This is a genomic window from Paenibacillus sp. RC67 (assembly GCF_030020805.1).
Lineage (GTDB): Bacteria > Bacillota > Bacilli > Paenibacillales > NBRC-103111 > Paenibacillus_S.
The window spans coordinates 3,341,201-3,398,871 of the sequence record NZ_CP125098.1 but is presented as its reverse complement, the minus strand read 5'-3'; the positions used below and the strand labels follow the sequence as shown (position 1 = coordinate 3,398,871).

General features: G+C 44.3%; 55 protein-coding genes and 2 pseudogenes (2 of these 57 running past the window's edge). 12 read left to right on the top strand and 45 right to left on the bottom strand.

Annotated features, from left to right (window positions below):
- Both QMA13_RS15590 and uidA read right to left on the bottom strand, forming a co-directional pair.
- Window positions 1–1,055, bottom strand: partial view of an MFS transporter gene (locus QMA13_RS15590; RefSeq protein WP_282942492.1) — the 5' portion only. It extends 361 nt beyond the left edge of the window; the window shows 1,055 of its 1,416 coding nt (coding positions 1–1,055); its start codon is at window positions 1,053–1,055; its stop codon lies off the left edge, out of view.
- A 95-nt stretch (window positions 1,056–1,150) separates the two neighbouring features.
- Entirely contained in the window at window positions 1,151–2,947 is a 1,797-nt protein-coding gene (gene uidA / locus QMA13_RS15585; protein ID WP_282942491.1) for a beta-glucuronidase, read from the bottom strand.
- Window positions 2,948–3,072: 125 nt separating this feature from the next.
- Between uidA and QMA13_RS15580 the strand changes: the two genes are divergently transcribed.
- Complete coding sequence (locus tag QMA13_RS15580; RefSeq protein WP_282942490.1) at window positions 3,073–4,293, top strand: helix-turn-helix domain-containing protein; 1,221 nt, start codon at window positions 3,073–3,075, stop codon at window positions 4,291–4,293.
- Window positions 4,294–4,317: 24 nt separating this feature from the next.
- Here QMA13_RS15580 and QMA13_RS15575 read toward each other — a convergent pair whose 3' ends face one another.
- The 11 genes and pseudogenes from QMA13_RS15575 to QMA13_RS15525 form a co-directional block, all read right to left on the bottom strand.
- A complete protein-coding gene (locus QMA13_RS15575) occupies window positions 4,318–5,844 on the bottom strand; it encodes an NAD(P)H-hydrate dehydratase (protein ID WP_282942489.1) in 1,527 nt (508 codons plus the stop codon).
- A 114-nt stretch (window positions 5,845–5,958) separates the two neighbouring features.
- Window positions 5,959–6,998, bottom strand: a pseudogene (locus tag QMA13_RS15570) (GerAB/ArcD/ProY family transporter).
- 76 nt (window positions 6,999–7,074) lie between these two features.
- Window positions 7,075–7,308: a hypothetical protein gene (locus tag QMA13_RS15565; RefSeq protein WP_282942488.1), complete on the bottom strand. Its 234-nt coding sequence runs from the start codon at window positions 7,306–7,308 to the stop codon at window positions 7,075–7,077.
- 120 nt (window positions 7,309–7,428) lie between these two features.
- Window positions 7,429–8,520: a Ger(x)C family spore germination protein gene (locus tag QMA13_RS15560; protein ID WP_282942487.1), complete on the bottom strand. Its 1,092-nt coding sequence runs from the start codon at window positions 8,518–8,520 to the stop codon at window positions 7,429–7,431.
- A 15-nt stretch (window positions 8,521–8,535) separates the two neighbouring features.
- Window positions 8,536–10,035: a spore germination protein gene (locus tag QMA13_RS15555; RefSeq protein ID WP_282942486.1), complete on the bottom strand. Its 1,500-nt coding sequence runs from the start codon at window positions 10,033–10,035 to the stop codon at window positions 8,536–8,538.
- A 164-nt stretch (window positions 10,036–10,199) separates the two neighbouring features.
- A complete protein-coding gene (locus QMA13_RS15550; protein ID WP_282942485.1) occupies window positions 10,200–11,435 on the bottom strand; it encodes an MFS transporter in 1,236 nt (411 codons plus the stop codon).
- A 145-nt stretch (window positions 11,436–11,580) separates the two neighbouring features.
- Complete coding sequence (locus QMA13_RS15545) at window positions 11,581–12,060, bottom strand: MarR family transcriptional regulator (protein ID WP_282942484.1); 480 nt, start codon at window positions 12,058–12,060, stop codon at window positions 11,581–11,583.
- A 180-nt stretch (window positions 12,061–12,240) separates the two neighbouring features.
- On the bottom strand, window positions 12,241–13,173 hold the full coding sequence (locus QMA13_RS15540) for a phosphotransferase family protein (protein ID WP_282942483.1): 933 nt from the start codon (window positions 13,171–13,173) through the stop codon (window positions 12,241–12,243).
- Between the two features lie 303 nt (window positions 13,174–13,476).
- On the bottom strand, window positions 13,477–16,956 hold the full coding sequence (locus tag QMA13_RS15535) for an S-layer homology domain-containing protein (RefSeq protein WP_282942482.1): 3,480 nt from the start codon (window positions 16,954–16,956) through the stop codon (window positions 13,477–13,479).
- Between the two features lie 3 nt (window positions 16,957–16,959).
- Window positions 16,960–19,338 (bottom strand): beta-galactosidase GalA, encoded by a 2,379-nt coding sequence (gene galA / locus QMA13_RS15530; RefSeq protein WP_282942481.1) that lies wholly within the window; start codon window positions 19,336–19,338, stop codon window positions 16,960–16,962.
- A gap of 32 nt (window positions 19,339–19,370) precedes the next feature.
- Window positions 19,371–20,669 (bottom strand): ABC transporter substrate-binding protein, encoded by a 1,299-nt coding sequence (locus QMA13_RS15525; RefSeq protein WP_282942480.1) that lies wholly within the window; start codon window positions 20,667–20,669, stop codon window positions 19,371–19,373.
- 180 nt (window positions 20,670–20,849) lie between these two features.
- Between QMA13_RS15525 and QMA13_RS15520 the strand changes: the two genes are divergently transcribed.
- Window positions 20,850–21,680: a helix-turn-helix transcriptional regulator gene (locus tag QMA13_RS15520; protein ID WP_282942479.1), complete on the top strand. Its 831-nt coding sequence runs from the start codon at window positions 20,850–20,852 to the stop codon at window positions 21,678–21,680.
- Between the two features lie 74 nt (window positions 21,681–21,754).
- Here QMA13_RS15520 and QMA13_RS15515 read toward each other — a convergent pair whose 3' ends face one another.
- Complete coding sequence (locus QMA13_RS15515; RefSeq protein ID WP_282942478.1) at window positions 21,755–24,520, bottom strand: discoidin domain-containing protein; 2,766 nt, start codon at window positions 24,518–24,520, stop codon at window positions 21,755–21,757.
- Window positions 24,521–25,012: 492 nt separating this feature from the next.
- On the opposite strand from QMA13_RS15515, the gene QMA13_RS15510 reads away from it, so the two are divergent.
- A complete protein-coding gene (locus tag QMA13_RS15510; RefSeq protein ID WP_282943410.1) occupies window positions 25,013–25,471 on the top strand; it encodes an isochorismatase family protein in 459 nt (152 codons plus the stop codon).
- 85 nt (window positions 25,472–25,556) lie between these two features.
- Here QMA13_RS15510 and QMA13_RS15505 read toward each other — a convergent pair whose 3' ends face one another.
- From QMA13_RS15505 to QMA13_RS15440, 14 genes are all read right to left on the bottom strand, one after another.
- Window positions 25,557–26,765 carry an MFS transporter gene (locus tag QMA13_RS15505; RefSeq protein ID WP_349254213.1) on the bottom strand — a complete coding sequence of 403 codons (1,209 nt, stop codon included), beginning with the start codon at window positions 26,763–26,765 and terminating at the stop codon, window positions 25,557–25,559.
- A gap of 206 nt (window positions 26,766–26,971) precedes the next feature.
- Entirely contained in the window at window positions 26,972–28,300 is a 1,329-nt protein-coding gene (locus tag QMA13_RS15500; protein ID WP_282942477.1) for a HAMP domain-containing sensor histidine kinase, read from the bottom strand.
- 70 nt (window positions 28,301–28,370) lie between these two features.
- The gene (locus QMA13_RS15495; RefSeq protein ID WP_282942476.1) at window positions 28,371–29,078 is read right to left on the bottom strand and encodes a response regulator transcription factor; all 708 of its coding nucleotides are present in this window, start codon (window positions 29,076–29,078) and stop codon (window positions 28,371–28,373) included.
- Between the two features lie 45 nt (window positions 29,079–29,123).
- Entirely contained in the window at window positions 29,124–29,894 is a 771-nt protein-coding gene (locus tag QMA13_RS15490) for an ABC transporter permease (RefSeq protein WP_282942475.1), read from the bottom strand.
- A gap of 3 nt (window positions 29,895–29,897) precedes the next feature.
- The gene (locus tag QMA13_RS15485; protein ID WP_282942474.1) at window positions 29,898–30,806 is read right to left on the bottom strand and encodes an ABC transporter ATP-binding protein; all 909 of its coding nucleotides are present in this window, start codon (window positions 30,804–30,806) and stop codon (window positions 29,898–29,900) included.
- Between the two features lie 201 nt (window positions 30,807–31,007).
- Complete coding sequence (locus tag QMA13_RS15480) at window positions 31,008–31,409, bottom strand: hypothetical protein (protein ID WP_282942473.1); 402 nt, start codon at window positions 31,407–31,409, stop codon at window positions 31,008–31,010.
- A 168-nt stretch (window positions 31,410–31,577) separates the two neighbouring features.
- Window positions 31,578–32,423: a sulfurtransferase gene (locus tag QMA13_RS15475; protein ID WP_282942472.1), complete on the bottom strand. Its 846-nt coding sequence runs from the start codon at window positions 32,421–32,423 to the stop codon at window positions 31,578–31,580.
- Between the two features lie 28 nt (window positions 32,424–32,451).
- Window positions 32,452–33,225 carry an ABC transporter ATP-binding protein gene (locus QMA13_RS15470; RefSeq protein WP_282942471.1) on the bottom strand — a complete coding sequence of 258 codons (774 nt, stop codon included), beginning with the start codon at window positions 33,223–33,225 and terminating at the stop codon, window positions 32,452–32,454.
- Between the two features lie 21 nt (window positions 33,226–33,246).
- On the bottom strand, window positions 33,247–34,254 hold the full coding sequence (locus tag QMA13_RS15465; RefSeq protein ID WP_282942470.1) for an ABC transporter substrate-binding protein: 1,008 nt from the start codon (window positions 34,252–34,254) through the stop codon (window positions 33,247–33,249).
- 33 nt (window positions 34,255–34,287) lie between these two features.
- Window positions 34,288–35,067, bottom strand: coding sequence for an ABC transporter permease (locus QMA13_RS15460; RefSeq protein WP_282942469.1), 780 nt, complete (start codon window positions 35,065–35,067; stop codon window positions 34,288–34,290).
- Window positions 35,068–35,105: 38 nt separating this feature from the next.
- Window positions 35,106–36,473 (bottom strand): LLM class flavin-dependent oxidoreductase, encoded by a 1,368-nt coding sequence (locus QMA13_RS15455; RefSeq protein ID WP_282942468.1) that lies wholly within the window; start codon window positions 36,471–36,473, stop codon window positions 35,106–35,108.
- 14 nt (window positions 36,474–36,487) lie between these two features.
- A complete protein-coding gene (locus QMA13_RS15450; RefSeq protein ID WP_282942467.1) occupies window positions 36,488–37,474 on the bottom strand; it encodes an aldo/keto reductase in 987 nt (328 codons plus the stop codon).
- Window positions 37,475–37,635: 161 nt separating this feature from the next.
- Entirely contained in the window at window positions 37,636–38,493 is an 858-nt protein-coding gene (locus tag QMA13_RS15445) for an ankyrin repeat domain-containing protein (protein WP_282942466.1), read from the bottom strand.
- Window positions 38,494–38,806: 313 nt separating this feature from the next.
- Window positions 38,807–38,938, bottom strand: coding sequence for a hypothetical protein (locus QMA13_RS15440; protein WP_282942465.1), 132 nt, complete (start codon window positions 38,936–38,938; stop codon window positions 38,807–38,809).
- Window positions 38,939–39,060: 122 nt separating this feature from the next.
- Between QMA13_RS15440 and QMA13_RS15435 the strand changes: the two genes are divergently transcribed.
- Complete coding sequence (locus QMA13_RS15435) at window positions 39,061–39,627, top strand: DUF4062 domain-containing protein (RefSeq protein WP_282942464.1); 567 nt, start codon at window positions 39,061–39,063, stop codon at window positions 39,625–39,627.
- Between the two features lie 41 nt (window positions 39,628–39,668).
- On the opposite strand, the pseudogene QMA13_RS15430 reads toward QMA13_RS15435, so the two are convergent.
- Window positions 39,669–39,861 (bottom strand): annotated as a pseudogene (locus tag QMA13_RS15430) (hypothetical protein); the annotation flags it as partial.
- A 477-nt stretch (window positions 39,862–40,338) separates the two neighbouring features.
- On the opposite strand from QMA13_RS15430, the gene QMA13_RS15425 reads away from it, so the two are divergent.
- Window positions 40,339–40,608, top strand: coding sequence for an IS110 family transposase (locus QMA13_RS15425; RefSeq protein ID WP_282942463.1), 270 nt, complete (start codon window positions 40,339–40,341; stop codon window positions 40,606–40,608).
- A gap of 192 nt (window positions 40,609–40,800) precedes the next feature.
- Here the strand turns inward: QMA13_RS15425 and mazF are convergent, their stop codons facing one another.
- The 5 genes from mazF to QMA13_RS15400 all read right to left on the bottom strand — a co-directional run bounded on the left by mazF (window position 40,801) and on the right by QMA13_RS15400 (window position 42,406).
- Window positions 40,801–41,142 carry an endoribonuclease MazF gene (gene mazF, locus QMA13_RS15420; protein WP_282942462.1) on the bottom strand — a complete coding sequence of 114 codons (342 nt, stop codon included), beginning with the start codon at window positions 41,140–41,142 and terminating at the stop codon, window positions 40,801–40,803.
- Window positions 41,136–41,366 (bottom strand): AbrB/MazE/SpoVT family DNA-binding domain-containing protein, encoded by a 231-nt coding sequence (locus tag QMA13_RS15415; protein WP_282942461.1) that lies wholly within the window; start codon window positions 41,364–41,366, stop codon window positions 41,136–41,138. The genes mazF and QMA13_RS15415 overlap by 7 nt, the downstream gene beginning before the upstream one ends.
- Before the next feature lie 155 nt (window positions 41,367–41,521).
- Complete coding sequence (locus QMA13_RS15410) at window positions 41,522–41,647, bottom strand: hypothetical protein (RefSeq protein WP_282942460.1); 126 nt, start codon at window positions 41,645–41,647, stop codon at window positions 41,522–41,524.
- 205 nt (window positions 41,648–41,852) lie between these two features.
- Window positions 41,853–42,020, bottom strand: coding sequence for a hypothetical protein (locus tag QMA13_RS15405; RefSeq protein WP_282942459.1), 168 nt, complete (start codon window positions 42,018–42,020; stop codon window positions 41,853–41,855).
- A gap of 65 nt (window positions 42,021–42,085) precedes the next feature.
- Window positions 42,086–42,406: a hypothetical protein gene (locus QMA13_RS15400; RefSeq protein WP_282942458.1), complete on the bottom strand. Its 321-nt coding sequence runs from the start codon at window positions 42,404–42,406 to the stop codon at window positions 42,086–42,088.
- Between the two features lie 746 nt (window positions 42,407–43,152).
- Between QMA13_RS15400 and QMA13_RS15395 the strand changes: the two genes are divergently transcribed.
- Entirely contained in the window at window positions 43,153–43,263 is a 111-nt protein-coding gene (locus QMA13_RS15395; RefSeq protein WP_282942457.1) for an IS3 family transposase, read from the top strand.
- 162 nt (window positions 43,264–43,425) lie between these two features.
- On the opposite strand, the gene secD is transcribed toward QMA13_RS15395, so the two are convergent.
- From secD to QMA13_RS15380, 3 genes are all read right to left on the bottom strand, one after another.
- On the bottom strand, window positions 43,426–45,534 hold the full coding sequence (gene secD, locus QMA13_RS15390; protein ID WP_282942456.1) for a protein translocase subunit SecD: 2,109 nt from the start codon (window positions 45,532–45,534) through the stop codon (window positions 43,426–43,428).
- Between the two features lie 50 nt (window positions 45,535–45,584).
- Window positions 45,585–45,941, bottom strand: a complete 357-nt coding sequence (locus QMA13_RS15385) for a hypothetical protein (RefSeq protein WP_282942455.1) — start codon at window positions 45,939–45,941, stop codon at window positions 45,585–45,587.
- Window positions 45,942–46,262: 321 nt separating this feature from the next.
- The gene (locus QMA13_RS15380) at window positions 46,263–46,472 is read right to left on the bottom strand and encodes a hypothetical protein (RefSeq protein ID WP_282942454.1); all 210 of its coding nucleotides are present in this window, start codon (window positions 46,470–46,472) and stop codon (window positions 46,263–46,265) included.
- Between the two features lie 752 nt (window positions 46,473–47,224).
- On the opposite strand from QMA13_RS15380, the gene QMA13_RS15375 reads away from it, so the two are divergent.
- Window positions 47,225–47,641: a VOC family protein gene (locus QMA13_RS15375; RefSeq protein WP_282942453.1), complete on the top strand. Its 417-nt coding sequence runs from the start codon at window positions 47,225–47,227 to the stop codon at window positions 47,639–47,641.
- Between the two features lie 79 nt (window positions 47,642–47,720).
- Here QMA13_RS15375 and QMA13_RS15370 read toward each other — a convergent pair whose 3' ends face one another.
- From QMA13_RS15370 to QMA13_RS15360, 3 genes are all read right to left on the bottom strand, one after another.
- On the bottom strand, window positions 47,721–48,146 hold the full coding sequence (locus QMA13_RS15370) for an SRPBCC family protein (RefSeq protein WP_282942452.1): 426 nt from the start codon (window positions 48,144–48,146) through the stop codon (window positions 47,721–47,723).
- 76 nt (window positions 48,147–48,222) lie between these two features.
- Entirely contained in the window at window positions 48,223–49,179 is a 957-nt protein-coding gene (locus QMA13_RS15365; protein WP_282942451.1) for a sigma-70 family RNA polymerase sigma factor, read from the bottom strand.
- 616 nt (window positions 49,180–49,795) lie between these two features.
- Window positions 49,796–50,227 (bottom strand): hypothetical protein, encoded by a 432-nt coding sequence (locus QMA13_RS15360; RefSeq protein ID WP_282942450.1) that lies wholly within the window; start codon window positions 50,225–50,227, stop codon window positions 49,796–49,798.
- A 529-nt stretch (window positions 50,228–50,756) separates the two neighbouring features.
- Here QMA13_RS15360 and QMA13_RS15355 point away from each other — a divergent pair.
- From QMA13_RS15355 to QMA13_RS15335, 5 genes are all read left to right on the top strand, one after another.
- Entirely contained in the window at window positions 50,757–51,227 is a 471-nt protein-coding gene (locus tag QMA13_RS15355; RefSeq protein ID WP_282942449.1) for a pentapeptide repeat-containing protein, read from the top strand.
- Window positions 51,228–52,184: 957 nt separating this feature from the next.
- Window positions 52,185–52,358, top strand: a complete 174-nt coding sequence (locus QMA13_RS15350; RefSeq protein ID WP_282942448.1) for a hypothetical protein — start codon at window positions 52,185–52,187, stop codon at window positions 52,356–52,358.
- Between the two features lie 250 nt (window positions 52,359–52,608).
- A complete protein-coding gene (locus QMA13_RS15345) occupies window positions 52,609–53,184 on the top strand; it encodes a TetR/AcrR family transcriptional regulator (RefSeq protein WP_282942446.1) in 576 nt (191 codons plus the stop codon).
- Window positions 53,181–54,161: an NAD-dependent epimerase/dehydratase family protein gene (locus QMA13_RS15340; RefSeq protein ID WP_282942445.1), complete on the top strand. Its 981-nt coding sequence runs from the start codon at window positions 53,181–53,183 to the stop codon at window positions 54,159–54,161. Before QMA13_RS15345 ends, QMA13_RS15340 begins: the two co-directional genes overlap by 4 nt.
- Window positions 54,136–54,288 carry a hypothetical protein gene (locus QMA13_RS15335; protein WP_282942443.1) on the top strand — a complete coding sequence of 51 codons (153 nt, stop codon included), beginning with the start codon at window positions 54,136–54,138 and terminating at the stop codon, window positions 54,286–54,288. Before QMA13_RS15340 ends, QMA13_RS15335 begins: the two co-directional genes overlap by 26 nt.
- 310 nt (window positions 54,289–54,598) lie before the next feature.
- On the opposite strand, the gene QMA13_RS15330 is transcribed toward QMA13_RS15335, so the two are convergent.
- From QMA13_RS15330 to cydC, 5 genes are all read right to left on the bottom strand, one after another.
- Entirely contained in the window at window positions 54,599–54,793 is a 195-nt protein-coding gene (locus QMA13_RS15330) for a hypothetical protein (protein WP_282942442.1), read from the bottom strand.
- Window positions 54,790–55,251 (bottom strand): hypothetical protein, encoded by a 462-nt coding sequence (locus tag QMA13_RS15325; protein WP_282942440.1) that lies wholly within the window; start codon window positions 55,249–55,251, stop codon window positions 54,790–54,792. The genes QMA13_RS15330 and QMA13_RS15325 overlap by 4 nt, the downstream gene beginning before the upstream one ends.
- A 471-nt stretch (window positions 55,252–55,722) precedes the next feature.
- Window positions 55,723–56,271: a DUF420 domain-containing protein gene (locus QMA13_RS15320; protein ID WP_282942438.1), complete on the bottom strand. Its 549-nt coding sequence runs from the start codon at window positions 56,269–56,271 to the stop codon at window positions 55,723–55,725.
- Between the two features lie 53 nt (window positions 56,272–56,324).
- Entirely contained in the window at window positions 56,325–56,759 is a 435-nt protein-coding gene (locus QMA13_RS15315) for a response regulator transcription factor (RefSeq protein WP_282942436.1), read from the bottom strand.
- Between the two features lie 160 nt (window positions 56,760–56,919).
- A protein-coding gene (gene cydC / locus QMA13_RS15310) for a thiol reductant ABC exporter subunit CydC (RefSeq protein WP_282942435.1) crosses the window boundary here: on the bottom strand, window positions 56,920–57,671 show its end. 976 nt of this gene lie beyond the right edge of the window; only the last 752 of its 1,728 coding nucleotides appear in the window; its start codon lies beyond the right edge, outside the window — the gene reads right to left on this strand; it ends in the stop codon at window positions 56,920–56,922.

Below are 57,671 nucleotides of genomic sequence, written 5' to 3'. Positions count from 1 at the left end.
AAATTGGAAATACAATTTAAAGTCATATACACATAAGCATTTGTAATCGGTAAGATGAACATTAGAGCGCTCACAATAAACGTAATAATCAATCCGATCGATGCAGTTTCTTTTTTACCGTACTTTTTCACCAAGGGAGTAATAACCGGCATAGCCACGAACATCGCTCCCAGACCAATTAAGCCTGACATCGCAATTAAGCCTGGATTCTTAAAATAATCCTTAAATAAATATGGCGTAATCGCTTGACTCACAAGCATAGAAGCTAACATACCAAATGAAGCCAGCATCAGCCCTAGTAACGGTCTGTTGCTTAGTAATCCCTTAACCGTGATCAAAATGCTGGTTTTTTCTTGATTGTGCTTAGCACCTCGGACTCTCTCCACCGTGAACTTGTATGAACCGAAATAAAACAGGTTCGCCAATACCGCACAAATGATAGCAATAAGCAGAAAACCTGTCGATGTAGGCGTCTTGCCTGCACTAAAAACAATAGAAGGTGCAGCAACCATGATAAAGACGTTGGCTAATAATGCACCAAGAGTTCGGAAGGTGGAGAGTCCTGTTCTTTCGATAGGGTCTGATGTCATAACGGACGCCAATGAACCATAAGGAATATTGATAGTGGAATAAGCCAATCCCCAGAGAATATACGGCACTGCGGCGACAATCACCTTCAGGAGCGAATCGGATGTCACTGGAATATACGTAAACGTTAGCACTCCTAATAAAGTTACCGGAAGAGCACAATACAACAGGTACGGACGAAACTTCCCTCTAGCTCCAGCAGGCTTAGAATCAACATAGGCTCCCCATGCGACGTCAAAAGCCGCATCCAGCACTCGAGCAATCAATAAAATCATTCCCGCGGCTGCAGCTGATATGCCATAAACATCGGTATAAAATAACATCAGATAGCCGCCAATTAATCCAAAAAATAAATCATTGCCGATATCGCCAAACATATACCCGACTTTATCTTTAATTCCAAATTTTCGCATTTGATTAGAGGGTTTTATGTCCGCAGTACTTGTATGCTCCATGGTTGTGTTCATGCTAGTTACCTCCATCATGTTCATTGGATAAAGCCAGGTTAGTGAGTCGCAAGCTGCTTTCCATCACTAACCCGCTTCATTATTGCTTCAGGACTCTATTTTTTATATCCGAACTGTGGAATTGCTTCCCAACGTTTGCGAAGCTCATGGGCCGCGTATTTAGGCTTTCTGTCCCGAGTAAAAATACCCTTCTTATTGCCCTGAACACGAATAATCCCTTGGCTCGTATTAAAATCAGCAAAGTTCCATACTTGCTCGCCTACGAAATTTTGGAATTCATCGAAGATCTCATGATTGGCACGTAAGTATTCAACCTGGAACTCCTCGGTAAACATGACAGGGTCAACATCATGCAGCCCTGCAACAGTATCTGCTCCGTACTCGGTCATTATAATCGGTTTGCCCGGGCAGCGTTTGTTCCATCCGTTAAACTCTTCACGAAGTTTAAGCTTCGCCATTTCCCAATCGCCGCTTTGTACGTACCAGCCATAATAACGATTTAACGCTAGAACATCGACAAGCTCAGTCACTTTGCATGTTTCCGGCGTTGACATCAAATGTGTTACAATCGTAACCGGTCTTTGCTGCGGGTCCAGTTGCTTAGCCAGCTCTACCAGCGGCTTAAAATATTCGTATGCTCCTTCTTCCTCGGAAGCCGGTTCGTTAGCAATGGACCACATAACGACACAAGGATGGTTCTTGTCACGAGCAATCAATTCCTTAATGACCTGCACATGATGCTCTGCCGTTTGTAGCTCCTCCCAAGTTTTTCTCTTTGGGCCGCCTCCAAAAATAGACATGAAGTTCAAGTGAAGTCCAACGGCTGGAGTTTCGTCAATAACAACGATCCCTTCTTTATCCGCTAGTCGCATAATTTCTTCAGAATACGGATAGTGTGCCGTACGGAACGAATTGGCGCCAATCCATTTCATCAAGCGAAAATCCATAACGTTCGCCGCTTCATCGAAGCCTCTGCCGTGAATCGCTGTATCCTCATGCTTCCCGAAACCTTTGAAGTAAAATGGTTTATGGTTGATAAGAAACTGACCGTCTTTCACTTCCACGGTTCTGACGCCGAAAGGCTGTTCATATACGTCAATGATTTGATCATTATGGATTAGCTCGATTTTCATCTTATACAAATACGAGGCAAGTGGCTCCCACAGATTCACTTCGTTAACATTTAACACACCTTGTTCCTTAGCACTTTCCGCCACAACCGCACCTTCTTGGTCCAAGATAGTAATCTTAACTTGAGCCGCTCCGGATTTTTCTACTTTATAATGAATGGCTCCGGAGGTTCCGTTCGTTTCTGTAACAATCGTTACGTCCTTTACATAAGTGTGAGGCGTTGTATAGATTTTGACCGGGCGATGAATCCCTGCATAATTGAAAAAATCGAAATTCGGATGATTGCGTACGACCTTACCTATTCCAGGCACTTCTTTCTCGCTATAGATTCCAACCGGCAGTGTCGTTTCATCTACGATATTATTCACAGCTACCGTTACACGGTTTGTTCCATTCTTAAGATGCGAATTAATTGCGCTTTCAAAAGGTGTAAAACCGCCTTGATGTTCGGTAACAAGGACTCCATTGACATACACTTTTGCGGTGTGCGTTGCTGAGCCAAACCTAAGTACAACACGCTCGGATAAAAACATGCTTGGAACTGTAAAATCCCTCTCATACCATACCCAGCCTACATGGTTGCGTATATCCGCAGTTACACCCAAATCATTGTAAGAGGATGGTACGGACATGCTGATGGTGTCAGTAAGAGAGGCTTCGTACCATTTTTCTTGAAAGCCCTTTCCAAAATCCAGTTTAAAGCTCCATATGCCGTTCAAATCTATCATGCCACGCGTTTCTGTAACGATTGGATATAACATATTCATTCTCCCTTTTCATCATTTGTTAGTTGCTGTAAAACTGATTATACGCCTTCCTTTTGTTCATAGTTAGGACTATAATTGCATTATAGGGACAATGTTAACAATGTATAAGGAGAATTTTCATGTCAATCCAACTTCAGCTTACCGTCTCCAGTCTAACCATTTTTCACCTAACGGACGTTAATACGCTTATTTTAAATCATAACGGATCTCCCTTTCTTATTCACGAGCGTGATCCGCTTCCGGAATATATGCTTGAGCTTCAGAAGAACCATTTTGTGTATTTAATTGCCGAGACGAAGCGGATTCCTGAAGAATGCTGTTTATTTACCAACGAATTAGGCCTTTCCTATTTGGCCAAACGATTTCACATCCAAGATCAGGAACCTAAGATCGTAGTCGTCGGTCCTTTCTTGAAGCAAGTTCCAAGTACGAATCGATTTGATCCTAAATTAAAGATCGATGCCCAAAAACAGATAGAATTAGAGGCCTTTTACCGTTCTTTGAAATTGATCAGCAGCTCCAGAATTCAAAGCATGGCGAACCTGCTAGAGCAAGTTCACACCATTCATCAAGCCTCGCTGGAAGTAGTCAACGTGGAGAGCGATGTGGTTCATGCTTCTCAGCAAAGCCATGTTGAGCTCATGCTGCAGCAGTCTGACGATTCGTACATTGAACTGATCGAGCTGCGTTATAAAATCGAAAAGGAAATGATGAGGTCCGTCGAGAAGGGAGATAAAGTAAATCTTCAGCGCATTATGAAGCAAGTGAAAAATGTATTTGATTTCTCCGAGAGGTTCCCAAACCAACCGGTCAGGGCTTTAAAAAACGTGCTCATTGTATTAAACACGCTGCTGAGGGTAGCGGCAGAACGCGGCAAAGTACAACCGCTTTTTCTCCACCGTATTTCCGAGAAATTTTCCAAACAAATCGAACGATCTGACACTATAGACTCGCTAAACAGGCTAACGAACCTCATGCATGAGGAATACTGCAATTTGGTACGAAATCGCGCGGTCTCCGGCTATTCGCTGGTCATTCAAATAGCAGTAGAGCATATCATCAGCCATTTCAATCAGCCCCTAAATATGGAACAGATTGCCGACTTGTGCGGGGTCCACCCTGCTCATCTTTCAAGACAATTTAAGAAAGAAACCGGAATGACGGTTACCGATTATCAACAGAAGCGAAGGATCGAGGAAGCGAAAATATGGTTAAAATCCGAGCGTGCATCCATCGGTTGGATTGCCGGGTATGTCGGATACGAGGATTCAGGCTACTTTACCCGTGTTTTCAAAAAGCTTGTCGGTATGAGTCCGTCGCTATATCGAACTACAAAATAAAAAGCGTCCTCCACGGACGCTTTTTTATAGCTCGTCGATAATATCGCCTGCGGTGATCGATCTGGAGAATGCACGGGCTGCTGCCGCCCTATCGCCCGCCTCTCCATGAAGGTACACACCATATACAGCTGCTTGTTCGGCAGGGAAGCCTTGCGCTATCAAGCTAGCTATAAGTCCCGCGAGGACATCCCCTGCCCCTCCGGTAGCCATTTTCGGATTACCTGTAGTATTAATCGTAACAGCCCCATTAGGCTCTGCAGTTACTGTTCGAGCACCTTTCAGTACTACAATAACTCCATCCTTCTTGGCGAAGCCCCTGGCTAATTCAATACGATCACGCTGCACTTCATGGACGGAAAGACCACACAATCGTGCCATTTCTCCGGGATGCGGGGTCAGGATTACTGGTGCGCTACGCCTAGGCCATTGGTCAAAATCCGAGTCGGCAAGCATGTTCAACGCATCGGCATCGAGCACTAGTGTACAGCTCGAATGACACCATACGTCATGAAGCCAAAGACGGTCCCCTTCCCAACGTCCCATCCCTGGTCCGATAACCATTGACCTTTTATTTTCAGATACTGCAATAAGCGATTGAGCCGAAATGCCTGACCAATTGCCTGTCCCTGAATCGTTGAGCCCCATCAGCATAATCTCAGGAACTGTCCCTATCATCGGCTCCAACAGCTTCTCAGGCAGAGCCCAAGTAACCAATCCGCTGCCACTCTGTAATGCCGATTTGGCACACAGTAGACCTGCACCGCTCATATGTCGGCTCCCTGCCGCCACCAGCACATGTCCATACGTCCCCTTATTCGAATCCTGTCTGCGTTTTCTCTCATCCGGTTGGAAGCCGAACCGCTTCAAGAACATGACTGCATCCGTCATGTACGTATTCACTCCGAGCATCTCTGCCCATTCTTGAAGTATGCCGATTGGGCGAACAACTACATCACCAGCATACTCTGCTCCAGGATACTGCTCTAACCCCCTTTTCGTTAATGCGAGCGCTACGGTTCGTTCAGCTATTATACATGGCTCACTCACTTCACCTGTGTCCGCATTTAATCCGCTTGGTATATCAACGGCGATGATAGGCAGGCCGCTATCATTTGCTCCTCGAATCATCTGAGCATAGGGTTCTCTTGGTATGCCGCGGATCCCTGTACCGAGCAATGCATCCACGATACCATCGTAATCACGCCAATCGATAATTCCATTATGATATATAAGCGAAGGGACTTTGAAGCTTGCAGCAATAGCAGACTGGGTGGCGCTCTCTCCCTTCCATCCCACAGGATCTTCTATGTATATGACCGTTGGCGAATATCCGGCTTCGATCAAATGTCTTGCGGCCACGACACCATCGCCACCATTATTTCCTTTCCCAACAAGAATCGCCCATCTTCGAAGCTTACCTTCTCCAAAAGCAGCTACTTCTTCGGCAACCGCTCTCCCTGCGTTCTCCATCAATACCATTGCGGGTATACCAACGGTATCAATAGCATAGGAATCCATCGCGCGCATTTCTTGGTTTGTTACAACGAACAAGGGCCATACCTCCCCACGTCAATCAGATATACAAACTGTTTTAACTTTTTACACCTACTTCCTCATTTTAGAAGCAGCATTGTTCGGTGTAAAGCACTAGTCTGCTGTATAATTCTAAGAACGATTTGTTTTTAAGCGTTTTCTAAACAATGAAGCAATAAGCAGCAGCAAGGGCAGAAACAGGGCAAATATAAGTGAAAAAGGCCCCCAGTTTTTTGACAAGTAATCGCTAATAAATATCGTATTCGGATAGCACATAATGGACAACACGATCATCCCCAATGCTAATGGAGCAATAAGCGGCTTCTCGTCCTTCAGCTTAAAAATCTGAACGAACCCGATCAACGAGGCATGAAAGGTAATAACAATTTTTACAAATATCGATAAGACCCAAATCGAGATGAGTATCCCTTCTACACGTTCAAGGAAATGTCCGATGCTAATATTTTTGGCAAGCGTATAAGCTGGAAACAGTTGATTCGACGTGAGAGTTACGCCAAGCACAGCTATACTTCCAAAAGTGGTCATAAAAAGAATGGCACCTCCAATGAGAATGCCGGAAATAAACCCATTGGTGCGACCTTTTATTTTATTGACAAATGGGTAGAACATAAGCATAACAACGAGCTCCTGCAATCCGGAGAATGTAAAAGCCCCCTTTAGAATCGGTTTCAAGCCGAACTCCATCAAAGGAAAAAAGTGCCTAACGTTAAATTTAGGTATCAGTGGTAAAATAAGCAGTAAAAACAACAGAATCATCCAAGGAAAAAAACTTCTGCTGCACGTGTATATACAACAAAACCGGATCGTACCGTTATGACAACGACTAATATAAATAGCATTTGCAAAACCTCTATAGGCGTTTCTTGCAAAATCTGTGACGTCAAGAAATAGCCTAAGTCTCCTACCATAAGCGATGCCAATAAATAAAAAAATAGCACGAAGGCTAAGGCAACTATTTTTCCTATCCATTGTCCCAGCACATGTTCGCAATATTGAACTAAAGTTCGATCAGCCAAACGCTTTCCCAGCAGCATATATAAGAAGGCGAGCAATAAATTAATGCCAACACCGATAAAGCAAGCTATCCATGCATCCTGCTTCGCATCATGGGCTAGACTGGAAGGCGTTATAAGAATGGAGGTACCGATCATAAAAAACGTAACCAATATTGCAAAAGAACGATTGTTTATGCTGCCTTTGTTCTGCATGCCATAGCCCCCTTTCCTTTCATCGGAATATCGAATACACCGCCTCTGGATACGGACCTAATACCGCAGCAATCCAATCTAACGGATTTGGTAAATGGGAACCTATACTTTCAAATGTACTCAATGTACACGCTACACCTGTGACCAATGTCAGAACGGTTAGTTCCTTCTTTCTTCGTTCCTTCCATAACCGCGGGTATTCCTTTAAGCAGGTCCATAGTAATGTCAGCAAAATCCCTATCAAGAGCCACATAAGGTACTCCTTAATCCTTTGTAATTTTATCGATCGGCTGCAAAATCGTGCCCATCCGCCGAAAAATCGTATTAGCGTGAACCTGTACTTTAATCGTTTTGAATACTTGATTCCAATCCTTTATTTGATGCCATGCCTTAGGCTGCTGCTGATGGAGAATTTCCCCGAAACCGTAAATATCCGTTCCGTATTTTTTTTGGATTTTTTTATCGAAGCTTCTATAAAAGCTTCTAGTTGACTGTCAGATTGCTTCTTCAATTCATTGACTATCGATGATTTGGAAAGATCTACTTTACATTCAGCATCAGCTAGATCCTGCTCAATTCGAATATTCACATCAAACTCAGGCTTTCCGTTCACCAGATTCGACTTGATGTACGTATGGGTACGAATAGCTTGCATGGTGATATACCCCTCGCCTCCGGGGCACTGAATATGGCCTACCGATTGACGTACGGAATCCTGCACGTAATTTAAGGCTCTTGTATCAATCTCATCTAACCATCCAACGAACCGATCCCCCTTAAAAGCGGCCATCCCGGAGTATTGTAATAATGCTGGAGGATCGACGTACTGGCCATTAGACATCTTCTCGCCAAGCTTTGGATTCCCACTGATTTCAATCCCTGTCATAGTCGGCGATTTACCATACGCCCCCAAGTCTTGAAGCAAATTATTAAGATTCATACTGCCCGTCGCTGCCCAATAATTGTCGGACGTCTCCAACTTCGTGTACATATTGTTAGCCGGAATTGGATCCATGACGCTAAGCACCTTTAATATATCAGCAGCCTTGGCTCCTCTTGCCAGGACAAAATAAAAGTCAGTCCTCATTTCCAAATTGCGCGATAAATAATCCATCGGCTTACTGATCCCTGCTTTCGCAACCTCCTCACCAATTACGACCATTCGCAAATGCGCAAAGTACAGGTGCCTCGGCACTTTAACTGACATCCTGGCCAGGGCTTCGGGAATCGTTGTTCCAATTTCATCATAAGTAATAACTGGGCTAGCGTTAGTCGATGGTCCTTTTTTTACTGCGACTTGTCCGGGATTCACTGTTTGGACGGTAATTTTGTAATGATCGGTTACTTTATCAATCCCCATCCCCACGACAATACTCATCTCGTTAAGCTCGTGTCGGCTCCAGCAGCCGCTCAACATCAACGCTAAAATGAAAAAACAAACACTTTTAGCAATATTATGTTTCACGACATGTGAGCCTCCCTACTTGCGCTTTTGACGAACAAGATTTTTGGGGTGAAGCATCTTGGGTCTCGTTAGAAATTTGGGGAACGACATCCGGATTAATGTATCCTTTTGATCTGTTAACTGAAATGGGGCAAGCGGTGACATATACGGGACACCAAAGGAGGTAACACCGCACAAATGGACCACAATAACAATGATCCCTAGAAATATACCGAAAAGACCGAATGAAGCAGCAAGCATCATCAGCATAAAACGTATGATGCGAATCGTAATCCCCAGATTAAATGCCGGCAATACAAAGTTAGAAATCGCTGTAATGGAAACGACGATAACCATGGCCGCGCTCACCAAGCCTGCTTCCACCGCAGCCTGACCAATAACGAGAGTTCCAACAATGGATATGGATTGACCTACTGTTCTCGGCATTCGGACACTTGCTTCTCGCAAAATTTCAAAAGTGACTTCCATCATAATAGCTTCAATAAAAGCTGGAAAGGGGACGCCTTCTCGCTGGCTTGCCAAATTGTATAGGAGTGTTGTAGGCAGCATCTCCTGATGAAAAGTCGTTATTGCTATATAAAACGATGGTGTTAATAAGGCAAGACCAAAAGCCAAGAAACGAAGGAGCCGAATAAAAGAGGAGAAATCCGCCGGCTGGTAGTAATCCTCACTAGATTGAAAAAACTGTGTAAATAATGCAGGAACCAGTAGGGCAAACGGCGTTCCGTCCACTAATATAGCGACTCTTCCTTCCATCAGCCCTGCCGCTATAACATCAGGCCTTTCCGTGTTAAAGAGTGTTGGGAAAGGAGTGTAACGTTTATCTTTAATTTGTTCCTCGATGTAATTGCTCTCCAAGATCGCATCGATATCAATAGTGGACAATCTTTGACGTACTTCCTGCAGTACAGTTTCGTTAACAATATTTTGAATATAAATGACGGAAACATCCGTTTTCGTTACGCTGCCGATACTTGTTGTTTCCATCCACAAACGGCGATCCTTGATTTTACGACGGAGCATTGCTGTGTTCCATCGCAATACTTCGGTGAAGCCTTCCCGTGGCCCTCGAACAACGGACTGCACATTAGGCTCTTCAACGGTACGAGCCGTTAGATCTTTAGTACATATGGACAGTGCCTGTGGACTTCCTTCCAGCATTAAAATACTGTTGCCCGAGAGCAGCAAGTCAAACAGCTCTTCGAAGTGGGTAACATCCCTAACGGCACCAGAAGCAATGACCGTTTTTTTGAAATACTCTAATATCTGCCGGGAATCATATTGCTTCAATTGATCTTTCTCGTAGGATGAAAGCAAAGAGTCCATCATTGAGTTAAGATTGGAAAGTCCGTCAATATAAACAACCGAACCAAGAATATAACGGTCAGAGTCAAGGTGAATTTGGATGTCACGGACTACAACATCATCACTGTTCCCAAGCTCCTGTTTAATGCGCAGCAAGTTATCAGCAAGCCAAGGGCTCAACTCCCCCAATTTCTCCTTTTGCTCCTCCATGAGATTCCACCTGCTTACTTAAAGATGACTGATGTAGGTTATTCTCTTTATAAAAACCAAATTTATGCATATTTGGCACAAAAAAAATAAAGGACACCCTTTTGAAGTGTCCTCCTCTGTAATCGAAAATGAAGGTGGATATTTGCTTAAAGAAAGTAGGTAGTTTACATATTTACATGCGTTCTCTTATATAGAACTGGTATTGCCGCTGCTATAAGGATCATACCCATAACAGCGGGTGCGGCATGACCAAGTGATACATAGATATAGCCTCCAATGATAGGCCCAATCATTCTTGCTAAAGCCTGAATAGATTGGCTGCCTCCTTGAATCCTTCCTTGTTCACTAGAATCGACAGATTTGGAAAGCATCCCATTGAATGAAGGGCCAAAGATCGAATCACCAAAACCAAATATAAACATTCCTGCGATAAGAAGAGGATAGAATGAGAACAAAGCCGAAGCTGCAATAAGACTGTAACCTATAATCTCCGAAACCATTCCAAGAATTGCTATCTGTTTATCATTTAGTTTTGTCAACAGCCTTGGCATTATGAAACCTTGTGAAATGATGTCTTGGACGCCCATAATGGAAAACATAAGTCCGATTAGTGCAGGCTTCCAACTGAAAGTATCCATTGTAAATTGTGAAAAAACGGCCTGTAAAGATCCGTTGGGTATCCAAAGTAAGAACGCTGAGACAAGCAGCCTTTTTATGCTTTTCATGGAAAGCAGGTTTGCAAGCTGTGAAAGTGGATTTAGTCTTACAAAGGTAATCTCCTTCAGTCTATTATTCTTGTCAAGGCTCTCAGGCATAAAAAAGAATCCATAAACTACATTCAATAAAGTTATGATTGCTCCAAAATACATGGGTACAGAATAACCAAACTTGGCAAGTAATCCGCCTAGAGTTGGCCCAATGACGGTGCCTACACCTACAACCGCACTCACCCATCCAAAGTATTTGGTTCTCTGTTCTGGAGGAATGATGTCTGCAAAATATGCGAAGATCGTGCCTATGCTCCCGCCTGTTATACCTTCAATTATGCGCCCAACAAATAGGACCCATAGAGCTCCTCCTATGCCAAAAACGAAATACCCGATTGCAGAACCCAAAAGGCATACTAAGAGTAATGGACGGCGGCCATATTTGTCGCTCAAAGCCCCAAGTACCGGGGCCGCAAAAAACACGCAGAATGCATAAACAGAGGTAAGCAGCGTAACAACTATAGCTTGTTCTCCCGGATTGCTTGTATAAGGCTGTACTAAGAATGGGACGACAGGTGCTATGATACTGAAGCCTATTCCGCAAAGAAACACAGAGATAAGACCGAATATTAAAGCGTGTTTATCTACGGTTTGTTCTGTGTTCTGTTCATTGTGTGATTTAGATTTGAACATTTAATTCTCCCCTCAAAAGTTACGGTTTTATTTCCTTGGAAACATATTTATCGTATCGTGATTTTGTTTCCTTGTCAACAAATTAATAACAATAAAAAAGCAGCCCGTTCTCAATAGAGTTGGACTGCCTGTGGTTTCATATTCATTATTCAAATTTATTCCGACTCTCTATACCCTGTTTCTTTATTTCTGCATCCAAATGCCTACTATACTTTTCCACAAAGCTAAGCATACTGTCAAATTGTTCCTCGGTTACCTGCTCAAATACGGCTTTATCCCGCTCTTGAAACTCTTTGTGCAGGTCTTCATGGATGTTATAAATTACTTTCCCTTGCTCAGTAAGCCTAAAATAAATTTCTTTCTTGTTATCCGACTTCTGGTAGCTTTCGATAAGGCCTTTTTTTATGAGCTTCTTAGTTAATTTACTTATAGCACCGCGAGTCATATAAAAGGACTCCGCAAGTTTGGTCACGTTGGAATCTACATTTCTTTCAATGTATTCGATGCAATGTACTTCAGAAGGCTTATAGCCCTTAAGACTGTCTTCCATCTTATCCTTATTAAGCAAAACCAGCTTGTTATATAAGTCCCTGAAACCCATTATGACCTGATCTTCTTTGTTCATGGCCTATCCTCCCACCCGTTGGTGCAGCGACAATATTATATTAAATTTTTGTTTCTATTTCAACAATATTAAAATTTTAGGTTAAATATACTCGTCCCAAAGGGAAGCCTGATAGGCTTCGAACGAATATAAAAGCACAGTTTACATTGGACGAAGGACACCCTTTTGAGGTGTCCTTTATTATCGCTGCTTATATTGTAAATAATCATGTATCATTTTTTTGAACTCATAAATATCGCTAAGCTCCTCAGCCCTTTTATCAGACCATTGTTCAACCATTTTCTTTACAAAATCTCCGCCAAAATCATGAAGCAGCGTTCCCATAAATAGGTTTTCTATAAAATCATCATCGTTTCTTCCCTGCATAAATTCATGAACAAGCTCCTTATCCGAATCGAATAAATCGAATATGATAGGTGGATATTCATATTCCGCAGGCGCGATAATGCTGTCAGCGAAATCGATGATATATATCTCATTATGTTTATCTACAATGATATTATCTGCAGTAAGGTCGCCGTGTACATAAACGTACTCCGACCATTCGTATTGATTGATAATCTCCATAATTTGCGACCTGATTGAAGAAGAATAACGGTTCCATCTCGAGTTATGAATGGCTCTTTCTTTGATAAATGCTTCATCTACTTTTTCAAGCGGCTTACGATTCATCGTATACAGATGCTGATTAAGTTTGCGAATGAACATTTGCTTTTGCTCCATGGTATATTCCTTAAGCGCATCACCTGCTGCCTGACCTTCAATATACTCCATGATTAAATAGTTGAATACATACTTGTCTGATACACTGGATGCGGCAATAAGTCGAGGGGCTCGAATTCCCGATTGAAGTGCTCTTCCCATGGATTGGAGCTCGGCATTGTAATCGTCATCCGGATTTGCACCAGATTCTTTCGGGGCAAATATTTTAATAACGTATTTCCCTGCTTTAAAAACCGCATTGGTTCCAGGGGTTAAATGAGAGATTTGATCATAGCCATGAAACTGCTCCTTCTCGAATATAGCTTCTATTAGCAATCGAAAATCATCAAGTGATTGATATACGGCACTCCATGATTTCCAATCATAAATATCTTTTTGAAATAAATGCATCTTGATTCTCCTTTGATTCTAGACATATTCAGAACTCTTATACACCTAAACTGTGTTGTCGACAGCCGTTCGCAGCTAAAAAACTACTTTGCCAAATACAGTTTTATGGCCTCCCTCTTTGGGTTTGGGTTGTTAATAAAATAAAGAACGTTAAGGTATACTGACATAATATATTCTATCGACTTACATAAATCCCTCTAAATGGCTATATATTCAAGCTTTCAGTTCGATTCATTTTTAATAGAAATTAAAAACAGCTGGTTAAGGTCTCCTTAGCCAACTGCTTTCTACTACAAGTTATTCTTATTTACTTGCATCCGGATATACATCAACCGAAATCGATTTTCCACTAGCCGTAACCATCGTTGCAGTAAAGGATGCAATCTCAACATTTGTTACACCATCTGGAGCCTTTGCAGGTACGTAAATGTACTTGGCATCTCCACGATTTAACTGTACGCGATTGACTGTACCGAATACCCAATCCGTAGGATCCGTGTTTGCGGGTACTGGCGCGATGGCATTCGTTAATCCGTTCACGTTATTAACACCATTGATATTGGATTCTACTGCAATATAACCTGTCCCCGGCTTAATTTCTGAAGTCCATTTAATATTAGAAATAAATATGGTGATACCGAATACAGGAGCTACACGGATAACAGAGCTGTTTTTAAACGTATTATTGTTGTATTGATCAGTCAGTGTAATGTTACTGAAGGTTTGCTTCTGATTAAGTCGGCCGGTGTCGTTCCCGGTAAATATGTTAACGCCAGCTTTTAACTGGGATAACCAGATAATTTTAGCTTTGCCATTGTAGGTTGCAGCTAAGCTTGCCGTAGTAAGAACATCGTCCTTAACTTGGATTTTATCAATTGATAACGCTTTCATTCCTCCGTAATTTGTAGGCTTGATCATGGCTGTAATACCAATTGTTCCTACATCTTTACCACGAATTCCGAATGCATCGAAGTTATTCGCAACAGCACCATCCGCTTTGGGCTTATTAACAGCAGCTGCTCCAGCTGGACTGGATACCGTCACTGACATAACCGAATTGTTCGGCAGCTTAACGACGTTACCTGAGGTATCTTTAGCTGTGACCTCAATTTTGCCTGAGAACATATTTTCTAAGGAATAACCTTCCGTGGTTGTAACACCTTTAATTGTAACAGATGGAGAGCCTTGTAGCGTTCCCGCTATTTTATCAATTGCATAAATCCCATTAGGGAACGGAGTAAGCGCATAGTTTAAGGTGTCAGCTTCTTTCACCTTAATAAGCTGTGTTGTCGTTGTAGCCGTTGACACTAAGCTGGCTTTACCTGCTGTGACAGCAGCTCTATCGCCCTTGTATAATTTAGCGGTTGTTTGATAACTCCCCTCCATGTTATCGCCCACATTGGCAGTAAAGAATATATCTTTGTCACGGTAATATCCAATTTCAGTAGCTGCAGGATTGTAACCATCACGTGACGCGTCTACGCCATCTAGGAGGATAGTATTATTGGCTGCGTTCAAGTTAGTTGTATTAGTCGGTGAGTATCCCCCTCTTGAGAAATATACGGCATCTGTAACTGTACCGGCAGTTCTCTCAAGTGTTAATTGTACGCTGTAGCCCGTGTAATCACGATCAAATTCTTCGCCGTATTGGTCTCTATACTTAAATCGAAAGGCATTTTCGGTTTTCATGTCTACCATATCCAAGGATGGCAGCATCTTGGGCTTCGGTACTACGGATACGAATACCGTGTTGGGATAACGTCTTTCCACTACACTGGTGCTTAACGTAGCCGTCTTTCCGGTTCTCCCGACAAGAGTTTCAATGGTGAGTGAGCCGGATTTTTTGCCAGCCTCATCCGCAGCATTGCTCTTCAAGCCTGATATTTTAATCTGTCCACGGTACGCACCCGATGTCTCCACTCTGCCTCTGGTGCCAACTACTACGTTGGCTGTTCCTTTCCCGTAAATTTGAATATCATCGGCATTTTTAACAATATCATCAGTACTTAGCTGATTGCCCTGTTTATCTTTAACAGTGATAGGGATATATACATCGTCATCACCCCAAGCAATCGTTTTAGGAGGGCTCCCGATAGTTACCTCATAAGGAATGTTGGTTGCGGTTACTTTAATGTTTTTAGTTGCTGTTTGGCCGCCTGTATAAGGCATAATGGACAGCTGAACGTCTTGATTATCGAACAACGTTCTGTTATCAACCTCCGCTGCGGTTATTTTAAGATCGGGTCTTCCGTCATTATCGGCGTCCTCGTCCATAAATGCGAAGCCCTTATTATAGGAATTGCCGTCATCATCTACTTCAGACCCTTGGAGAATACCTCCTGAACCTGTAAAGTAAGTCGTCGTGTTTTTGCGCAAAGTAAACAGATCAGTAACTTCAAATCCGTATTGGTCATAAGCTTTATAGTCCATCGTTGCCTTATCTCCGGGTTCGAGTGATGTCTTACCCTTCAGATAATGAATGTCACCCAATTCAACCTTTGCAATAGATTGGATGTCTCCGACCTTAAATGCTTTGTTCGCTTGTAGTGTGTTTTCTTCCGATAGAATGGTGACGGTGAACATCTGGTCGCGATCCAAAATTTCCAATCCCCCTTTCGAGGCCTTCTGGGTCGCATTATACAAATCCAAGGTAAAGGATTGAGAGCCAGCTACAGTATTAAGCGTCAGCTTAGGACTTGTTGAGATGGTAAATCGCGATGCAGATAAATCAGATTGCTCGTTATATTGATTCAGCGCTCTAAAATCAATTTTAACTTTTTTTCCCTGTGCAATTACATCTGATGCAGAAGTGAATTCGATTTTCGTTAGTTTTTCATTTTGAACGGTTACATCAGCAGATCCGTTTTCTTTGACTACAGTGAGACCACCATCTTTAACTGGATCTAATCGAAGCGTATACTTCCCTTCGGTCATCTTATTCTCCAAGGTTAAAATTGCCTCGTTCTTCGCCTCATTCCATTTAGGGGCAGCTGTTACTGCTGAACCCAAACGAGTCACGCTTATGTTGAGCTTAGTCGTATCCGCTATCGCGCCATTCAGCGTCACTTTAATTGTCTTGGCACCAACGGCTTCAGCTTTAACGATGGATACGGTAGTAACGGCTGCTACCGCTGGCGGTGCGTATTGTTTCTTTGCTTCATAGGACCCAAGGAGCAAAAGATCACGAGTGGCTGCGGAAGTCCCTCCGAATGTCCCGTCAGCTCCATTATTGAGCAGCTTATTTTTGAGGGCTAGAGCAACATAGCCCTTAGCCCAATCAGATACTGTGGTATCGTTAACCCCTGTAGTTGATTCAGCAGCGGCATTTTGACCTAAACCTCTAAGCAAGAACGCAGCCAATTGCTCTTTCGTTATTTCTCCGGACGGATTAAATTGCCCAGATTCATAACCTTCCGTGATTCCTGCTTTGTAGATAGCTTCGATATAAGGCAGAGCATAGCCGTTTGCTGGATCGTCAGCCTTAACATCGGAGAATGATGATGTTTTCAGTGAGCTGTCTACTTTCAGCTGGAAGATTAATGCCGCCACCTTCGCAAATTGTGCACGAGTCGTTTTTTGCTTGATCCCAAACTCACTATCGCTCATGCCTCCGAAAACACCGGCTTTGATCATTTCATCATATTTTGCTTTCGTTGCTGTGTCTAAATCCTTCAAATCGTTGAAGCTCGAAGTATCCTTCACTGCGTCAACTGCAAGCGCTGTCGATGTTGCAATGGAAAATGCAGTTGCTAATGCTAGAATAGCCGTTAATCTTTTTTTCATTTGTTAATCCCCCACATTAGTTTCAATTTTCAATTCGGCAGAACACAACCCCGTCGATTCAGCATGAAGCACGACCTCTCCTACCTCCCCGTTAGATTGAACGAGAGCTAGACAGTAGCCGTTAAACGCTCTTCGGCGCTTGGCTTTATCCGGTTCATGGCTGCTAGGATTCCCATTGCCTACTCCCAGAATCGTGCCAGCTCCTTCTATCGAGAAGACCACCTCATTGTCTGCAATCGGAACGATGCGACCTTTATCATCTTGAATCGTGACTGTAACTATAGCTACATCTTTGCCATCTGCATGAATGCTGGAACGATCGCATTTCAGATGAATTTGGTATGCTTCATAAGTGGTTGCAACCTCTTTCACCGCGATCTCTTGTTCTCCAATGTAAGCACGTGCTACCAGCTCTCCCGGTTCATAAGGAACCTGCCATTCCAAATGCCCGTTTTTATTCATCGGCTTTCTTCCCAGGCTGTTTCCGTTTAAGGTAAGCTCGACGCTATCTCCATTGCTGTATACCCATACATCTATAGGCTCTCCTTGTTTCCCCAACCAGTTCCAATGAGGAAGTACATGAATCATCGGATCTTCAGTCCACACGGATTTCAAGTAGTAATATACGTCTTTCGGAAATCCGCATATGTCCATAATCCCAAAATGAGAGTTAATGCATGGCCAAGCATATGGTGTCGGTTCACCGCGATAATCAAATCCGGTCCACAGGAATATCCCTTGCAAAAACGGATAAGCTACCGCATCTTTCCATGCATTCTCAACCGAATATCCCCATCCGGGCATTTGAACGCCATCATATGCGGGGCAGTAGCCTCTTACTTTATCCGAAGCGTAAACTCCACGAGTTGTTGTGCTGCTTGCACTTTCACTTGCCAGCATAATCCGATTAGGATATTTCTCATAGTCCGAGACATCTTGACCTCTTCTTTGGCCATAGTTGTAGCCAACAATATCCACTTGCTCGCTGTATCCGCCTCCATTCCATCCGTGATTCATAGCCGCCAAGGTAGGTCGAGTAGGATCTATCCTACGGGTTACATTGACGAGGGATCGGACTATTCTTGCCCCCATGATTGTTCCTTCCAAAATCTCTTCATTTTCCATACTCCAAATGATGATGGATGGATGATTGCGGTCGCGCACCAGCATGCTCGTTAAATTGGCGATGCCTTCCGGCGTACTGTCTAGCTTCCTATTCTCATCCATAACGAGTATGCCTAAACGGTCGCATATATCTAGAAGTTCGGGAGTAGGCGGATGATGCGCGCTGCGATAAGCATTGCAGCCCATTTCTTTCAGCAGCTCGATTTTGTATTCAATCAATCGGTCTGGTAATGCAACACCAACACCAGCGAAATCCTGATGGTTGCAGGTCCCTTTCAACAGGGTTCTGACTCCATTCAAGTAAAAGCCTTCTCTAGTAAACAAAATGGTTCGTATGCCAAATGTGGTTTCATATTGATCAACTAGTTCACCATTCTGGCGAATATCGGTCAACATTTTATATAAATAAGGATTCTCCAGTGTCCAGCGCTGCGGGGTTGGAACTGTAAGCGATTGCGTTAATTCCGTGGAGCTGTTCCATGGGACGGTCACTTCCTGAGAGAGCGAAGCGATGACAACGCCTTGCGAATCTACAATGGTTGAGACGATCTCGCATGTGCGATCGGATTCGGAATCGTTCTGCACCGTCGTTCGTACTACCACAGACGCACTCTCATCGGATACTTCCGGGGTTGTAATGTAAGTTCCCCATTGAGCTACGTGAAGCGGATCTGTTTTTTGCAACCAAACGTGGCGATAAATGCCGCTTCCTTCGTACCACCAGCCCTCATAAGTGGTCGTATCCGCTTTTACTAGGATCACATTCGCGCCTTCGTCCCCATATCTGACGATATCCGTGATATCGTAATGAAATCCGGTATATCCGCTGCGATGTGTACCGAGGAGGTGCCCGTTCATCCAAACGGTGCTGACGCCCATAATTCCGTCGAAATGGATACTGATCTTACGCCCCAGGTCTTCTTGCGGAATATGGAACAGCTTACGGTAAAAGCCAACTCCAGTAGGTAAATACCCGTGACTTCCCGGGCGAGATCCGATCGATGGATCATTCACATAATTCTGCTCAACGACCCAATCGTGAGGGATTTGTACCGACTTCCAATCTTTAGGTAAAGTGCTTTGGTCAGCTTCCTTATCCACATATGCGATATCAAGCCATTCCCCATCCTCCTTTTTGCCGCAATCCGTTAAGCCTTTGGTCATACCCGCTTTAACGGCATAAGGTATCGCAATATCACCTTTATGAAAAAACCAACCAGAATCAAACGACTCCTTTACTCTTGTTAACACAGACATGTTCTCTCCTCTTTCTATTTAGGAATTGCTAATTACGGTTGGAGCAGCGCTTGATTAATGTTTGCCTCTGCTTCACGCAATGCAGTGTTGACATCTTTTCCTGCTAAATATTCATCGAAGCTTTTATATAAAATCGCTTTGGCTTTAGCATGATTCGGTGATATGACCGGTGCTGGAGCCGGTTTGCTTTTGAAAATACTATCGATGTGCTTATCCTTCATAATCGGATTATCTGCACCTAACGCTTTTTTAATTTCCGGGTTTTTCAATGGAGTCAGTCTTAGCGTCTTCTTGGCGCTAATGGTTTGAACCTCATCGGAAGTTACCACTTCCAGCACCTTCATAGCTGCATCTGCATACTTAGTGCTTTTGCTGATTGTAAGAACGTGCGTATCGACCATGCCGTATACATTCGGATTGTCCTTGTAGCTCGGATATTGAGCCACATCCCAGTTCGTGAAGCCATCTTTGGTGGTAGCTGTGGTCAAGGCATCGAAAATGTTGATCCCTGCAAACATGGCAATCGTTTTTTGCTTCAAAAAGTTATTACTGTCCTTCGCGTTACCCGGAATGGAGTATATTTTATAAGCATTCTCCATCACTTGCTTCCATGCATCCGTATTCACACTAGCCTTATTCGTCTTGGCATCCACCATATCGAGCGATTTCTGGAATGATAACCGCTCAAGATGCTCGGGGTCCAATCCGCGATATTGAACATCTCCATCCAATCGTGTTACTTTTTTCGCAAGATCGATCGTATCATCCCAGGTCATACCGTCCTTCGGGTAAGGAACGCCGAACTTATCGAAAATATCTTTGTTATAATACAGCGCATTAAGCTGAACTGCGTAAGGCAAACCATACAGCTCCCCTTTGTCAGATACAACGCGAATGGCATCCAGAACAACGGGTTCAAACCGATTCAGATCTACGTTACGCTTCTTGATCAGTGGCGTGATGTCCTGAAACAAATTCAGATCACTGTAGGTTGCCATTTGACCGTTCCAAATCATGAGCATATCGGGAATCGTTCCAGCGGTCACCAGATCCTCCAGACGGGTCCCTTGCCCGTTACGAACCAGCTCAAGCGTGATATAGGGATATTTAGCTTTTACCGGATCTACAAAGATTGTTTGGAACGCATCATCGGAAATCGATACGGAAGATGTTTGCATGATTTTCAGCGTGACAGGCGTTTCGTCATCCTTCACCTTGATGTCGTTTGCTGATGGTGTCTCCCCACTCGAGTTCGTACATCCCACAAACACCAGACTGGATAATAATACAAGCATGGTGGATGTAGCTGGTTTCTTTTTAATATCGATCACCCCTCCATTAATGATGCTGGCGCCTCACACATTGCTAACGCTTACATGTTGTCCCACCTCCGTTTCCCAAATCGCATACTTGAAATATATTTATATAATATTATGATAAAAACCCTCTATCAATCCAAAAATTTTGATGATAATATAACAATATTGATATCATCAATAAGGGGGCTTATTATGAGAAATGTTTACTGGAATATGTTAACTGAGATTGATTTAAACCTACCCCTTTATGTCGCTTCGACTGGACAATGGTTAAGTCAGCCAGAACTTATTCGTAAGGATGGTTACAAAAGATTTCAGTGGCTGCAATGCATTCATGGACAAGGAGTTCTCGAAATAGGTGGAAAAACGATAACCGTGTCGAAAGGACAAGGGATGCTGCTTTTTCCAGAGGTTCCTCATGCTTATTGGCCGGTGGTTGAACCATGGACATTACAATGGGTTGATTTCGATGGAAAATGGGTTCATGAGGTTTTGCAATCGTTCAACTTTCACGAATCCAGCGTGCTCTATATGCTTCACCTTGAGCCGTTTCTGGCTAGATTTAACGAGATGAACACCATTGTGAGCATGAAGAAAAATAAAGCAAGCTTTGATAGCTCCCATCACCTCTATGGCTTACTGTTGGATTTATTCCAGTACACCTCTACCTCGGAAAATCGCTCCAATCATGAACAGCTTGAGCAGCTGAGGCCGGCGATTCAGTTTATTGAACAGCATTTTACAAATCCCATTTCTTTACAGGATCTGGCTGATCAATTATCGGTCACAACGCACTATACCTGCGTATTGTTCCAACAAACCTTGGGCACGAGGCCCATTGAATATATCAATCGATATCGGATACGAAAAGCCAAGGAGCTGCTGCTGCAAGAGGAAAATATGGAGATCAAGATGATATCGGAGAAGGTCGGTTTTGGGAACCCGAGTTATTTTATTAACACTTTCAAAAAACATGAAGGGCTTACACCAAGAGATTTCAGAAGGCTGCATCAATTAAAATAAACCAAATACGAGAAGGCCGGGGGCACGATGCCTCCGACCTTTTTTTGAGTCCTTATGATAACTTTAAAGCTTATTTATTTGTTATAAACTTCCATTTCATTGATTGTTGGCTCGCTGCTTGCAGTCGTTATATATAGACGTAAATACCGGGAGGTTACAGGTGTAAAATTAATTGTTTTGCTGGCGCCAATCGTTGTACCTGCAGTGCTTGAAATATCTGTATAGTTAGTGCCGTCATTGGAAGACTGGAGCTTATAGGCCGTAACTCTTTGAAATGTGACTTCTTTAATTACAGCTTGATTGTATGTGGTTGCCGCACCAAAATCAACGCTGATCCATTGGTCATTAATGCTGCCTTTGGCCGCGGACCATCTGGTTGCAGCATCTCCATCAAACGCAAGAGCGGCAGTGTATGATGTGCTCCAGGTTGAAGACGCATTAAACGTTTTGCCCAAGACAAGATTAGTCGCTGTGCCCAATGTTGTAGCGCTGGCCGTATTGCTTGCTGCAGAGATGTTTCCTGCCGCGTCCTTCGCTTTCACTGTGTAGCTGTAAGCGGTCGAAGCTGTAAGTCCGGTATCGCTGTATGAAGGAGTAGTCGACGATCCAACTTTGGTGGCTCCACGATAAACGTCATAGCTAACTACTCCCACATTGTCTGTGGATGCCGTCCAGCTTAAGTTAATCTGACTGCTTGAGGTCGCTGTTGCCGTCAAATTTGTCGGAGCCGTGGGTGCTTGAGTATCCGTTCCGCCGCCAGTATTGTAAACCTCGATCTCATCGATCGTGGGTACGGCGCTGGCCGTGCTGACATACAGCCTCAAATATCGGCTGTTCACATTCGAGAAGCTTATCGTTTTATTCGCTCCAATTGTTGTTCCCGTTGTGCCCGCTATGTCGGTATAATTGGTTCCGTCGTTGGATGACTGAAGCTTATATGAGGTCACCCTTTGGAAGCTGATTTCTTTAATTACAGCCTGATTATAATTCGTGGCAGAACCAAAATCGATGGCGATCCATTGGTCATTCAATGAGCCGTTCGCTGCGGACCATCGGGTAGTTGTGTCTCCGTCAAACGCTTTATCCGCGCTGTAAGAGGCACTCCATGTGGTCGAAGCGGTATAAGTTTTACCTGTTGCAAGATTCGTTGTGGGGCTCACTGCTTGAGTCGTAGCGCTGGCTGTATTGCTTGCTGCCGATAAGTTTCCAGCCGCATCCATCGCTTTAACCGTGTAACTGTAAACGGTTGAAGGACTGAGTCCCTTATCACTGTAAGAAGTTGTCACGGATGAGCCGACTTTAGTAGATCCTCGATAAATTTCGTACTCCGTTACGCCAACATTGTCCGTGGATGCTGTCCAGCTTAAGTTAATCTGACTGCTGGAGACTGCTGACGCCGTCAAGTTCGTTGGTGCCGTAGGGGCTTGCGTATCACTGCTGTTGTAGCGCTGGTTTTTGGCCCACATAAATCGGGAGAACGTATCCATGCTTGTCGTCGATTTACTCGCCAAATCCGCATTGGCCAAAGCATAGTACATATCTGGACGAAGAGCCGTCAAGAATAAATTACCGCTCCGCGCATACGTTGTCGGCGCTCCGTGTCCATCTCCATCGGTTCCGTCTACACGACCTGAGAAGGAATTTGGCCCCTTCATCATGACATCAGCATACATATTGGCAAAAGGCTTCATCATCGCGGCGGTAATCCCGTACCTCCCGCTCAAATAAGCGCGATAAAATCCCGCTACATCCAAGCTAGCATGATTCGAGTCCTCCCCTCCGAGTAGAGTCGGATTGTAGCCCCAGTTGTAAGCTGTGTTGCCTGCTGCATCCACATAGGTTTGCTTTGCGGAATCATCATTAAAGAACCAGTTCAGACTCGTCTGCACGATATTGTCATACTTCGTTACTAAGGTCGGATTATCGGCCAAAATCGCATGCGAAGCAGCAAGATTCTGGAAGCCATAAGTAATCATCATCTGTTGGTTCCATGGAAATACGCCGCCGCTCATATAAGGGGATTGCGTTGAGAAGTAGAGCTTATTGCCCTTAGATAAATCAAGCAGCGACGGGAACAGGAACTGATTCGCTACATAATCTGCCTCGGCAACGAAGGTTAGTGCGCGTTGCTTATACGTTGCCCCGTGGGAATAAGCATCTCCATTCGTTACGTTCGTATTCCAAATGGATGGCGTTTGAAGAATCAACTTGGCGCAATAAGCAAGATGGCCTACAGAATCCCCGTTTGCCGAATCTGCTGATGCGGGATCTGTCGTGTTGCCAGGCCATACAGGAGCAATCGTGTTGGTCCAAACGGTACGCTGTCCGTTAGGTGCAGCCAGCTTATCGTTTCGTTGGGAAAGAAGCACGTCGCAGAAGTAGATCATTCGATCCAATATCGCTGTATCATGCGTAATCTCATACATCAGCCCCATCGCCTTGATGGATTCACCGCTTTTACCTTGAGCATATTCACTCTGCATGGAACCGGTGTTAGGCCAGACGACAGGCTCGAGCGTTGAAATGTAGGATTTGAACGAATTAATTTCATTTTGCGTAATCGGACCATCAAAGCTATCTACAACCATGGATCCAGCAGCTTGGATTGGAAGAGCCGGAAGTAATCCTGAAGAGGCGACAATGAAACCGATTCCAAGAATACATGTTTTTTTGACCATTGTAATGCGTTTAAAGATTAAGCCGAAACGATGTCCCACAACAAGAATTGTAAGTAAGAAAAGAACGACAACGCAGGTAGTAACGGAGAATGCTAACATGTTGGAATACCCTCTTTTCTTATCTCCATCGGCTGGAGTATTGGCTGTTGCACGTAGCCACACGGAATTTGAACAATACTTCCCTCCTTCATGATATCGCTTTCAATAATCAGGCTTGACATTGGTCTATATCCGAAGGTTCCACCTCCCTTCCTGCAAATCGAGCCAAGTAAGATTAGGTTATTTTTACCAGTAATCTCATCTGTCTCAAGTTCATCTTATTATCAAATAACCACTTCTTCAATCAAATAATATTAATAATAGTATAACGATATTGATATTTTCCCTATCCTTAAACTTGCATGTCTAAGAGTTATAAGCTGCTGCAAATTCTATGACATTATGATCTCTATCGAGTAGATAAATCTACGCGAATCCGGCAGTGCTATTTGCTTCAGACTGTATACATGCATAAGCATTGCAGGAAATACCCGCTTCGATATAGAAACATTGACCTATTACAGGAAAAGGTAGGTAAAAACCATGCGAGCACTCTTAGTTATTGATGTTCAGAACGGTATTGTTAATCAAGGTAATTTCAAAGAATAGCTTTCGCTGATCGAAAGTGTGATTAAGGATTTCAAAGATAGCAGCACGCCTGTAATTTTTATGAGGCATTTAGAAGATTCCGAAGAAAGCCCATTGTATGAAGGGACTGTTGGTTCTGAACTTCATAGCTCATTAAAAGACTATGCTGATTATGTACTTGAGAAACAAACACCAAATTCCTTCTTCAATACGAAACTTTCTGATACGTTACAACATTTAGGTATAAATCATCTATTTATAACTGGTTTTGAGACTGAATTTTGTTGTATGTTTACGGCTATTTCTGCATTTGATAGAGGCTATAAAGTGACATTTATTAAGAACGCAACCGGCACACTTAATACAGATCAAACATACGAAATGAAAGGCTTGGACATTAAAAATTTTGTTGGAAAAGTGCTCCAGTGGTCGAATACTATGGAAGTATTAGACTACGAAGAATATGTTGAGAAATACAAATCTTGAGCATACGAGAAAAGCGTAGGCAAAAAATAAAATAGGGAGCTATCGCTCTGACAGCTCCCTCTCTTGCTATGTTTTTTGCGTAAACTCAACTAGTCAAGCTCGCATTTTGATTCTCGAAATACGATTTCTTTTTCCCAATCCGTTTCGCTGCTACAATGCTGCTAAGCACGAGCACGAGCGCTCCGAATACATACGGTAGGTTTATATGGATATCGAATAAGATACCCGCAAGTCCCGGACCAAAAATATTGCCAAGACTCATGTAGGCATTATTCAAGCCGGCAACGAACCCTTGTTCATCCCCTGCTTCTTTGGACAGCAGTGTATTGACCGTAGGACGCAAAATATTGTTAAAAGTAAAGAACAGCATTGTCAAAACCATGACATATATGAAATTACCGGATAATAACAAGCATACGAGCGATACAGCGCACAGCAGCAGCATCCAGCTGATGACCTTTTTCTCACCAAGCCATCTCGTCAGCTTGCCAGTCAATACGAGTTGGTTAACTGTAGCAATCAAAGAGCACACTGTAAGCAATAAGGCAATATCACGAGTCGTAAACCCGTAGCTTTGAACAACAAACAGCGGGAAGATAGCCTCGAATTGCATTAAACCAAAGGTAAGAGCGAATACCATCAGAAGCAGGACAAAATAAGGAGATTTAATTGATTGCACAAGCTGGCGGAGCACATTCTCCCTCTTCTCATGGGATTGTCTTTGTTTGATCTGCTGTTCGAGCGACAGGGATTCCGGCAAAAATTTCAAGCTGCACAGCATCGCCAGAAGACCGATTCCTACAGATGCATAGAACGGTGCTCGGGTACCAAACTCTGCAAGCAAGCCGCCAGCTCCTGGGCCGATAATAAACCCTGAGGTCATCGAGGTGCCAAGCAAAGACATGGCTTTACCTCGCTGTTCGTTCGTCGTTATATCCGCCACATAAGCCATGATCGACGGGACAAGGGCGGCAGAACCAATCCCACCAATTAAGCGAGAGACGAATAGTAACGATAAATCACTGGCAAGGGCTGCTATAAGATTGGATAAAGCAAATAGGAAGAGTCCAACGATAATCATAGGCTTACGACCATATTTATCGGATAGATTGCCAGCAATCGGTGAAAATATAAACTGTGTCAAACCAAAGCAGGATACCAAATAACCAGCAGCTTGCCCCCCTGCCCCAAATTCGTGCAGCAAGTCCGGTAATATAGGAATAACAAGACCCGTGCTAAGCATAGCAAGAAACATATTTAACAATAGTAATGGAAACGATGATTTGGAAAGCATACCTATTCTCCTCTGTAAGATAGAACCACATCTGTGATCAACAAGCTAACTTAACGATTCAACCCGCCTAACCGTTATTAGTCAGCAAGAAGTATTCTATCATGCAAATGACAATAAGAAAAATATTTAAAAAATAAGTTCTGTCAATGTTAAATGAATACCATTTCCGAATGGGCACAATGAAGGACTCCAATCGAGCCCTTCACTCATTTAGGTAATCTTATTGTAAATACAGTCGCTTCTGTAGAGGTTTGGTATAGCTCAATGGTTCCATTCATCTTTTCCATGAGCCGTTTGGCAATAGATAGTCCTAAGCCCGTCCCTCTCTCCCCGCTTCGCGACTCGTCTACTCGAACGAATGGATCAAAGACTGTCTGGCGCAGATGTTCAGGTATCCCGACGCCCGTATCGGCAATATCAATGAGAACATGATCCGCTCTTTCCTTCAGCTCTACTCTCAGACGGGTTCCGGATGGATTGTATTTCAATGCATTGGTTATTAGATTTACGATCACGCGGTTCAGAGATTCGGCTTCAAACCATGCGTATAGGCTCTTCTCCGGTATTTCCGTTACCAGAGTGAACTTTCTTTGTTCGATATCACCATAGGAATCTGCCACGACCTCCCGTAAAAAATCGCTTATATTTTGATATTCCAGTTGTAGCCGATAATCTGGAGAGTCCAGCTTGAGAAGCTCAAGTATGCTTTGAATTAACTGTGTAACTTGATTCGACTTTTGATAAATATACCCTAAATATCGCTGCTGATGCTCTGCCTCTCCCGCTCTTCCTTCCATCAATGCTTGAGCATAGCCTTGAATGCTAGTGATCGGAGTCTTCAAGTCATGCGTCACATCCACGATCAGTCGCTGCTTACTCTCCTCAATCTGCCTTTTTTCCTTAAGGGTTTCCTCGATCACATTGGCCATGTAATTGAAAGTATTGCTGATTTGTTTAAATTCCTCTTCCGCTTCGACATGGATTCGGGTGCTGTAATCTCCGAGCGTCATTTTATGCAGGCCTTGGGAAATTTCACGGAGCGGTTTCTTAATTCTCCGTGCAACCCAATAGCTGTATAAGAAAATAAAGAACAGCATTAACCCGATTGAAAAGTAAAAATAATATCTAATACGCGTGCTAGCATAGTTAGTAGATATCGGCTCACGCTGTGATACATAATTATGACTTACCGAGACGTGCTCACGAGGAATTTTTAACATGAAATAATGCGCGGGAATGGTCTCAAGCAGCGTTACTGAATAGTAATAAGGCTGGTCTTCCCGGTTCTCGAGAGAAGAAACAAGCATCTCAGATGAATAAGCAGTTACGTTATCTTTTTTCTCTCCTATGACTCGTATCAGTTGGTAATCTGAGCCCAGCTCTTCGAGCCATCCTCCTTTTTGTTCTAAATTCTGGATATCTTGCTGATCCATATCCGCTTTTGCATAATAGCTTGCATCCAATTTTGGGGCATTACTGTAACTGCCAGCATGAAAGATAAGATCTACGATAGCTACAATGAATATGACCGTCATGAAAAACAAAAGGAAAAAGTTAAAGAAGAAAAAATCGAATATTAACGAAGCATGCAACTTCCATTTTTTTCTAAATCTCCATAGGCGTCTCAAACTTGTACCCCAGCCCTCTGATGGTTTTTATATACTCAGGATGTCTCGGATCTTTTTCGATTTTTTCCCTTAGATTGCTAATATGCACCATGATGGTATTATCGTCATAAGCAAACATATCATCCCATACTGCTTCATAAATTCGCCTGCGAGTTAGTACTCTTCCAGGATGAGCCATCATCAAAGCTATAATTTTGTATTCGGTTGATGTCAGGGAGACAGGTTGACCATGTTGATACACGGTGCAGCTTTTCGTGTCCACCATGAGATCGCCCGCTATTAACTGTTCTTCCTCTTCCTGTATGCTCCCCGTAGAATCAAATTGATGCACTCTCCTCAGAAGAGCTTGTACACGGGCGACAATTTCCAATGGATTGAACGGCTTCGTAATGTAGTCGTCGGCTCCAAGGCTCAAGCCTAATATTTTATCGTAATCTTGACTGCGTGCAGATAAAAACAATACCGGGAACTGATAAGCTTCTCTAATTTTTTTAATCAGTTGAAAACCATCCATATCTGGCATCATAATATCCAAAATGGCGAGATCAATCTTGTGATTGTTCACTTGAAGGAGCGCCTGCTCTCCGTTATTAGCTTCGAAGACGCAATATTCTTTTTCCAAATATAGACGCAGCAGCTCAATGATTTCCGGCTCATCTTCCACAATAAGCAGATTATAGCTCATTTTGTAACCTACTCTTTCGACATTATAAATGATGAATTTTAGATGCTACTTAATATCCTTTTGCTTAAATACAAAGCCCGTACTTACTACCAACAATAGCAAATACGCTGCTATAATGGCTATAGAAGATAACATCGTCATCCCCGAGTTGCTAATGGTTCCCCCACCATTAATAAGCGGGTCTGCATCATATTTTTGCAAGTTCAAATGATTGAAAATAATATACTGTGACCATGAGTACTTAGCAAGCAGGAAAGTAGTTATGGATCCGCCCAAAAAGTTTAGGACAATAGATACAGTAATTGCGAGCGGAGCGCTTGCTGTTATAGTTCCTACCATAAATGCTAAAGTTATAAAAAACAAATAGGTGGGCAGTTTATAAAGGTACGTTTTCAGCACTATTAGAAATGTAAGCTCACTGTCACTGCTGCTATGAAAAATAATGGCCCCTATCAATAAACTGAATAAAAAAATAAATAGCATTATCAATCCAAGAACAATAAGGATCGCTGTAAGTTTAGATAATAATACAGCACTTCTGCTTGCTGGACGAATCAATAACTGCTTAATCGTTCCTTCCTTGAATTCATCGGAGATGGCTTGTGCTCCAAGCACGATCGTAAATACGAGCACAAAGTAATGGGCCACAGTCAAGTTAGTATTGGCAAAACTTAGAATACTCATACCATCGTCAAACCGTTGAATAACTAGCCCACTTCCAATGATAAGTAACGCTAGGAAACCGAAGAAAAAGTAAGTACTCCTCTTGGAGCGTAATTTCATCAACTCATTTTGTATTAATAGCATGTAGCCCATTGTTTATGCCTCCTCTGTTAAATTAAGGAAGATATCTTCCAGCGCAGTTTCTCTAATGACTACTTGGACGATACCAACTCCGTGCTGTACCAATTTTTGAACGATAACCGGAATATGCTCCTTACTCGTTTCAATAGTCAATGGATTTTGTATTAACGGGATATGTCCCATTTGCTGAAGAAGCTGGACGGTTTTCTCCTGATCAGTGACCTCCATATTCACCCTAACCCCAATCTGATTCTCAGCCTGCTTCAATGAACGTTCCGCAACGAACCGACCGTTCTGGATAATAATGACTCGATCACACATAAGCTCGATTTCAGATAAAAGATGACTTGAGACGAGAACAGCCATATTTTCCGAACGGGCAAGCTGCTGCAAATAATCTCTCAGTTGACGAATACCGGCCGGATCAAGCCCGTTGGTCGGTTCATCCAAAATGAGAATAGCAGGCCGGTGAAGCAGTGCTTGTGCAATACCAAGTCGTTGCCGCATGCCAAGTGAATAGGTCTTCACTTTGCGGTCAATAGCGTCTTCCAGCTGAACTAGGTGAATAATCTCCTCCATACGCTCATTAGTAATGTTTTTACTGCTCATATTGGCAAAATGGATTAAGTTTTGTCGCCCGGTCATATAACGATAGAGTTCCGGATTTTCAACTATGGCTCCAATCTGCTCCATTGCTTCCTTACGATGGGTACGAATGCTGTTACCTTGAACTAGGATGTCACCTTTGGTTATAGATATTAGGCCAACAATCATACGGATTGTTGTCGTTTTACCGGCTCCGTTTGGACCTAGAAATCCATATATTTCTCCAGAGCGTACAGAAAGTGAAAGATTCTTGATAATTTCTTTTCCTCCAATGACTTTCGTTACATTGCGCACTTCTACTGCGAGCGGTTGCTGCATGCTTTCGTCTCCTCCTTGTTGTGTAAATATCTCTCTTTATCGGTAATCAGTATATAATAGGCTGTCTAAACACAACCTAAATCGAATCTTAAGATTGCCTTAATTTCAATCGTACTGGATCTGAATATCTGCGAGATTACACAATGCAAAAATCCCCCATTATTCAATGGAGGATTCTCAACATGTACCAACTATGGACCTTCAAAAGGCTTCATTTAACGCTTCCTGGCTTATCATCACTATTCCTCTATAAGAGTAACAAAGAATAGGTATGCCACGTTGAAATGCAATGTCGCTCGACTCACATTCTTCCCGGAACGATAGCATCTCATCAGCTACATAGTTCATCATGCTAGTCCCGCTGCCTATCGAAATACAAAGAACATACGGCCCCGCATGACTTGATTCACATTCGATGACATAGTGGTCGGAGTGGCTTCTTCCATCGTTTGCAAAAATACGAACGCGAGCTTGTTTCTTGATAGCATCATTAGAGTGTAATAACTGTTGGGCTTCCTCAGATACTAATGCACCCGCGATAATGCCTCCTATACCTTCTCTGACTAATATTTCGGCATCTTCATAGCTGTTGAATTTATTCATTACCTTGTTCCCCTATCTTTGAAAATATGCGCTAATCCTTTTATCATACAATATTACGATAGAGGTTTGAAGCTCAATAGCTTAGCATAAATAAATAGAACTGCAGCCCCTGCCTCTCGGCAGCCAACTACAGCTCATTTTCCGTCATACCTATCTTTATCTTAAGTTTTACTCATTACCCGTCGCTATCGGATTGTCCTTGTAGCTTATCCAGTCGGACCAACTTCCTGGATACAACCGAACATTGTTGAACCCAGCTTCCTTTAAAGCTAACACATTAGGAGTTGCTGAGATCCCGGAGCCGCAATAGACGATAAGTTCCTCATCCTTTGAGAGCTTTCCGAAATGCTCCTCCAACTCCTGCGAGGATTTCCACGTACCGTTGGATTCCAGTCCATCCTTCCAAAAGAAGTTCACCGCACCAGGAATATGTCCAGCTACAGGGTCAAACGGCGCTTCCAATCCCAAATATTGGTTGATATCTCTAGAATCGATAAGCTTCGCGTCCTTATTTCCATCCACAACGGACTTTACTGTATTCACGTCCACTACCCAATCTTCATGCACGGCTGGAATCAGTTCGCGTGCAATTGGCACCGGCTTTTCGACTGATACGGGCAGTCCGGCCTCTGTCCAAGCTTGAAAACCTCCGTCTAACACACGCACATCCTCGACCCCGATATATTGGAGTACCCACCATAAGCGTGATGCAGCCGGTCCATTGACATCTTCATAGACGACAACGGTTGTGGAAGTATCGATTCCCAGCTCTCCGAAGCGCTTCGCAAGCTTTTCGGCTGATGGCAGCGGACTACGTCCCCCATGCTCCCCCGCAGGGTCAGTTAATTCGGCCTTAAAGTCAATGAACACGGCACCCGGTAGATGACCGGCATCATAAGCCTGTCTTCCATATTGCGCTTCTTTAGGGTTGAACCGTACGTCGGCTATAACGATATTTCCCTCATTAATGCGAGATTGCAACCATTCTATACCTACAATTGCTGAGTTTGACATACGTTAAGTGCTCCCTTCGAATTGAATTTCAAATTACAAATTCCAGATCTTCCTGTGTTTTTACCTGGTGGATGGCAGCATAGATATCATTTTGCACCTTAAGCAGCTGCACATCGTCACGCTTACGAGGTCGCGGATAAGGAACGTCGAATATTTTTTGAATTCTCCCCGGTCTGGGTGACAGAAGAACAACTCGATCTCCCAAAAAAACAGCTTCTGAAACATCATGGGTTACGAAGCACACTGTTTTTTTCTCATTCTCCCAAATATTCAGCAGATCATCCTGGAGCTGCAGCCGGGTTAAGTGATCAACCGCGCCGAACGGTTCATCCATCAGTAAAACTTCAGGGCTATTGGCTAACGCACGAGCTAACCCAGCCCTCTGTTTCATGCCTCCGGACAGTTGATGAGGATATTTATGTTCAAATCCTTGTAGTCCCACCATGTTCAAATATTTTTGAACGTCATCTTTTCTCTCCTGCTTGGATACTTTGCGAAGCTCCAACCCGATCCCGACATTCTGGGAGATCGTTCGCCAAGGATATAGTGAAGGGTCCTGGAAAACGACCCCACGCTCGATACCAGGTCCCTGAAGCTTCTTCCCGTCGAGCAGCACTTCCCCTGATGAAGGCAGCTGTAAGCCTGCCAATATTTCAAGCAAGGTGCTTTTACCGCAGCCACTGGGACCGAGTATGCTTAGAAATTCCCCATCTTTTATCGTTAAATTGATGTCCGATAAAGTTTGGGTTGGACTGGAACCCCCATACATTTTAGAAACGGCATGAAGCGAAAATCCGGCCATAATCACACCTCGTCTTTCTTGTTACTTCTTAGGAATGAAGCGCAAATCAATGATTTTATCTACATCATAAATTTTGTCCTGCAGACCAAGCTCCAGTTGGACTTGCTGCGTATCTTGAAGTGCCTTCTTATCGACATCAGGGTTATTTTCCCAGAGCACTTTTTCACGCTCAAACGCTTTATCTACAGCAGCTGGATCTACTTTGATTTTGGATAAGAAATAAGCCTTATACTCGTCCGGATGGCTTTTTGCATATTCTTGCGACTTGAAGTATGCCTTTAACAGTTTCTCGATCAGTTCAGGCTTCTTGGAAATAACCTCATTGCTGGAAGCCAAGACACCTGTGTGGAATGTAGGCAGGTAATCCCAGCCTTTGGCCAATATTTTTCCTTTTCCATTGACTTCAACCAGGGACGCAAACGGCTCATGGATAATCGTTGCATCGACTTGACCTGAAGTAAGGCTTGCATAAGCAGCGTCATTCGCGCCATTAGCCAAGTAGGTGACATCTGTCTTGCTTAGTCCGTGCTTCTTAAGAATGACTTGCGTATACACGTCCAAACCGCTGCCAAAAGCACCTGCGCCGACTTTTTTCCCTTTTAGCTCCTCGACACTATTAATGCCTGGTGCAGCAACCAAATAAAACGGCCCTTTTGTCCGGAACATCGAAGAGACAATTTTAATAGGTGCCCCTTTACCTGCTGCAATAATTGCTGTTGTTGTCGCCACATCGGCGATATCAACATCTTTACTAGTCAAGCTTTCAATTGGATTTTGCGTCGTCACGAACTCAACGTCCAACCCTTCTTCCTTGAAAAATCCTTTTTCTGCCCCAAAATTGACTGCCAGGCCGCTAACGCCATTGAATGCCGCGTAACGGACCTTATGCAGCTTTTGTTCTCCTCCGGAAGGTGTCGTTGAAGCTGTTTTTGATTCCTGTCCGCCCTTGGAGTTACTGGAGCAAGCTGCAAGAACCATTACCATTGCCAACGTTAGAATCCAGACTCCCCGCCAATTTGTTCTTCTCATTGTTGTCTCTCCCCTTGTATGAATACGATTGAATTAGTAAGATTTCCACTTCAGTACTACTTTTTTCTCTAGCAAATCAATTAATGCAATGATAAACACCGATACGAGCGTAACTACGGTAATGATGGCAAAAGCTTTGGCTGTATCGTATGTGGATGTTGCTTGCACCAGCAGATTGCCTAGTCCGTCTTTGGAAGCAATCATCTCTCCGAACAATGCACCCACCAAGCCGGTAGCTGCTGATACTCGCAAGGAGACGAAGATCGTAGGCGCTGCGGAAGGGAGAATCACCTTCATTATCGTCTGGAATTTCGTAGCCTCGAATACTCTAGCAACCTTCAGATGATTATCCGCTGTCTGCTTAATGCCCGTGATCGTGTTGAATGCAATCGTAAAGAAGCAGAACAGAAATACTATAGCAACCTTATGCGATAAACCTATGCCGAGCCATAACATCAAAAGCGGAATAATTGTAACCTTCGGTACCGCTAATAGCGCTGAAAGGAAAGGGCGAAAGAATGTTTCCGCCCTTGGTACTAATACGAGGAACAAACCTGTTCCAATACCGGCAGCAGCCGAAAGCACATAACCCGTTACAAATTCTCCAAGCGTTACGAATAAATGATGAAACACGACTCCATTCGAAAACAAGCCTATAATCTCATCAATCACTTGAGTAGGTTTGGATAAATACAAAGGACCCACGATTTCTGCCCGTACAACATACTCGATAAGACCAAGTCCAAGCAGTAAAAATATAACTTGGGCGATAATGATCCGCCCGTTTTGCAAAGTGGATTTGCTGCTGCTCATACTCTTCCCCTCATTTCCTTTGCTGCGCCGATACAGTACTATTTACCTTCCAGCACAGCATCCTTCTTGGCAAAACGGTTCCCCCGACGCTGTAGTCCGAAATGCTCACGGAACGTGCTTCCCTCATATTCTGTGCGGAACAAGCCGCGTCTTTGCAGCTCAGGAACAACGAGATCGATGAACAGATCCAGGCCACCCGGCATGTAAGGAGAGCATAAGTTGAAGCCATCGGCTGCTTCATTGACGAACCAGCGTTCGATTTCATCGGCAATTTCCTCAGCGCTGCCAACGATAAGCAGATGACCTCTAACTACCGCAGCAAAATAATAGAACAGCTCCCGAACGGTAATATCTTCATGACCTGCTGCATTTTGTGCTAATCTTACGAGCAGCTCGGCTCCATTATCGTTTAGTGTGGAAAGCGACAAGTCGGGTAAAGGACCGTCCAGCGGGTAACCCGTTAAGTCGATCCCAATTCGGTTCGACAATGCCGTCAGATCAAAATTAGTTACAATCAGCGAGCTAAGCTCGCGGTATTTGGCATGCGCTTCTTCTTTCGTTCTTCCAACTAATGGAACAAGTCCGGGCATAATGAACAGTTCGTCTCTGGATCGACCGTATTTATTCAGCTTGCTTTTGACGCTTGCATAGAAGTTGCGTGCTTCATCGATTAAGATTTGACCTGTAAATATCACATTGGAGAATTGTGCTCCCAGTTCTTGACTTCGTTCCGAGGTGCCGGCAGATAGAAGCGGAATTTGTCCTTGTGGCGGTCGGGCAACATTCAACGGACCTGCAACGGAGAAATGATTCCCTTTATGATGAAGAGAATGGACTTTGCTCTCATCTACATAGACTCCAGTTTCCTTGTTTCTAACAAATGCATCGTCTTCCCAGGTATCCCATAAATCCTTAACCAGCTGAACAAATTCATCTGCATAGTCGTAACGTTTCGTATTGTCCCAATGCTTCTCACGGCTAAAATTCAACGCCGCCCTGACATCAGCCCCGGTAACTACGTTCCATGCGACACGGCCACCGCTCAGATGATCGAGCGAAGCGGTTTGTCGAGCAATATGATATGGCTCCGCGTAAGTCGTGTTTGCCGTTACAATCAAGCCAATTTTCTCCGTAACTGCAGTCAAATGCGCAATCATCGTAAATGGCTCCATCCGTACCATCTGGGACGGGAACTGATATTGCATATCAGCACTGGATGCTAGGGCATCGCCTAAGAAGAAAAAGTCAAATTTGGCTTCTTCCAGTCGCTGTGCGATACGCTGTAAAAACTTCGGATCGAAGGCTCCGTCCGTAACGGCTTCAGGCAAACGCCATCCGGCCGGATGATAGCCTGTGGAAAATAGGAATAATCCAAGGTGCAGCTTGCGGTTAGTCTGTTGTGTCATTTGATGACATCCCCTTATCGTATTAATTTGAGTTTGCGAGATATTTCGTCGATTGTATTCAATTCTTCCTGAGTTAATCTCTGATCAGCAAAACGAATAGCATCTGTAATATGCTCCGGTTTCGAGGCGCCAAGAATGGCGGATGAAATATAGGAATGGCTCAGTACCCATGACAATGCGAACTGCGCAATCGTCCAGCCTCGTGCTTCCGCCATCGGACGAATCTCATCAACTAATTCGAACGCAGGATTGCTTTTCAGAAGAAGCTCCAGTCTCTTTTCACCCGCGGCTAGACGGGTTCCAGCTTCAGGCTGTTCGCCTTTGCGGTATTTGCCAGTTAAAATCCCGCGTCCAAGCGGACTGTAGACAATAACACCTACTTGATCCGTCTGCACATAAGGAATTAGCTCTTGCTCGATATCTCGTGTAATGAGGCTGTATTCAGGCTGAACGCTTTCGAATCGGTTAAGCTTGTGCAGAGCACTGATGCCATGGGCCTTTGCCAGCTGCCATGCTGCAAAATTAGAGCAGCCGACATAACGAATCTTGCCCTGCTTAACCAAGTCGTCCAATGTTCCGAGCGTTTCTTCCAACGGTGTATCAGGATCAAATCCATGTACCTGGTACAGATCGATATGATCCGTCTTAAGCCTGCACAAGCTGTTCTCCAGCGCTCTGGTGATATGGTATCGGCTAAGTCCCGAATCATTCACTCCTTTACCAACAGGCGCTTTTACTTTGGTGGCTAGGATGATTTCATTGCGTTTTCCTTGCAGGATATTGCCTAAAATCGCCTCAGACTCTCCTAGAAGGCTCGTATCTCCTGTATCCATTCCTCTTCCATATACATCAGCGGTATCGATGACATTAATTCCCGCGTCGAGAGCCTGATCAAGAACCGCAACGGAGGACTTCTCATCGATCCACCGTCCAAAGGCCATAGTACCTAGACTAATCTGTGAAACTTTTAATCCAGTTCTTCCTAATTTTCTGTATAGCATCCAATCACAACCCCCTGATCCATAATAAAAAGACAGCCAGAAAGACACACTCAACCTGCTAGTGTCTCTCCGGCTGTCCGGTAGATACAATATATATTATTCCAATCGTTTAAGTTGGATTAATGACATGGAAATCTCTCTGGCAAAAAGCAATTGGCCATTTACCTCTTCAAGAGCGCTGCGGTGAGCAGATGCCCTTTGTTTACAGCCACTTCATATGGCGTTTCACCGTCAGCATTGGTTAATGCAGGATCAACCCCATGCTCCAAAAAAAGCTTTACCAACGAATCACGTCCAAAATACGCTGCGACATGTAGAACCGTATACCCCAATCGTAAGCTGCCTTCACATTTAGCATGAATATCGGCTCCATACTGAATGAGCATTTGAATGATATGCTCGTAATTCCCCATGATGGCCGCATGAATCGCCATGTTGTTCAGGCTGCCGTCCTTGCTTCTGGAATTCACGTTAGCCCCGAGATCAAGCAGCAGCTTCACCGTCTCCATATTGCCGAAGTGTGAGGCCATGGAAAGCGGATTGAAACCATCCGGTCCGTAAGCAGAGATGAGCTCTGGAGATTGCTCCAGTAGATTCCTCACCCTCATCGTATTGTCCACGGCTGCTGCCTCGAAAATATTTAGCTCCGCACCATGATTGATCAACAGCTCCTTAATATCGTTAGCTCGTAAATACGTCGCTATAAGGACCGCCGTCTCCCCCTTGCTGTTGCTTGCATTGACAAGGGAAGAATCTTTGTGAATGAGCTCTGTTACTTTCTCGAGGTTATTATGTGTAATAGCTTCGAGCATCTCGTTTCTAAGCTGATAAACATGATCCGCAAGAACTTGAGCTTTTCTAAGCAGGTCCTCCGAGGCTTGAATGCCTTTGGTGACGAGATGCGAGACAGCTCTTGAACGATTGGTTTCCAGTCCGGACTCTACGAGCAGATCTACAGCCTGAAGCGACTGATCATCTAATCGGATGGAAATCACAACGCTATTTTTTTTCTTAGGCATGTACAGCTCCTGTTACAACTGTAATATTAATTACAAAACTACAATATCACATAATTGTTTAAAATACTATCATTTTTTTCGCATTGTTTTACTCGGAATTAAATTTAGCTTTGTACGATATATTTTTAAAATAAAGACTATGTTAAATCCTGATGTTGATCTTTACGATAAGAAAACCGCCTCGTTGAAGAGGCGGCTTATTGAGCTATCGTACACGTTTAGTTCAAAGCTTGCTCATTGGTATCCTTCACTATGGCATAATCTCCTCGAGCATCTATACAAGTCATATATCCTAAGTTTCCCGCCGATTTCTCTAGAAAATAACGCCCGCATATAGAATCATATTCGAGTATGACGTGCATTCCCCAGTCGAGCGATCGATCTTAACCCGGTCCAGCTCAACAGGATTATTGAACAGAATCTTTCTTTTCCATTTCTTCTGCACGAATAAACCTCCTATTCGCCGTCTAGTGCAAGCTTGCTGCATGAAAACCCAGTCAATTTTGACAAATAAAGTGAGGAAGTGGTAAATTCTTTTTATACTAATTCTTTAATTTGGGTGGGCCAATGAGAAAAAAGTTGCAAATTTACATATCGTCTACTTACTACGATCTTATTGAGGAAAGACATTCCGCTGTTGAAGCCGTACTTCAAGCAGGTCATATCCCTGCTGGAATCGAGCAATTTTTCAAGGAAAGTCCAGTGAAAATTAGGAAGAGATGGATCGATGAGTCCGATGTATATATCCTTATTCTCGGAGGATTCTATGGTTTAACGCTTCCTGATGAATCCAAGAGCTATACGCATTGGGAGTATGAGTATGCCGGAGAAGCGGGCAAACCTAGATTTGCTTTTGTTGTCACAGATGAAGCATTAAGACAAAAGCCATACGACTTCGCAGCAATTGAATACTATCAGAAGTTTCAAGAGTTTAAGCAATCGGTCATGGAACAAATCCCTACCTTTTATGTTGAAGATGTACGGCACATTAAAATGGTACTTCGTGATCAATTGCCGGAGTATGCAGCAAGAGACGATTTGTATGGCTGGGTTTCCGGCAAGGATGTCCCGGACGTTCAAAAGCTGTTGGAAGAGAATGCAAGATTAAAGGCGGAGTTGGAGAAAAAGAATTGAAAGAGGGGCTGGCACAACCAGACTCTTTCTTCCGTCTTCCTTTAATATTCTTCCTTTAATAACCCCGAATGGTGCGCCAGCTTAGACTTCTGCCTGGCAAACTTAAACTTTCCTAACTCCGCAGGTCACCTCCATCCCCTCAGAAAGCTTAAACACAACGGCCCGCTTCTTAGGGTCATCAACCGTATACATGACATTAAGCCCAAGTCCGTCCTCATAGAAGAGATTAAGGAAAATGGGGGATTTCGCATAGGGTAGCTTCCCACCTGGCAAGCAGCTAATATCAGAAATTTCGCCGTCACTTATGGTACGGTTCACCGCGTATGATCTTAAACTGTCCTGCCCGTTCGTATTATGTGGTCACCAGATCTCTCTTTTTTGTAAGGTCGTAAGATAGCGGTAGCCGGGGATCGAACGTTTCTGCCCGTGGGACTTGGATCCCGAGAGCTATTCAGTTCATCCCCCTACTTGTTCAACCATTGGTTAGGCTGGTTGGACATGAATCCCGTATCACATGCGATAGTGTGGAAAACAAGAAGCTAGGGGTTACCGGTGAAAATATAATAGGAGTGATGTCTGAATCCAGTCATTGGTTTGGATGGTTCAAAGGGGGAGAGCCATGCACAAGCCTTTTTGGACCGTGGAGTACCTCATGGGAGGATCTTTAGGTTTAATCATAATCCTGAAGGGTTAGCGTCTTTTCTGAATTAAATGAGAGAAGTGGAATCACTTGCAGGGATGCGTCCCTCCATTGTGATGGAAGCAACAGGCCATTATTATAGCCCCGTTGTTCAGTTTCTGGATGAGCACCAGTATTTGAACATCGTCATTAATCCTTTAATCTTACATATCGCCAAGAAAACCGATTTGCGACGTTTGAAGACGGATGCCGCTGATGCCCAACTATTAGGAGCGTTGTTTTATAAAGAAGAATTTGAACCAAAAACAGGGCCAACGAATGCTCAACCGTTCCTCCCATAGCATCCATCATATAGTTTTCCGATGATGTCCGTCGAAGGAAAGTCCGGTAGGCTTAATTCTGCCATAACTCTATCCAGATAGCTTTGGTCTAGCTGAAGATTGATGATATCCATTCGATCCCTCCATGAATTAAGCAATATCGAATAAAGCCCAAATGCCTTCCAAGTAACCCCAGTGGAAGGCAAAAAACTGTTATCGAATCAATAACTCCATTTTGGAAACAACCTCAGCCAACGTCTCAGCTGGTAATTTGCATATGAATGTTGCCAGTCGAGCCTGCCAGTCGAGACTTTTTATCTGATCGGAGAGAATTACCCCCTCAATGGGCAAATCCTGCGGAATGATGACCTCGAATGGATAGCCCTTAATCTTGGACGTTACCGGACAGAGCAAAGAAAGCCCAACCTTACCGTTATAAGCGGCAGGGGAAATGACCAAGGCAGGACGCTTCCCCGCTTGCTCATGACCTGATTGTGGGTTAAATTGCAACCACACTAAGTCGCCGCGATCCGGCACATACGAATTGCTCACCATGACTCCCGTCCTTTTGGCTCACCAGTAGAAACCTCTTTATGGAGATTTTCCGGCGTGACCTGAGCAAGAAGTTCATCCAGTGTTGCCGTCTTGGGCTTGATTATTAGGTGACCATCTTCCACATCAAGATCGACCTCAGAGCCTTCCTCAATACCGACCTTCAAGGCAAGGGACTTCGGGATGCGAATGCCCAAGCTGTTACCCCATTTTTGAACCTGAAACATGGAGCCACCCCCAACAAAAAGTATATACAAAGTATAAACTTTTTGTTGGATAAAGTCAAATCGCGGTTAGGGATTCTTGTGAAATGAGAGGGACGCTTGGTCTGGTAGTCAACATATCATACTCCATGAGTGTACTGACGTTATTACCGTGGTTCTTACGATTTATCAGCACCAGCCGACAAATCATGAAGCTGCTTGAGGAAAAGCAAACCGTCCTTGAACCCCTCAATATACATCCATTCCTTCTCGACTGAAGTACGATAATTAATGGCTCTTCCCAATCTAAAATGATACGAAGCTGTGAGAGTTCCAATTCATGCTTGAGTTTAATTAAGTCCCTCTGAAAAAATGTTTCACTTCTTCTTTTGTAAAAGCTCATTTTCCCAAAATTTGGCGGTTGCTCATGCGATATGTTGCCGCCCTTTTTAGAGAACACGAAAAAAGGATAGCCAATGTACAGCAGCTACCCTTTTCTCAAATTGAGAATTACCCCTTCCGAATGTTACTCTCTTCTTTTTTTCGGTTTAGGAAGTTTCGCATGTTACGACGAATTTCTTCCATTTGATCATCATTGTTAACAGGTACAGCTACCTGATGGCCTGCATCCATTAACTCCTCCACCACATCACAAAAATCACGTTTCTCTGGTTCCATGCTCCATTTGAAGCCCTCTTCCGATGCGCTCAGCACCAATTGTTTCTACGTAAGGGTTAATCAAGTTAGATTTGGGATGTAAAAGAAACAACACTATAAAAACCATGATTTAAACTGATCTTACAGGCTATGGCAAACAAATAAGCGCCTACACCAACAAACACCTTTTTTTCGCGTCCCTTATTCAAAGGGGCGCTCTCGACCAAATGAATAAAAACAAATCCCTGGTCAACCGTTAAACTGACTAGACCTTGAATATCATCTGAGCCAATTAATTGCAGCTTGTAAACGATCCTATTCGCAGCTAAAAATTCATTGTTCCAATTAAAAAGCCACCCGCTTCGAGCCATTTTCGTAAGCTCCAAAATCTCATGTGTGATTGGCATAAATTTTGATCCTCCCGAATGAAGTAATGAAAAAAGATTGGGCCGGAATATCGGATTTAATTGCCCGATTAACCGTCACAATCTTTAAAAACCACTATCAAATAGTACAATCGAACAAGGACAAAAATAATGTCATTGTAACCATTTGTAAGATCGCATCATGAAAACACAAAAAGGCATGCTCCCCCACTCAATAAATTCCACATTAGACGCGAGTCCAAGTGCAATGGTTCTTATATAAGAACTTTGAATGGAGAATGGCGCATGCCTTCTCATAAAGAATATTTGATCAATTTAGCGATATATCACTATTATATCACGGAGACCAGAATGAGGAAATAAGCTCATTCCAAAAGCCGGCCCCAACTTTGTTAGAGGTAAACCCGGCCTTTTAATGTTATGTATTTCACTCCATTACTTAGTAGAAGCAACGAATGATTCCTCACGTTTTAAAGCACGAGTGATCAATGCCCTCGTTACATCCCAAAGATGATCGCAGCTGTTGTCATTAAACTAACGTTCCCGTTAACGTAACAATAATATCTACTCACAACATATAGCGATGCTCAACTTCAGCTGTCTTTATGCAGAGTGTCCTATAGGGGGTCCCGCCAACATTTTAACGAAAATATACGCTAAGGAACTTTTTGAACTTTTTGATACGAAAAAGCCGGTGTCCTGAACTATAACCCTCTTGCGGGTCATTTTCAACGACTGGATGGTAATATTCATCTCTTCAAGAAGAGTTGAGAGATCGAGTCGATAGCTATATTAGCTATTACAATTCGGAACGTTACCAGTGGTCATTAATAAAGATGACTCCTGACGAATTCAGAAGTCATCTTTTGGCTGCATAGCTAACAGTCATTTTTTAAAACTTTCTACAAATAGGGTCACAGTTCACCAATGACATGGTTGGACTGTTTTCAAGCAATCTTCGTGAGCTCTTGATCAAACATTTGGTTGAGGCGTACAGGAGAAATGACCCGACAGGTAGTGCCAGAATACCGAAAAGTTAGTTAGAGCACGTTCTTCCGCAAAAATTCCCGCTTTTTTAGCGACACCAAGATCTGTGCTGCGATAAAAATAGAGGAATACGTTCCACTGACCAATCCGAAAATCAGTGCCAGTGAGAAATTGCGAATCCCTTCACTGCCGAGTACGGCGATTGCCAATGCGGTAATGAATACGGTCGTAACCGTAAAAATCGAGCGGCGCATCGTCTGCCATAGGCTGATGTTGACCATCTGCTGAAGATCTTCAACGGTTTTGACTTTCATCGTCCTGAGATTTTCCCGAATCCGGTCAAAAATGACAATCGTGTCATTGATCGAATAGCCGACGATCGTCAGAATCGCTGCGATGAACGTCAGGTCAATCTCCAGTTGGAACACGGAGAACAACGCGAGCGGAATAAACACATCATGCAGGAGTGCGATGATACACGCCACCCCAAACAAAAATTGAAACCGGATGGCGATGTAGATACAGATCCCGACGGCAGCGAGTATCAAGGCAATCGCAGCTTTTTTCACCAGTTCGTCAGCGATGACGGGAGAGACCGTCGATTCTTGCCTGCTGACCTGATCGCCGTATGTTTGCTGCAGGTCCTTTTGAATCATCTCTAGCTGCGCCTTGGAAACGGGCTGATCGAACGTCGTCGTCGCCCATTCATAGTTGTTGCCAAACGTCGTAACCGGCTTAAAAGCAATATCCGGGACATTTTTTTGAATCACACCAGCAATGTCGACCGTGTTAAACTGCTTGCCGATCATCACGTCAAGCCTCGTCCCGGCCTTAAAGTCGACTCCCAGGTTAAGTCCGAAGATCAGCATGCTAGCCAGCCCCAGCGCCAAAATACTCATGGAGACGGTGTAAAACTTCCGGCGACTTTTGACGATGTTGAACTTGACTGGTGCGACCGGGTCCGACTCGCCGATGTCTTGCTCAGATACCGCGTACCAGTCCGGCTTTTTAAACAAATTGGACTTGATCAGCAGCCAGAGCAGGGAACGGGAACCGAAGACGTTCGTCAGCAGACTGACGATCAACGTCATGATCAGAATGATAGCGAAGCCTTTAATCGAGCTGGAGCCGAATAGCATCAACACTGCGGCCGCGATGATCGTCGTCACATGCGAGTCTACGATGGTGATGAACGATTGGCGCTGACCCATGCGAAAGGCGGACAAAATGGTCTTGCCGCTTCGGATCTCCTCCTGAATCCGCTCGTAGGTGATGATGTTGGCGTCGACGGCCATTCCCACCGAGAGTATAAATCCGGCGATTCCTGGCAGGGTCAAGGTCGCATGCATCCAGTACAAAACGACCAGGCAGGCGTATGTGAAAAAGACAAGGGCTATGTTGGCGATCAACCCCGGCAGGCGATAGACCCACAGCATGAACAAGAGAACGACGCCAAAGCCGACGTAACCGGCAAACATCGTCTTGTCAAACGCCAACGCTCCCAGGCTGGCACCGACCGAGTTGGCCTGCAGCTCGACCAGTTTGGCAGGAAGTGCCCCCGTATTTACAATTTTTGCGATTTGAGTCGCTTCCTCCACAGTGCGCTGACCCCTGATTTGCGCGCTGCCGCTTGTAATCACTTCGTCAATGACCGGATCAGTCAGCAGCGTTTCATCCAGGTATATGGCTACCTTTTTGTGCAGGTTTTCCCGGGTCACTTGCGTAAATTTATCAGCATTCCTAAACTTCAACAAAATCAATGGCCGATGCAAATCGTCATAGCCGATGCTTGCTCCATTTAGCGCGAGGTCACTGCCCTGCATCACGCGGTTCCCCTGTTCATCGCGAAATGTCAGTACCGCCGGTTTGCCGATCAAGGAACGCAGCATTTCCTGGTCTGTCACCCCGGCTAATTTGACCCGGATGCGATCAGGCTGTTCGATCGTAACCTCCGGCTCTTTTACGCCACCGATGTTGACGCGTTTTTCGATCATGGCCGCGGTCGCCTTCAAGGTGTCCGTCGTCACGGCTTCGCTCTGCTGCAATGGCTCCACCTTGTACAAGATCTCAAAACCACCCTGCAAATCAAGCCCGAGATTAATGTCTTTGGCAATGTTGGGTGCTGTAGAAAAAAACAACATGCCGGTTACGGCGACAATCAAGACAAACCATAGTAATTTTGACCATTTTATCATTCAGTTCGTACCCCATTTCAATGTAGTGTTTCGTTGAAATGGTGCTGGTCTATGTTACGGGATTCATATTTGATCGGGTAAAGCAGAAAGAAGCGTTTAAAGATGGGGATAAAGGAATAAATGTACCGCCTTATTTTGTATGCCGGGAACAAAAGGGAAAGCGCTGCGGAGATAGAGAACAAAATAAGAATGTTCGGAAACGAAAGGGAATGGTCCGTTTCCTTCAGTAAGGTTGCGTGTTCATCGATATATGAGTGATCAAGCAGTAAAGGCTGAGCAGAAGTTGCAACAGCTCCGCTTGGTAGTTGAATGGAGGCAAGACAGCACAGGATAATCATAATCGCTGTCAGAAAAACTTTCAGAAGCTTTGTCACGTGATCACCCCCTTTCGCCGGTCGATAAGGACTTCGCCAAAAGCTGGGCGAAGCCAGAATTCGAGCATTCGGGTAAGAAGGTTTGGAAGACCCGACCGAAATGCTTGCTAGATGAATACGACATAGATTTTCGAAAAGTTTCAGTTTTTTAATAACGCCTCTCAAAGGCACGATCTGAAATCTAGAAAACTCCTTGCCCGGTTTGTGAACTGTGACCAACAAGAGGGTCACAGTTCACAAATCGGCTTTTTCGTATCAAAAAGTTCCTTAGCGTATATTTTCGTTAAAAATGTTGGCGGGCCCCCTACAGAATCTAGATAATTAATTATTATTCTGTCTTGCTTTAACCACTCTTGGTATTTGTTTCTCATAAATGGATAATACATTTGAAATCAATTGTTCGCCAGTCCCCTCGTTATCTCTCAAAAGTGCATATATAAGGTTCAAGAAAGTCTTCGCATCTTTCTCTGTTAAACTTTTGATTGATTCCATGATGCTATCATTTGAAAAATTTTCTTCCTTCGTCCCCATATAAGTCCTCCATCTTTAAATATCATTTATTCTTCATATAAGACGTTATAATTTGTTGTTTCAACGCTACATCCCTTAATTAAAACGCTTCTAATGGTCGGAAAGTTTCGTTATCCTGCCCGTTACTTCAAAGAAACTAAGGAGCAGCTGCCACGGCAATCTGCTCCCTGATCATCCCACTATCGTCTTCGTTAGCGCAATGAACTTTTAGAATAGACCGAAGCGATAAAGTGCTTTCTTAGCAGTTGTTATTTACCCGTCGAGAAACCCATCATACCGAGGCGCTCCTTTTTTGACAAAGGGCATTTCTTAGCCTTAACAGGAATGGTTTAGCGCAACGAGGCCGCCGAAATGTGTGCCGGCAGCCTCGTTTTTGCTGTTTATTAAGCTATTGTTCCCCGTATAGTTCAACGTCGGGATGATTCGGCCAAACGATTATCAGGCTTGACACTACACAAAACCCGATATTTTGTGTTGTTGTAACCGAGACTCTAAAAGAAAATGGCATACAGGGCTTTTTTTGCGCCTTTGGTGTCATTTCATCTTTTTTGGAATAATTTAGGTAATTTGTCTCATGCAATAAGAATAAGCAACCTTACGGGAATGGCGGGTATCCGAACTCAATACCAAGTTATTTTTCAAAATTTACGCTTCCGAATCCATGAGACCGATGAATTCCCGGATCGGCTGTCGTCTATATAAACGAAGGCATAAATGAACACAAACTAATTTGACGAAGAGGTGTTTTGAAAATGGCATTAACGTCCGCATTCACGAGCTTCAACCTGCCTGTAAAAAACGTAGAACAATCGAAAGCGTTCTTCACCGGACTCGGATTCGAGCTCAACCCGCAATTCCCCGAGAACGAGAATTCGGTAGCCATCGTGATCGGCGACAACCTGCAGGTCATGCTGATCAATCAAGCATTCTTTAATACGCTCACGGAGAAGGAATCCGTCGATACGAACAAGTATGCGCAGATGACGATCGCATTGGCCTTCGAGAGCCGGGAAAAGGTCGATGAAATCGTGAATAACGCGGTCTCCTTGGGCGGGAAATTGCACGCTGAACCTGAAGATCATGGGTTCATGTATCATTGGGGCTTCGTGGACTTGGACGGCCATCTGTGGGCCATTAACTACATGAACATGGATGCGGCACAAGGTTAAGGCTAACGGAGAGCACGCTCGTACTAGGGTTCAAAAAGAAAGACGCCGGGCATCTTCCCCGGCGTCTTCTTCGCGATGATTAGTTTTGTTCGGTATAGGCTTTGAAATTGTCCATGATCGCTTGCCAGCCTGCTTGCTGGAGCTCGACGGGATTGGAGCTTTCCGCGTCGAACGTTTCAATGACCTTCGTCTCATTCCCTTGATCGACGAAAGCAATATCCACTCTTCTTCCATCTTCCATGGTGTAGCCGATCGCCTCATGCCGATTCACTACATCGTAGACGCCGCCAAAATCAAAGCCCATGCTGCCATCCTTCGCTTCCATCCGTGTCAGAAACTTGCCGCCGACCCGCAGATCGTTTTCGGCTCTCGGCGCATGCCAGTCCTCGGACGCTTGATTCCACTTCGTGATGTGATCCGACTCGGTCCAATAGCGCCATACCTTCTCGACAGGGGCTTGAATGACGGCTTGCACGGTTACTTTCGTCGGTTGACTCGTTTCCATTTTAAATAGACACCTCTCTCATGATATTCGTCGTTTGGTTATTCTCAATGATATAGACGTAAGCCAATGACGAAATTCATTGGTCAATTCGCTCAGGCAGCCCAAATCGCGAAAATAATGGCGTATGAATGAAGTTTTGAACGTGCAGGATTTGATTTTCTTTGGTTTCGATGACGTGGATGCCCCAGGGTACCAGGCCAGAGCCCTCTTTGCTCGGCATATACTGGGCCAACGCCGGATAACCGCCATTCACCGTAATGGGCACAAATCGCGAACCTTCGCAATGCCAGCGAGTAAGCGAATAGAAGGCGGACAAATCTTCCTTGCCGCGGATCCACATCTCGAAGGGCGGCATCGACATGCAGCCTTCCTCGTGGAACAACGCGACGAGCGCAGCAATATCGAATTGCTCGAAGGCCTCCACATACCGGGACAGCAGCTGCTGCTCCGGTTGAACGTCCATGCTGCTGAGCTCATCCGAGCGAAGCTGCGCCCGGTCCATCGTCTCTCGGGCTCTTTGCAAGGCGCTGTTCACCGCTGCCGGCGACATCGCCAACGTTTCCGCGATCTGCTTGGAGGACCATTCAAATACATCCTTCAAAATGAGTACCGCGCGCTGCCGCGGAGGCAAGGTCTGCAGGAGAGCGATGAAGCACAGTTGAAGGGTATCTCTGCGGACGAGCCGATCCTCCGGATTGCCCCCAAAGTCGGGAGACGGCCAGATCCAGGCAGAATCCGGCAGCGTGTCGCGCGGCTCGACGATGGCGACGGCCGGGTCGAACAGGTCAACGGGAAGCGCGCGGCGTTTGGATTGTCTCAGCTTGTCCAAGCACAGGTTGGAGGCAATCCGATAGACCCAAGTTTTGAACGAGGAATCCTGTCTGAACGTGCTCCAGCTCTGCCAGACCCGAATACTCGTCTCCTGAACGGCATCGTCCGCATCGTCCATGGAGCCTAGCATTCGGTAACAGAACGAGGTTAAGCCCGGCTTCAAGCTTGCAAATAATGGTTCGTCAAATGCGGTCTCGTTCATCGCGGCCTCCCTTAATGATCCCCCCGAAGGGTGGTACCTACATTATATGCAATGAAGCGGACAGCCTCAATCCGAATAAATAGGCAGGATTTAGTACTCATGGATAAAAATTTAGCACGATCGTACTAATAATTCAATAACCAATAAATTAACCCTTGTCTATACTTTAGAAATAATTCGCAATACCTCACGCCAGGACTTGAATACTGGAGCTATCCTGCCCGTTCGTATTATGAGGTCACCAGATCTTTCTTTTTGGTAGTAGATAGCGATAGTGGGGGATCGAACGTTTCTGCCTGTGGGACTTCGATCACGAGAGCTATTCAGTTCATCCCCCCCACCTGTTTAACATGGTTAGGTTGGTTGGGACATGAATTCCGTATAGCATAAAGACAATAGCCATTTTTATAATAACTTTATTATTTTTAGTTCTTAAAACGACAAGTAATAATCAATTTTTAAATCATTTATTTAAAGCTGAACGATAACTGCTTCATAACACTTTCATTCAATAATATTTACTCAGAATATAAAAAAAGCCCGTTCCATCAAGGAACGAGCCTACGACATTTATGTTCAAGCTCGACGACAAATTTTGTTCAAACCAGCGACATTTTTAATTACAACTCACACCACGAATTTTGGTTAGGTTCATTACATTGGTACTAGGTTCAAAATGGGCGGCTGCATCTCCGGATCCTCGGGCACCAAATGCTAGTCCCAATGCTCCGTAAAGGGAGACTTCTTTGCGCGGAATATCTAAGCTTATGGCCAGATCAGCAAGAGCATTACCGCTGCACAATACATGGTAACGACCGGCAACATCTTCAACCCATAGTCCAAACTGGATTCCACGAAACCCGTAATGTTCAATTAAGTCGTCAGGCTTACTTACGCTTGAGAGCTCCTGTGATAACCAAACAACTTGGACCATCCGTTTCCAACGCTCGATGTTCTCTTTGCGGGTCGAGTCTCCTTCCTGGGCTATGCAAATAATACTCAGCATATGTACGGCATGATGAAAGATGGATAAGATGGAAGCGGGCATTCGATTTCGAAGAATAAAGATACTTCGGCGGATCGCCGGGTTTTGTTACCCGTATCCGATAATACTCGGACCGGCTTGCGTTCTTGGGCTGCTGGCTAGGACAAATGACACATTACATACAAATTACCTCCTTATTTGCGGGCATGAAAAAAAAGGAGACGCAAAAAAACATACGTATCCCGTATATCTTATGGTCTCCTTATATCAAACCCTATTTTTATCGCTAATAGACTTAGCTTAACCCCATCTTTGCCGAATAAAATGACGGCACAGAAAATTACATATATTCCGTAATAAAATCTATTATACAGTTATTTAGAAGAGTTTGTAAATTATATTGATGTGCCATTAAATATCTTATACTTACTAGCCTTGTAAGTCGAGCAGTGTTCTCGCCTGTGCGAAATTCAAGACAGCCTGAAATAGATAAATATAACTGGAAATTAGGCAATTGGGTAATAAAGGAAAATACGAGACGTGTGTTGAAGTTACAACTGCAGCTTAATTTATAATTAAAGGAGATATGAGAATGAGCTTAAAGGTGGAACCGTTGGATTTGCAAAAAGCGGATATTTCAGGGTCTAAGTGGCAGGAGGTTAAAGCTGAGGAGCTTGATATTGATAATGTCAGCTTGGCGAAGACGAAAATTAATAACGTAAATATGAGTGAAATGACTTTGAATGATGTTAATATGGGTGGAATTAAAATCTCGAACGCAAACTTGTCAGGTTTAGGCATTCAGCATGCTAATTTCAGCCACGCTGTTATTGACCATGTCCATCTGTTTGGAACAGAGTTTCATAATGTGGTTCTTCCTATGGAGGGAGATGGAAATTATAATCCCGATGGGCAATATAAACCAGTAAGTTTTCAAAACTGTAACCTTACTAATGGGCAATTAAGAAATTGTGATTTATCAAATGTTGAGATAACTGATTGTGATATTACTGGATTGAAAATAAACGGTATATTAATTTCGGATTTAATCAAGGACAAATAAAGGACAAATACGGCTGCCTAAGCAGCTGTATTTATTTACTACAAAGCAACAATGTTTTAGAAAAGAGCCTTCCATAATTTAGATTTTACATTATCCCAGCGGTTACATCAAAATCTCTGGTTAGCTGTCTGTTCTTTAACCGGAGACCCCAGATTGATGGGATTGATTAAAGGAGTTTTCTAGAGCTTGCTTGCTTAATGACAACACAAACAGGCCAACAGCGTCCTGCCAGCCCACTTTCATTTGGATGCGCACTCCATTTTACTTTTGACACACGTTATGCTCATGCTGACTAGTGACTTTAACGAATAGAAGGCTATAACTGCAGTTTTCAGCCCAAAGTATGTAGTCAGAAGAGAGAGTGTGTGTTGTGCTCCAGTTACCGGCCGGTACTGGATATAATCTATTATTATCAATCTATTGAATTTTAAACATCTAAATCATCTTTAATTCTATATATCCCTCGAAATTCTCTAATAAGTATCCGGTATTGTCTTGGTACAGTTGAGGATTTGTTGCCGTCGTTTTGCTCCGAAACCATATCCGCCATAACTGTACCAATATCTGAGATATTCCACCCATATCAACTGGTAATATTAGGCTATACTTCTTATTTTTCCATAGACCTTAACACCTCAATTGCTGCTTCATATTGTGTTACTATGAACCTGCCGCACGCCATAATCTTCATCCATCATATACGGGCTCCCATCTGGCTGCTAGGTGGGGCCTATTTGACGTTCCTATCGCTGAAACTCTTATCTGAATTCCCGACAGCACAAGCTGTTCTTGACGTGTATGAAGCTGACTTGGCAAACAGATTTGAATTACTGTGTCCGAGTCGTTCGAGGAACTAGGCTGTAGACACAGCGAAGAAACTCATTGCGGCTGCTATACGGAATCCTTTTCGACAGGCACGTCAATAAAGCCAGTCTTCGGACTGCAATTTACATTCAGATGCTTCTTCAATATAAAGAGTATCTATCCGCCATCGAAAGTGAGATAGCTGCACTCGCTGTTGAGATTGAAGAGTATCAGATTATCGAATCCATTCCCGGTATAGGTGGGAAAATCGTGGCAACGATTATTTCACCGCTGCAGGAAGATGTCGGCCACCAGCATGCCGCATAGAGAACGCCGCTTCTACGGGCCAACCACCTTCGGCATGCCATACTGTGCCAGACTTTGTGGCGGGAGCGCTCGACAAAAATGAGCACTCTGAGTTTGCCATAACCATCTGATTCTAGAGGAATTTTCAGCGTCGTGCGGGAAACGGATGCAGTCGCGTCGGGAACTGGGGTTTTATCGGATGTCAGGAGGGTATCGGCGCCAATATAGCATCGCTATAGACAAACCAATATAGCAGTGCTATATTGGTCACATGAATACACACAACACTCTACTCAATGCGGCTTTACAAGTTCTCGAGGAAGAGGGCGAGGCACAGTTCTCGACACGCTCCGTCTGCGCAATTGCGAAGGTGACCGCACCGACGCTGTACCATCACTTCGGCAGCGCCGACGGGCTTCTGAGCGCCGCCATTACGGAAGCATTTGCACAGTTTCTCGAAAGCAAAAGGACTGCCACCCAATCCTCCGATCCGGTGATGGCGCTACGCGAGGGCTGGGACGATTACGTGCGCTTCGCGGCGGCTCGTCCACGACTCTACGCGGTGATGATGAGCCGCGTTCTCGACGACGCTGAAATTCCCGCCGCCGAGCAGGCCTTTGCGCTCCTGATCCAACGCATCGCGGCCATCGCCGCTGAGGGCCGGCTCAGGCCGACGGTGGAGGTGGCTGCCGATCTCATGTGGGCGTCTGCGAATGCTGCTTCCCTACTTCACGTCACAGCTCGGCTACGCAAGGTGGTGCCACCCACTTCTGAGGTCCTGGAGCAAATCCGCGAGGGCGCCATACGGTCCATCCTAAATCCCGAACAGAAAGGACGAACACAATGAAAATTCTCGTCACGGGAGGCACCGGTCTGCTCGGCGGCCGCCTGATCACTAAGCTCGTGGAGGACGGTCACGAGATTTTCGCTCTCACACGCTCCACATCATCTCACGCCAAACTCAAGTCCATGGGTGCGACGCCAGTCGATGCCGATCTCGAAAGCAACACGCCACTCATATTGCCGGTGATTGATGCGGTTGTGCACGCGGCCGCCTTGTTCCGCTTCTCAGGGCCTCGCGAACCCTTCTTCCGTACCAACGTCGATGGCACCGTAGCCTTGTTGAAGGCAGCTGAGTCCGCCGGTGCGAAGACATTCGTCTACATCAGCGCGGCGGGGATCCTCATGGATAATGGCGGTACGCCCATCCGCGACGCCGATGAAAGCGCGTCAACTTTCCCGAACCACTTCTCCGCCTACCTGGCGAGCAAGGCACGGGCCGAGCTATTGGTTCTGGCAGCCAACAAACCCGGCTTTCGCACCATCGCGCTCCGCCCACCGGCTATCTGGGGGCCTGGTGATCCGTTTAGTCGAGCGCTTCCCGAAGCAGTCAGATCTGGACAGTTCGCCTTCATCGACCGCGGCGACTACGCTTTTGCAACCTGCCACGTGGACAATGTGGTCGAAGCCATACAATGCGCTCTTGAACGCGGAGAAGGCGGTCATGCCTTCTTCATCAAAGACCAGGAAGGGCAGACTTTCCGTGAGTTCGTCTCCTCGCTCGCGAACTTGCAGGGCCTGTCCATCGATAAGCTGCGTTCGATGCCCTACTGGCTTGCCTCTGCCATTGGCCGGCTGCTCGACACTATCTGGGCCGTCACGCGGAAAGACGGCGATCCGCCGATCTCACGCTCGATGATACGCATGATCGGGCGTGAGTTCACAGTCAACGATGCCGCTGCACGTCGAGAGTTGGGCTATGTCGGAAGAACTTTGCGCGACGCCGGCTTGCAAAGCTATGAGGAACCATCTGCTCGACGATAGTGCTTTGGAGGGCGAACGACGGCAATCGCCGGCTAGTCGTTCTCTGGATTTGCTCTTTTTGTCGATGTGGCAGACAGCATCGAAGCCGTGGCGGCAAGCCGAGTCTGTAACTCATCACTATGTATAACTAAGGGGACGGATTGAATTAAGTCTGACACTGGCCTGCGGTATGAGGCTTGATGTAGGTGGATTTATACTCCTTACACAATTTTCACAGCCCGTATGCGCAAGAGCAATTATGGTTAATCGATTGTAAATCATAGTAGAAATGACAGAAAGGGACTCGCGCATGCACGTGAGTCCTTATTGCCGACATCCTTTCGTGATCCATATCGGTCGAGCCTGAAGAACCTGAAACAAGTGACCTCAGTTCACGCTATTAAGCACAATTCATTTTGCCTTAACGATGATTTTCCCCCTTGCGTGCCCCGTTTCGCTCAGCCCATGCGCATTCGCACGCCAGTTTCTGTAATCTTAACATCTACTTTCCCTTCCGAGACCAACTTAGCTATAGTCCCTAGCTGGTCCGTGCTTAGAGATCCAATGTATGAAATGGCCGTAATACCCTGCTCTTTTACCTGCTTTTCATTCGGTTGGCCGGCGATAGTCACCAGTCGTCCGTTTGGTTTCACGTACTCAGATGATCAAGGGAATCAATACGGAGGTTATGAGAACTCATGGACAGAACGTAAGCGTCCTCTAAAATATAAATCGCCAGAGTGACAAATGCGTACTCTTTTGCTTCTTCTTCAGTAATGCTTGGCTCAGTTTTGACGGACAGAGAATGATGATACTTTTGGATAAATTTGATCATTCGATCAGGATCAATTTGCTCACGTTCTTCGACATTAACTTGAAGTGCCTCTTGTGCCTCTTGAAACTCCCTCATCATTTGAATGTCATAAGAATAGTAGAGCTGCTGAGAAGCGTTAATATCGATGAGCTCCCGTATGTATCCGTCGACAAAGTTGAGTTTAACTGCCCCTGTACCTGATTTATTGACCACAGTATACTCATATAATTGTACGCCAAGCACATACGGTTGAGATAATACAAAGGTTTTGAAAAGATCCACTAGTAAATCCCGCATGCGGAATTTACTTAGCTACTGATTTGCCATGACGAGCATTTCCGTACGGCTTCTCATTTGTTGCTTGAGCTCGTCTTTTTCCTCTTCTCTAACTTGAAGTTTTTGGCGAGCCCACAAAATAATTCCTATTCCAACGAGCAGTATCCATATTACAGTTTGGTCTATTGGTAGAAGAAAATTAAAGAAGAACCCTTTCGCTTCATCGGAGTTGTTAGTCCAAATATCAAAAGATAAGGCAAAAATAATACAAGGTAAAACCCTCCGAGGCTTAACCAGACAGACATTCTCGCCGCGCCTACTGAGTGATACATTAGACGCTGTGGTTGTGTAATGAGCTCAAATAACAACCAGGAATGGCAAAAATAATTATAGTTCTGTAAAAAAAGAAAAACAGCCCGCGATTTCTCGTGGGCTTTGCCGGTTTATATCAGAATTATTCGAATTAGTATTCCCCTCAATGAGCGAGTTTGTTCAGTAATATGGTTCCATCATTAAAAACACTACTACTCCAGTAAAACTGACATATAGCCAAATAGGCATTGTCCATCGAGCAATGCGCCGATGCTTTTGAATTTGATTCGTCCATCCCCAAACAAGTGTGAATAGGGCTAGCGGTACGATTATTGCGGCAAGGATGCTGTGCGAAATTAAAATAAAAAAATAAATGGGTCTGATAATACCTTGGCCGCCGAATGCCGCTGTTTCTGAGGACATGTAGTGAAATGTTAAATAAGAAACCAGAAATAATAATGTCGAGGTAAAGGAAGCAAGTATGAAACCTTTGTGCACCTCAATGTTTTTTCTCAAAATTGCAATTAAGCTCGATATCAAAAATATAAACGTAAAGCTATTTAAAACACCATTTATTCTCGGGAAGATGACTAAATCAAACTTGATACTTCCTTTGTATCCTATCGGTGAAAAAAACAAAAGAAGTATAACAAAATTTACAATCAAGGACGTTACTATTATAGGAATCGTATAATTTTTATTATTGGCTGGTTGATCATTTGAGTTCATTTGATCCAAACGCTCCTTCTGCAGGCATTACCCAATTCGGTATTTTCGATCAATCAATACGGACGAAAGTTATTTCTTTTTTTCGAGCTTACCTTAGACATAGAAATTCCTTTGTCAGACGCATAAGTGACCAGCTCAGTACGACTCTTTAATTTCAACTTAAAAAGAATGTCATTCAGTATGAGCTTCTCTGTATATCCCGGTATTACTAACCGATCGGCGATTTCTTCGATGTTGAATCCTCTACACAGATTTCTTATTACTGCCGTTTCCATTACACTAAGAAGGGGCTCTACGTCATGTGGGATATTCTCAACCGCAACAAGCGCAACCTCTGGCTTTAATGAATCGGCGAGTGATATCGCATCCCTTCCGCAGTCAGTTTCCGCTACGACCTCGAATAGCGGATCCAGCTCAAGCAGGTTTTTGATCCGCTCTCTATGCTCTTGCGATGGTTCTGCAAGCAACACTCTGTTGATTTGGCTCACCGCTCCACAACCCCTTTACGGAACCTTAAACCTATGCCTGTTGCTATTATCGCATTTTATGTTTTTAGTCGAATGGCCCGAAGTGGTTATTTTCCTTGAATAATATGACCATTCAGTGGTTACGTGTTCCGTATTTAATAAAAAATCAGAAATTAAACGCTTAGTCCCCCGTTTCGCCGATTAATTGTAACTCAACTTGTTTCATCTTATAAAAATAGCCTTTTTGCTCCATCAACTCTGTATACGATCCCGATTCGATCACTCTTCCTTGCTCCATAACGACGATTCTGTCCATTCCTTCCAAACCGTTAAGCCGGTGACAAATCAGTAGAAGCGTATTTTCGGATGCTTGTTCGTATAAGTGTGCCAAAACACGTTGCTCTGTCACATAGTCCAGCGAAGAGGTCGGCTCATCCAGCAGCCATAGCTTTCCATTGCGAAGCATGGCCCGCGCCAAGGCCAATCGCTGTTTTTCGCCATCTGATAGATTTTCTCCTTTTTCGTAGACGGGGTCGGTTAATGAAGTGGTCGGCAATTGCACTTTAGCGAGGATATCCAACAGTTCGCCGTCAGAATGGTCCTCAGCATCCATGAGCAAGTTATCTCGGATCGTTCCTCGGAAAAAATGGCTTTGCTGCAGCACGACATTAGCCGTTTTCCAAATGCTCGACTCCTCCAGCTCTTGTACCGATATGCCGTTCAGTCGCAAATCCCCGGCTGTCGGCGTACGCAGCTTGAGCAACAACTCAATCAGCGTGGACTTTCCTGAACCGCTAGGTCCAACAATCGCCGTTTTGGATCCTGGTGGAATTTGCAACGAAAAGTTCTTCAACGCCGGCCTCCACTCCCCTTCATATTGAAAGGAAACGCCGGATAACTTAATAGAAACGGCATGGTCGGTATTCAACGCGC

Excerpts from the sequence above, each read along its gene's own strand:
- uidA (WP_282942491.1), bottom strand. The coding sequence starts at position 2,947 with ATGTTATATCCAATCGTTACAGAAACGCGTGGCATGATAGATTTGAAC.
- QMA13_RS15580 (WP_282942490.1), top strand. The coding sequence starts at position 3,073 with ATGTCAATCCAACTTCAGCTTACCGTCTCCAGTCTAACCATTTTTCAC.
- QMA13_RS15565 (WP_282942488.1), bottom strand. The coding sequence starts at position 7,308 with ATGTGGCTCTTGATAGGGATTTTGCTGACATTACTATGGACCTGCTTA.
- QMA13_RS15555 (WP_282942486.1), bottom strand. The coding sequence starts at position 10,035 with ATGGAGGAGCAAAAGGAGAAATTGGGGGAGTTGAGCCCTTGGCTTGCT.
- QMA13_RS15550 (WP_282942485.1), bottom strand. The coding sequence starts at position 11,435 with ATGTTCAAATCTAAATCACACAATGAACAGAACACAGAACAAACCGTA.
- QMA13_RS15545 (WP_282942484.1), bottom strand. The coding sequence starts at position 12,060 with ATGAACAAAGAAGATCAGGTCATAATGGGTTTCAGGGACTTATATAAC.
- QMA13_RS15540 (WP_282942483.1), bottom strand. The coding sequence starts at position 13,173 with ATGCATTTATTTCAAAAAGATATTTATGATTGGAAATCATGGAGTGCC.
- QMA13_RS15535 (WP_282942482.1), bottom strand. The coding sequence starts at position 16,956 with ATGAAAAAAAGATTAACGGCTATTCTAGCATTAGCAACTGCATTTTCC.
- galA (WP_282942481.1), bottom strand. The coding sequence starts at position 19,338 with ATGTCTGTGTTAACAAGAGTAAAGGAGTCGTTTGATTCTGGTTGGTTT.
- QMA13_RS15520 (WP_282942479.1), top strand. The coding sequence starts at position 20,850 with ATGAGAAATGTTTACTGGAATATGTTAACTGAGATTGATTTAAACCTA.
- QMA13_RS15505 (WP_349254213.1), bottom strand. The coding sequence starts at position 26,765 with ATGCTTTCCAAATCATCGTTTCCATTACTATTGTTAAATATGTTTCTT.
- QMA13_RS15500 (WP_282942477.1), bottom strand. The coding sequence starts at position 28,300 with ATGACGGTCATATTCATTGTAGCTATCGTAGATCTTATCTTTCATGCT.
- QMA13_RS15495 (WP_282942476.1), bottom strand. The coding sequence starts at position 29,078 with ATGAGCTATAATCTGCTTATTGTGGAAGATGAGCCGGAAATCATTGAG.
- QMA13_RS15490 (WP_282942475.1), bottom strand. The coding sequence starts at position 29,894 with ATGGGCTACATGCTATTAATACAAAATGAGTTGATGAAATTACGCTCC.
- QMA13_RS15485 (WP_282942474.1), bottom strand. The coding sequence starts at position 30,806 with ATGCAGCAACCGCTCGCAGTAGAAGTGCGCAATGTAACGAAAGTCATT.
- QMA13_RS15480 (WP_282942473.1), bottom strand. The coding sequence starts at position 31,409 with ATGAATAAATTCAACAGCTATGAAGATGCCGAAATATTAGTCAGAGAA.
- QMA13_RS15475 (WP_282942472.1), bottom strand. The coding sequence starts at position 32,423 with ATGTCAAACTCAGCAATTGTAGGTATAGAATGGTTGCAATCTCGCATT.
- QMA13_RS15470 (WP_282942471.1), bottom strand. The coding sequence starts at position 33,225 with ATGGCCGGATTTTCGCTTCATGCCGTTTCTAAAATGTATGGGGGTTCC.
- QMA13_RS15465 (WP_282942470.1), bottom strand. The coding sequence starts at position 34,254 with ATGAGAAGAACAAATTGGCGGGGAGTCTGGATTCTAACGTTGGCAATG.
- QMA13_RS15460 (WP_282942469.1), bottom strand. The coding sequence starts at position 35,067 with ATGAGCAGCAGCAAATCCACTTTGCAAAACGGGCGGATCATTATCGCC.
- QMA13_RS15455 (WP_282942468.1), bottom strand. The coding sequence starts at position 36,473 with ATGACACAACAGACTAACCGCAAGCTGCACCTTGGATTATTCCTATTT.
- QMA13_RS15450 (WP_282942467.1), bottom strand. The coding sequence starts at position 37,474 with ATGCTATACAGAAAATTAGGAAGAACTGGATTAAAAGTTTCACAGATT.
- QMA13_RS15445 (WP_282942466.1), bottom strand. The coding sequence starts at position 38,493 with ATGCCTAAGAAAAAAAATAGCGTTGTGATTTCCATCCGATTAGATGAT.
- QMA13_RS15435 (WP_282942464.1), top strand. The coding sequence starts at position 39,061 with ATGAGAAAAAAGTTGCAAATTTACATATCGTCTACTTACTACGATCTT.
- QMA13_RS15425 (WP_282942463.1), top strand. The coding sequence starts at position 40,339 with ATGAGAGAAGTGGAATCACTTGCAGGGATGCGTCCCTCCATTGTGATG.
- mazF (WP_282942462.1), bottom strand. The coding sequence starts at position 41,142 with ATGGTGAGCAATTCGTATGTGCCGGATCGCGGCGACTTAGTGTGGTTG.
- QMA13_RS15415 (WP_282942461.1), bottom strand. The coding sequence starts at position 41,366 with ATGTTTCAGGTTCAAAAATGGGGTAACAGCTTGGGCATTCGCATCCCG.
- QMA13_RS15405 (WP_282942459.1), bottom strand. The coding sequence starts at position 42,020 with ATGGAACCAGAGAAACGTGATTTTTGTGATGTGGTGGAGGAGTTAATG.
- QMA13_RS15400 (WP_282942458.1), bottom strand. The coding sequence starts at position 42,406 with ATGCCAATCACACATGAGATTTTGGAGCTTACGAAAATGGCTCGAAGC.
- QMA13_RS15380 (WP_282942454.1), bottom strand. The coding sequence starts at position 46,472 with ATGGGGACGAAGGAAGAAAATTTTTCAAATGATAGCATCATGGAATCA.
- QMA13_RS15375 (WP_282942453.1), top strand. The coding sequence starts at position 47,225 with ATGGCATTAACGTCCGCATTCACGAGCTTCAACCTGCCTGTAAAAAAC.
- QMA13_RS15370 (WP_282942452.1), bottom strand. The coding sequence starts at position 48,146 with ATGGAAACGAGTCAACCGACGAAAGTAACCGTGCAAGCCGTCATTCAA.
- QMA13_RS15365 (WP_282942451.1), bottom strand. The coding sequence starts at position 49,179 with ATGAACGAGACCGCATTTGACGAACCATTATTTGCAAGCTTGAAGCCG.
- QMA13_RS15360 (WP_282942450.1), bottom strand. The coding sequence starts at position 50,227 with ATGCCCGCTTCCATCTTATCCATCTTTCATCATGCCGTACATATGCTG.
- QMA13_RS15355 (WP_282942449.1), top strand. The coding sequence starts at position 50,757 with ATGAGCTTAAAGGTGGAACCGTTGGATTTGCAAAAAGCGGATATTTCA.
- QMA13_RS15350 (WP_282942448.1), top strand. The coding sequence starts at position 52,185 with ATGCTTCTTCAATATAAAGAGTATCTATCCGCCATCGAAAGTGAGATA.
- QMA13_RS15345 (WP_282942446.1), top strand. The coding sequence starts at position 52,609 with ATGAATACACACAACACTCTACTCAATGCGGCTTTACAAGTTCTCGAG.
- QMA13_RS15340 (WP_282942445.1), top strand. The coding sequence starts at position 53,181 with ATGAAAATTCTCGTCACGGGAGGCACCGGTCTGCTCGGCGGCCGCCTG.
- QMA13_RS15335 (WP_282942443.1), top strand. The coding sequence starts at position 54,136 with ATGAGGAACCATCTGCTCGACGATAGTGCTTTGGAGGGCGAACGACGG.
- QMA13_RS15325 (WP_282942440.1), bottom strand. The coding sequence starts at position 55,251 with ATGCGGGATTTACTAGTGGATCTTTTCAAAACCTTTGTATTATCTCAA.
- QMA13_RS15320 (WP_282942438.1), bottom strand. The coding sequence starts at position 56,271 with ATGAACTCAAATGATCAACCAGCCAATAATAAAAATTATACGATTCCT.